Source organism: Rubrobacter taiwanensis (assembly GCF_004337705.1).
In the GTDB taxonomy this organism is placed as follows: Bacteria; Actinomycetota; Rubrobacteria; order Rubrobacterales; family Rubrobacteraceae; genus Rubrobacter_C; species Rubrobacter_C taiwanensis.
In genome coordinates this window covers 56,259-99,476 of record NZ_SKBU01000008.1, presented here as the reverse complement: position 1 = coordinate 99,476, position 43,218 = coordinate 56,259, and the positions used below count along the sequence as shown (strand labels likewise).

Genomic DNA, 43,218 nt, shown 5'->3' with positions numbered 1-43,218 from the left:
AGTGGGGAGGCGTTCATTTACGTGGCGATGAGCCGTTTGATGGTGAGGCGGTTGGCTCGCAAATGAGGCTTTTCGGACGGTTTCTTACATCCATCCTCAAATGCGAATACAACCTTCTCATCGGAATCACTCTGGGCACCGCCAAGCATGAAAAGTTTGCCGGCCTATTGGCGGAAGCTCTAATGCTGCTCAATTCCAGATTGCGGCTGGCTGCTCTTGCTCTTATTCCCGGAGCACTTTCAGCATCGGTGATAGATCATTGCCTAGAAGAGTCCATCCTCCGAAACGAGGGGATGACGATTAAACTGAGGATGATGGCTAGGTAGCCAACCGCGATAGCGACGAGTGTCAACCGCAAGCCTAGTATCTCAAGAAAGTATCCACTGAGCACCATTCCAAGCGGAACCATAGCGAGCGCAAGTGCGAAGAAGACGCCGAATACCCGTCCGCGCACTTCCGGGGGGGTATGCTCATGAACCACAGTATAAAGCAGCGCGTTGAGTGGGCCAGCAGCAAGCCCCATAACGAAGAGAATCACCATAACGATGCCGAAGGACGAGGTGTAGGCTAACACCCAGAAGGGGAGCCATGCTGCAACAAGAGCTACGACACAGGTTCTCCAGCGCGGCAACCGGTGTCCTATAAACCCATAGATGATGGAGCCTATCAGGGCTCCTCCTCCCAAACCTCCGACCATAAGTCCTAGACTGATAGCGCTACCGAAGACGGTGTCCGCATAGACTGGCAGAGCGATGGTCACGAACGGTGCGTCGAGAAATTCTGAGGTCGTGTAAAGTAGAAAGACCGAAAGAATCAATTTGTTATGGCGAATGAAAGCGAGACCAATCCAGAGTTGGTTGATGTAGCCCTCTCCCGATTCTTTCTCCTCTCTTGCTTCACGCCGAGCAGGGACAGCTATAGCTATGACTAGTGCAGACACTATGAAGGTTGCAGCGTTGAGCCACATCACATTGCTCGCTCCCAATATTGCAATAAGGACTCCTCCCAAGGGAGGCCCGATGAGTTGCGACAGACGCAGGATCGCTTGGTAAGCTGAGTTGAGTCTTTCGATAGGGGTCTGTGCGTCTCTTGCCAGCTCGGGCAGCATGCTCAGGCGCGCCGTTCTGCCCGGAGCATCCAGTAGTGCCCCGACAAAGACTAATATTAGCAGCAACCACAGAGGAAGGCCTATAGTGAGGTAGAGTAATGGTATCATCGCGACGGTTATCCCGCTAGAGATATCAGAGGCGATACTGGACCGCCTAAATCCCAAGCGATCCAGTAGTGGACCGCTGAAGATCCCGGCAATTACGAATGCGAGAATCATGGTAGCTCCCGTTATTCCCGTCTTCAACGGGCTCCCCGATGTCTGAAGCACAAACCATGGGATCGCGAGGCTAGCCAAAACATTGCCAAACTCCGAAAGCCCGGTTACCCCGAGCAAAGCAATAGTAGGAGTATGTTTCCTTCTAATCGAGAAAGAAACATCGGACGTAGCGGTGCCCATACGGCGGTATAGTCCCTTAAGAAGGAATATGCTCACAACACTCTAGTACTCATTGCACATTCGAGTGGGCCACTCTGCTTTGCTGATTTCGCTCCACTCCGAGTCAGATACCTCCCACAATCCTCTGTGAAAGTTGTAGAATTCGAGAGACTACTTCGACGCTTATAAACTTGTCCAGGGTCTAAAGCAGCTTCGGCTATACCCATGAGAAACGTCTATCGCTCCTGGAGAGGTCAACTCAATGGGCGCCAGAACTAATTCAGCGGTTCACCGAGGCCTGTTAGTGCTTCGTGCTGCCGCTCTCTGGCACTTCGGGCTAAGATACCGGCACCCGAAACGCCAAGGACAATCTCTTTGGTCCAGTCCAAGCCAAGGTTATTCTCAATAAGCTCATCCCTGAATGCAGCTGTAAAGAAGGCTCCGAGGCCCAGCCACGCCGCAACGAGGTAGAAAGTTTGGCTTAGGTGACCGAGGTCTATCATTAGTCCCCTGTAAGCCCTAGCAGTCTCGTACTTCCACACCTGGCGGTCGAGCACAGCAGCGTAGATAAAGACAATACCGGCTCTGCTCGTGTATTCCTGGCCCCCGCACATCTCTGGGAAACGATCCCGGTAGTCACCGGGCGAGATCAATTCCAATCCGTGATGCTTTACCGAGTAGTGGTATATACCAGGATCAATGCCTTCGACATGGAAAACGCACGGGTAAACCTCAATAGAGTGGCGTGCTCCTCCCGAAGGGCTAGTTTTCAGAAGCACTTCTCCGGTGCCTTTGGTCTGAACCACATGGGTCGCTCCACAGAAGTAGTACAAGAGAGCCGACAGCTGAGAAGCAGTAATGGGTCTGTCGGGAGCCAGCACGCGCGTCGTCCGGCGGCGCAAGAGAACGTTTATAAAACTGTCTTCATCTACGTTTCTCTCTTTCTCCGATGTAGGATAAGGTTTGTCAAGAGGTACCAGCTTGGCTCCAGAATATTCCTTATACACGGACGGTGGTGGAGATAGATTGGCCTTCTCTGACAAGCGGTCGGCATCGGTTGCACCGCTCAGAAATTTGGTGCTTGCAGATGTTCTACCAGAGAATCGAAAGTACTTTGCCCCCTGTCCCCATACGTCCCATATCTTGAGCTTATTCTCCAAACGGTGCGCCTCAGAATTCTGCTCTATAAGTATTCCAGCATCGAGCAGTTGCTGCGTCAAGGCGCGCAAATTTGAATTAGCCTCGTTATTGCGCTCTAGTTCGACTACCGTGTTGATGTCCTTCCAGTCCGAGAACCATCGCAGTAGCGGCTCTGCGATAGGAGAGAGAGCCCGTTGTTTGCATGCCAGAAAGTTGTCACAGATGAGCTGCCCATCACGCCAGAACAGCACCAGGTTTTGGGATGTTTTTACCATCATGATGATCTACCCTCCAACTGCTCGACTATAAACGACGCTACCTTATCTGTTATCTTGGTGGAGGTATCATTGCCCTGGGATTCGAAGTACACCCAGTCTCCGGTGGGATTAACTTCCAGGAATACATACTTGCCTTCGTCGTCTAGGAGAAGGTCAAAAGCACCGTACTCCAGGTCTGTAAGCCCCATGAAGTTTATCAGCTTCTCAAGAATTTCACTCGGTAAATCGTATTCTTGTACGAACACCTCTTTGGGACACTCCCAAAGACTCGCAGGTTCCGCCTTGGTTACCGCCACGGCAGCGACCTTTCGACCAGCTATAGTTACGCGCACTTCCTGCATATGGGGTATGTATTCTTGATAGATGCAGGGGACCAAGTTCGCGCCTGATAAGGACTCAAGGTTAGACTCGGTGATAATGCGAGGAAAAACTCCGTGGAGAACCCCCGGCTTTAATTCAAGAAAGTGGCTCCCCAGGACCTTAGCTACCAGTTTTCCGGAAGTTGACCTCAGAAAGGACCTTATGCTGTCTAAATCATTCGATACGAGGGTTTCTGGTGTAGGTAAACCGATAAGGCGCGCAAACTTTAGCTGAGAGATTCGATCCAATCGTCCGATCGCCTGGGGATGGTTTATCCACAAAGGAGAAGTTAGCAATGATGATAGGCTTTGCACCATAGACCCCCACTCTGCGCGGATGAAAGATTCAACAATCGCATCCTCGGCAGGTGATGTAATGGAGGTTGTATCAAAGTGCCGGAGCCAGATTACACTTAACTCGTCAAGATTCTGAGAACTTACCTTAAACGATGGAGTTTGGCACTCGGGGCTATCATGCAAAGTGAGCGTCATAGTATCGGACAAGCAGTCCGCATCTATCCTAATGTAGTGCACCCCATATTGCGCTAAGCGCAGGCCAACAGCGTCAGCCTCGCTATCTCCAGTCCTCGTTAACATAAGCACTCTGGGTTTATCTGGAGCTTCAAGGAGCTTGCTCCTAAAGATCCTGCACATCCGTGTCCGGAAGTCTCGCGATCGAGGAGGAAGCTCTACAGAATAGCTCTGGTTGCGAAGTAGAAGCGGCAATTCTTTCATTACATCTCCTATCTGATTGATTAACTCCTAAACCGGTGGCAGGCGAGCACACCACTGTGGCCGTCCACCCGCCACCGATTGCCTATCGAGCCCCTATTCTTTTAGTTGTCCTTCTTGAGGACGTAGTCGGCGCTCTCGTACTCGTCGATGTACTCCTCGAAGGCAGACACCTCCTCGGCAGACATCTGACCCTTCAGCGAGTCGCGAAGCCTCGTATCCTCGATGGCATTTGCCAGCGTCTCAAGCTGCATCTTTAGTTTCACCTCCTTTCCGTTTTTCGCTAGCAAATCGGCTAACAGGAGCGTCAACCGATGCATTTACCAATAAGACCCTTGATTGGTCAAAATAGTTTTAGTAATTTATCGATGTTCACTAAAAATTCATTGGGGAAGTGAAGTAAAGGAGGGTGCTGTGGCCACAACAGATATGCCCAATCGGGCTCAAAGCTGGGACTGGGACGCAGTTCGACACCGGTGTCTAAGGTTGGCGTTGAGCCTGCTGAGATCACAGGAGGACGCTGAGGAGGCTGTGCAGGAGGCGCTATTAAGGGGCTGGCAGCATGCGGAGACTTGCCGTAATCCAGAAGCTCCTATACCGTGGCTGCTGACCATAACCCGTCGCGAGTGCATGCGCTTGGCACAGCACCGCAACCGGGAAATGAAGAAGATAGAGAAGTGTGGCGAACGGTCTGGCAGCTATTATGATCTAGGGCACAATGTTGCTTTGTCGATCGACCTAGAGGCTGCGATAGCAAAGCTCTCGCAAGAAGATAGGGAACTTTTCCATCTCTGCTACGTGCAACAGCTACGACAAACGGAGATAGCAAAGACTGCTAGTTTACCTGAGGGTACGGTCAAGACGAAGTTACGTAGAATTCGAGCAAGAATAAGATCAAGTGTGGAGGTTAGGTAGGTGCAAGGCCTAGAATTTCTGACCGATCCCAAAATAGTTAAGATGCTGGCGCATCCGTTGCGCCTTCGGTTGCTGATGGCTCTACAAGGTCGTGAAGCAAGCCCCAGTCAGCTTGCGGATGAGCTAGGGGTTGCATTAGGGACGGTTAGCTACCACATGCGCATCCTTCACGAAAAAGGATTCATTAAGTTAGTGCGCGAGGAGCAGAAGCGCGGTGCGATGGAACATTATTACGCGCCCGTACAGTGGGTAATCTCAGAACAAGCCTGGAAAAACTTACCTGATTCACTCCAAGCAGGAATAATTGGTTCTGCACTTTCCCAGATTGGCGAAGATGTCTTCTCCGCGGCATCTGCTGGTGGATTTGATGCTCCGCACTCACACTTGACCCGGGATATTGTGTTTCTCGACGAAGAGGGAGCCAACCAGCTCTCTAAGGAGGTCGCCAACTTGATGGACCGTGCTTTGGCCATCGAGGCTGAATCCAAGGCGAGATCAAAGAACTCCAGGGAGAAAGCAACTCAAAGGTTCCATCTCGTGCTTATGTTTTTTAGTTCTCCCGAAGATGCAAACGTGCGGAATTTATCCAAGTAGCAGGCAGAACAACGAGCGAGAGGAGGCGAACGCTACCCCCTGCCTCCCGGCCGATATCAGCCCCACTAAGTGGGGTGCGATCAGGGCGGCCGGGGTCGGGCTCCCCCCTGCGCTGATGCCGAGGCGGCGCAGAAGCAGAGAAACCCGGGCGGCCAGAGGGCGGGTGGTTCGACACAGGCGGGACGTCATGAAAGAACCTGCGCCGGTTACGGTTGGTTTGGGCAAACCTCATCGTACCCGGTTGTGCCCCCTCGATCTTCGAGCCGATAAGTTATCCCGCCGCGTAAGCTCTGTTACGAAGCGACCTCCTGCAGCCGGCGCTCCAGGTCCTTGATCTCATCCCGCAGTTTGGCGGCGTACTCGAACTTCAGCTCCTCGGCGGCCTGAAGCATCTCGGCCTGCAGGTCGGCGATGAGCTTCTGGATCTCGGCCGGGTCTCCGGGCGCTTCGCGGGCGGCGGCCCGGCGGCTTGTGGACTTGTAGAGGCCCTTCGCCTCGGCGGCGATCAGGATGTCGGAGATGCCCTTCTTGATCGTCCGGGGCTCGATGCCGTGACGCTCGTTGTAGGCGGTCTGGATGGCGCGGCGGCGCTCGGTCTCCTCTATCGCCTTGCGCATCGCGTCGGTCTCCTTGTCCGCGTACATTATTACGCGGCCGCCCACGTTGCGCGCGGCCCGGCCGATGGTCTGGATCAGGGCCCGCTCGCCCCTGAGGAACCCCTCCTTGTCCGCATCCAGGATGGCGACCAGGGAGACCTCGGGGAGGTCCAGGCCCTCGCGCAGGAGGTTTATGCCTACCAGCACGTCGAACTCGCCGGCGCGCAGGCCCCGGATGATCTGGATGCGGTCCAGCGTCTCGATGTTGGCGTGCATGTAGCGCGCCCTTATGCCGCTCTCAAGCAGGTAGTCCGTCAGGTCTTCGGTCATCTTGATGGTGAGTGTGGTGATAAGGACCCGCTCGTTGCGCTCGATGCGCGCGTGCACCTCGTTCAGCAGATCGTCTATCTGGTTCTTGGTCGGGCGCACCTCCACCACCGGGTCCACCAGGCCGGTCGGGCGGATGATCTGCTCCACGACCTGCTCGCTGTTCTCCAGCTCGTACGGCCCGGGCGTGGCGGAGACGAAGACCATCTGGTTCGTCTTCAGCAGGAACTCGTCCCACTTCAGCGGCCGGTTGTCCAGGGCCGAGGGGAGCCGGAAGCCGTGCTCGACCAGTGTCGTCTTGCGCGAGCGGTCACCGTTGTACATGCCCCGGATCTGGGGCAGCGTGATGTGCGACTCGTCTATGAAGGTGACGTAGTCGTCGGGGAAGTAGTCGAGCAGGGTGTAGGGCGTGGAGCCCGGAGCCCGGCCGTCCAAATGCCGGGAGTAGTTTTCGATCCCGGAGCAGTAGCCCAGCTCGCGCAGCATCTCCAGGTCGTACTGTGTCCGCTGCCGGAGCCGGTACGCTTCGAGCACCTTCCCCTCCCGCTCCAGCTCGGCGTAGCGCTCCTCCAGCTCCGCCTCAATGTTCTGCAGCGCGCGCTGCAGCCGGTCCTCGGCGGTCACGAAGTGCGTCGCCGGGTAGATGGTCAGCAGCTCGGACGAGCGCAGGATCTCGCCCGTCACCGGGTCTACCTCATCTATCCCCTCCACTTCGTCCCCGAAGAACGAGACGCGGTAGAAGGTGTCCTGGTAGGCCGGGTGAACCTCCAGCACGTCGCCCCGCATCCGGAACGTGCCGCGTCCGAGCTGGTAGTCGTTGCGGGCGTACTGGATCCTGACCAGGTCCCTGAGCACGTCGTCCAGGTCGTAGAAGCCGCCGGCCTCCAGCAGCACCATCTTCGAGCGGTACTCCTCCGGGCTTCCCAGGCCGTAGATCGCCGAGACGCTGGCGACCACGATCACGTCCCGCCGCGTGAACAGCGCACTCGTCGCCGAGTGCCGGAGGCGGTCGATGTCCTCGTTTATCTGGGCATCCTTCTCGATGAACGTGTCGGTCTGCGGGACGTAGGCCTCCGGCTGGTAGTAGTCGTAGTAGCTGACGAAGTACTCCACGGCGTTGTTGGGGAAGAACTCGGAGAACTCGCTCGCCAGCTGCGCCGCCAGCGTCTTGTTGTGCGCGATCACCAGCGCCGGCCGCCCCACCCGCTCGATCACGCGCGCCATCGTGTGCGTCTTGCCGCTGCCCGTGACGCCGAGGAGCGTCTGGCAGCGCATCCCCTCCTCGATCCCGGCGGCCAGCCGCTCTATCGCCTGCGGCTGGTCGCCGGTGGGGAGGTACTCGCTGGTCACCGAAAAGCTGCTCACGTCCCCTATCTTATACCGCCGGCGGGGATTCTAAAGGGGACGATCCGCCCCGATGGCGAACGTCTTCTTGTACCCGCAGCCCGTGCAGCGCCCCTCCAGGAGCAGAACCCGCTCGCCCGTCTCCCGGTCCCGCAGCGGAATCTCGGAGGAGACCTCGTACCGGCCGCCGCACTCACCGCACCGCTCGCGCTCCACGAGCGCTATATGCGCTTGCTGTTCCTGCTTTCTGCGCCAGAAGAGCCCCATATCCCTTCCTAACGGAGCCGGTCGCCGTACAGCTCGGCGTACCGGTCCCGCGCCTCGGCCACGTCCTCCACGTAGTTACGGGTCTCGATGTAGGGGATGTCCCGCTCGATATCGAAGCCCTCGCGCCGGAGCCAGGCATCCACCCGGCCCTCGCCCGCGTTGTACGCGGCGAGCACCAGACGCTCGTCGCCCTGGTACTTCCGCTCCAGGTACGTGTAGTACCACGTGCCCATCCGGATGTTGACGTGCGGGTCCCGGAAGTCGCCCCCTATCCCAGAGCGCTCCGAGATGAAGACCGCCGTGTCCGGCATGATCTGCATCATCCCGTACGCCCCCCGCGGCGAGACGGCCTCCGGGTTGAACCGGCTCTCGACGTAGATGATCCCCGCGATCAGAGCCGGATCCACGCCATACAGCTCCCCCGCAGCCCGTATCGTCTCCTCGTACCGCAGGGGATAGACGGCCTCCTGCACCCGCCGCTCGGGCTCCAGCGAGGCCCACAGCCAGAGTACCAGCCCCGCAAGCACCACAACGGCTACGAGCCCGACCCACCGCCGCCGCCGGGCCCGCGCCCGCCCGTAGCGCCGCATCTTCGGCTTCGCTCTTGTCTTCGCCCTCGTGGCTATGCCCTCTTCTCCTTCAGCACCTCGTCCACCAGCTCGGCCGCCCGGACCCGCAGATCCTCCAGCGTCCCGTCGTTGTACACCACGAAGTCCGCCCGGCGCGCCTTCTCATCGGCGGCGAGCTGCCGGGTCTCTATCCCCCGCACCTGCTCCGGGCTCATCCCCCGTTCCCCGGCCCATCCCAGCCGCCGCTCCCCAGAAGATATCACGGCGGCGGTGAGATCGAACACCCTCTCCATCCCGGACTCAAAGAGCAGCGGGACCTCGGCCACGAACAACTCCGCTTCGGAGCGCCCGGCCCGCGCGAGCACCTCCCGCTCTACCCGCGGATGCAGGATGGCCTCCAGATCCCGGATGGCCTCGGGGGTCTTGAACGCTTCGGCGGCCAGCTTCCTCCGGTCTATCCCGGACTCCCCCCGCACGCCCGCACCGAAACGCTTGATTACCGCCGAGATCGTCTCCGGGTCCCGTGCCAGCAGCTCGTGCACGATCGCGTCCGTGGATACCGTCTCGGCCCCCAGCTCGGCCAGGAAGCCTACGAAGGTACTCTTGCCGGAAGCGAGAGAGCCGGTGACCCCCAGGGTCACCGGCTCTCTTCTCCTGTCGCTCCGGCCGGTTGCTATCGGTCTTCCAGGTCCAGGTCGCGCAGCGAGTCGAAGACGCCGCTCTGCAGCCCGTCGCCCACGCTGGAGCGCCGTTCATCGCGCCGCTCCCGGCGCGGCCGCTCCTCGCGCCGCTCCCGGCGTGGCCGCTCCTCGCGCTCCTCCCGGGGCTCCCGCAGCGAGAGCGAGAGGCGGCGGCGCTTGGCGTCCACGTCTATGATGCGCGCCTCCACCTCATCGCCGCTGCGAACGATCTCGTCCGGCGTCTCGACGTGATGGTCGGCCAGCTCGGAGATGTGGATCAGACCCTCCACCCCCTCGGCGACCTCCATGAACGCCCCGAAGGAGACCAGCTTGGTCACGCGGCCCCGGATCTTCTCGCCCACGTTCACACGCTCGACGACCTCCTGCCAGGGGTCCTTGCGGGTCTGCTTGAGCCCGAGCGAGATGCGCTCGCGCTCGCGGTCCACCTCCAGAACCTTGACGCTGACCTCCTCACCGACCTCAACGACCTCGCTCGGATGGTCTACGTGGTTCCAGGAGAGCTCGGAGATGTGGATCAGACCGTCTATGCCGTCCAGGTCCACGAACGCCCCGAAGTCCACCAGGTTCGAGACCTTCCCGGTCACGATCTGGCCCTCCTCCAGGGAGCTGAGGATGCGGTGCCGCTCCTCCTTGCGCTCCTCCTCCAGGACCGCCCGGCGCGAGAGCACCACGTTGTTGCGGCCCCGGTTGAGCTCGATGATCTTGCACTGCAGCTTCTGCCCCAGGAACGCCTCCAGATTCCGCACGCGCCGGATGTCCACCAGGCTCGCCGGCAAGAAGCCCCGGAGCCCGATGTCCAGGATGAGGCCGCCCTTGACGACCTCGATGACCGGGCCCTCGACCATCTCGCCGTTGGCGTAAGCCTCCTCGATCTTGTTCCACGCCCGCTCGAATGCGGCGCGCTTGGCGGAGAGGATCATGCGCCCGTCGGCATCCTCCTTCTGGAGGACGAGCGCCTCTATCCGCTGGCCGACCTCCACGATCTCCGCCGGGTCCGTGCCCTTGCGGATGGTCAGCTCGTTGGCCGGGATCACACCCTCGGACTTATACCCGATGTCAACGAGCACCTCGTCCTTGTCCACGCGGACGACCTCGCCCTCGACGATCTCGCCCTCCCTGAAATCCACGAGCACGCTCTCATCTTTGGGGACGAGCTCGCCGTCCTTCTCCTCGAAGAAGTCTCTCATGCTGACATTTTGGGATACTCTGGTCTCTGACATCTACTCGATTGCTTTCCTTCTACCTCGCTTGCAGCCGGTGATTATACAGAAAAACGGCGTACGCTTGACCGTCAATCCTGCTCTACCGCTCTTATTCTACCCTATTTCCGCAGGGCCATCGGACGCACCGAACCCCAGCGCTCCCCGACCTTGAGCTCGACCTCCAGCGGCGGGTCCAGATCGTAGGCCGAAACCATGCTCCCGACCGCCAGATCCGCCACCTCCTCCATCCGGCCTCGCTCCACGTCGAAGACGAGCTCGTCGTGCACCTGCATCAGGAGATCCGCACCCATCCCGGCCAGCCGCGGGTGCAGATCCACCATCGCCGCCTTGATGATGTCGGCCGCCGTCCCCTGCACCGGGGCGTTGACGGCTATCCGCTCGCCGAACTTGCGCTGGTTCCTGTCGGAGCTGCGCAGCTCCGGCACGTACCGCCGCCGCCCGAAGAGCGTGGTGACGTACCCGCGCTCCTCACCCTCCCGGAGCGTGCGCTGGATGAACTCGGTGACCTTCGGATAACGCTCCAAGTACCGCTTGATGTACCGCTCGGCCTCTTTGGGGTGCACGTTTCCGAGCCGCGTGGCGAGACCGTACCCGGAGATGCCGTAGATGATCCCGAAGTTCACCATCTTGGCCCGCCGCCGCAGCTCCGGCGTCACGCTCTCGGGCCGCACGTCGAAGACCTCGGCGGCGGTGCGGGTGTGCACGTCCTCACCGGTCCTGAACGCCCTCAGCAGCGCGGGCTCGCGGCTGAGGTGCGCCAGGATCCTGAGCTCTATCTGCGAGTAGTCCGCGACCAGCAGCAACCGGCCCGGCGAGGCGGTGAACGCGTCCCGGATCCTCATCCCCAGCTCCGTGCGCACCGGGATGTTCTGGAGGTTCGGGGAGTCGCTGGAGATGCGGCCGGTGGCCGTCGTGGTCTGGTTGAGGGTGGTGTGTATGCGCCCGTCCTCCCCGATGAGGGCGGAGAGCCCGTCTATGTAGGTGCCCTTGAGCTTGGCTAGCTCCCGGTAACGGATTACGTGGCCGGCTATGGTGTGGCCCTGCAGCGCGAGCTGCTGCAGCACCTTGGCGTCGGTGGAGTAGCCGGTCTTGGTCCTGCGCACCGGCTGGATGCTCATCTCCTCGAAGAGCACCTCCGAGAGCTGCTTGGTGGAGTTGATGTTGAACTCGCGCCCGGCCTCGGCGAAGATCTCCCGCTCCAGCTCCCGCATCCCGGCCTCGATCTCCTCCCCCACCTCCGAGAGGACCGCCCGGTCCACGGGCATCCCGGTCCGCTCCATCTCCGCCAGGATGTCGGCGAGCGGCAGCTCTATCTCGTACAGCAGCCGGCTCAGCCCCTGCTCCTCCAGCTCCTCGTCCAGCACGGGGGCGAGCGCGTAGACGAGCGCCGCCCGCCGCGCGGCGGCCTCCACCTCGAAGTCCTCGTGCTCCACCTCCACCTCGGCGAGCCCCCGCTCGGCGACGAGCGCCTCCGGCTCGTAAGCCCCCATGCCGGGCCGCAGCAGGTAAGCGGCCAGGTACGTGTCGAACTTAGCTCCCCGCACGCCCGTCCGTTTGGCGTCGTGCACGATGAGGGGGCGCTCCGGCAACCCGCTCAGCACCCGCACGGAGTCCTCGGCCACGGCGACACACCACCGGCCGCCGGCCTTCGCGACGGCGACCGGCTCGTCTCCCGGCTCCACCCCCTCCCCGGAGACGGCCACCTTCACCCGCTCGGGGAGCTCGAACTCGCCGCCCGCGGCCACGGGTAGTTCGGCTACCCGGCTCTCCAGCGTGCGGAACTCGTAACGCCGCAGCACCTCCCGAGCTTCGGGCGAAACACCCTCGAACTTCAGGGCTTCGGGCTCCAGGCGCACCGGAGCGTCGAAGCGCATCCTCGCCAGCTCCAGCGAGAGGAAGGCGCTCTCGCGCCCTTCCTCCAGCTTCCGGCGCATGCCTTTGGCGGAGATCTTCTCCAGGTTCGCGTAGAGGTTCTCCACCGATCCGAACTCCTGCAAGAGCTTGGCAGCGCTCTTGGGGCCGATGCCGCGCACGCCGGGGATGTTGTCCGAGGGGTCGCCGGTGAGTGCCTTGTAGTCCGGGATCTGCTCCGGAGCCACCCCGTAGTCCTCCACGACCTCCTCGCGGCCGTAGAGCCTGGTATCCGAGACGCCCCTGGTGGTGCGCAGCACCTTCACACCGCCGTCCACGAGCGCCATGGCGTCCTGATCTCCGGTGACGATGCGCAGCTCCACGCCGTCCGGCACCTGCCGGGAGAGGGTGGCGATCACATCATCGGCCTCGAACCCCTCGACCCGCAGCACGGGTATGTTCATGGCGGCGAGGATGCGGTCCAGGTGCTCTATCTGCCGCCGCAGCTCGTCCGGCATCGCGGAGCGCTGAGCCTTGTACTCGGGGTAGACCTCCACTCGGAACTCCGGGACACCGGCGTCCCAGACCACCGCGACGCCGATCTCGCCGTCCTCCTGAAGCAGCTTCAGCAGCATGCTGGTGAAGCCGTAGAGCGCGTTTGTGGGCAACCCGCCGCTGGTGGCGATGCTCTGCGGCAGCGCGTAGAAGGCCCGGTAGAGCAGCGAGTAGCCGTCTATGAGATATATCCGCATGCGGTGATTATACTTGGAGCAGACTGGAGTGCCCCCGGCGTTCCTACCAGCCCTCCCCCGAGTGCTGTCCCAGGGTGGGCGGAGGTAGCCGCACCGGCGGGCGCTCGCCGTCCACCAGCAGAGGAGAGGCCAGAAGCCGCAGCGTCCCGGCTGCCGGATGTGAAACTTCCCGCAGCATGCCCGATTGCAGCGTGTGCTCGCTCTCCAGCGCCTCCGGGATGGTGTTCACCGGACCGCAGGGGACCCCGGCGGCCCGGATCTTCTCCACCCAATCGTCCGCCGGACGCTCGGCGAAGGTCCGCCCCAGCTCCGCGACCAGCTCCTCCCGGTTCTCGACCCGCCGCGGGTTGGTAGCGTAGCGCGTATCCCCTGCCAGATCCTCCCGGCCGACCGCCCGGCAAAGGTTGCGAAACTGGGCGTCGTTCCCCACGGCGAGCGCGAAATACCGGTCGGAGGCCCGGAAGGTCTGGTACGGCACGATCGTGGGGTGGGCGTTGCCGAAGCGCCGCGGCTCCTCGCCGGAGACCAGGTACTCCTGCGCCCGGTTGGCGAGCCAGGCGAGCTGGGTCTCAAAGAGCGGCACCTCTATGCGCGCTCCCTCGCCCGTCACCTCCCGCCGGCGGAGGGCGGCCAGGATCGCCACGGCGGCGTAGAGCCCGCAGACGATGTCCGCGATGGCCACCCCGACCTTCATCGGCTCCCCGCTCTCCTCCCCCGTAACGGACATGATGCCGCCCATGGCCTGGATCAGGAAGTCGTAACCGGGCCTGTCCTGCTCCGGCCCCGGACCGAACCCGGTTATGGAGCAGTAGACGAGACCGGGGTTCTGCTCCCTTAGCTCCTCATAGCCCAGCCCCAGGCGGTCCAGCGTGCCGCGACGGAAGTTCTCTATCAGGACGTCGGCGCCGCGCGCGAGCTCCCGGACGCGCAGCAGATCCCCGCCATCCTTCAGGTCCGCGGTCATCGAGCGCTTGTTGCGGTTCACGGCCAGAAAGTAGGCCGACTCGCCGTCCGCGAACGGCGGCCCCCAGTGGCGGGTGTCGTCGCCCCGCTCCGGGTGCTCGACCTTCAGCACTTCCGCTCCCAGGTCCCCGAGCACCATCGTCGCGTACGGCCCGGCGAGGACCCGGGATAGGTCGAGAACCTTCAACCCTTCGAGCGGGAGCATCAGATCGCCCGCACCATCCCGCCGTCCACCAACAGCGCCTGGCCCGTGACGTAGGTGTTGGCTCCCGAGGCCAGGAAGGCCGCCACCCGGGCGAACTCCTCCGGCTCCCCGTAGCGCCCGAGCGGGATCTGGGACTCGGACCGCTCCCGCACCTGCTCGACCGGAATCCCAAGCCGCTCCGCCTGCCCCTCGTCTATGGAGAAGAGCCGCCCGGTGGCGATGCGCCCGGGACCTATGGTGTTGACGAGGATGCCGTCCGGGGCCAGCTCCCCCGCCAGCGTCTTGGCCAGCCCCAGCACCCCGGCCCGGAAGGTGTTGGAGAGGATGAGGTTGTCTATGGGTTGCTTGATGGACGAGGAGGTGAAGTTCACGATGCGCCCGTAGCCCCGCCCGCGCATGTGCGGCAGCGCGGCCCGGATGAGGCGCACCACGCTCAGGAGGTTCAGCTCGAAGGCCCGCTGCCAATCCCCGTCCCCGAAGCTGTCGAAGCTCCCGGGCGGGGGACCGCCCGCATTCGTGATAAGGACTTCCAGGCTGCCGAACCTCTCCACGGCCCGCTGTACGAGCTCCTCCACGTCCGCCGCCCGCGTCAGGTCGGCGATGACCGGCTCGGCCTCGGAGCCGGTCGCCCGCTCTATCTCCGCCGCCGTCTTACGCACCTCGGCCTCGTCACGGCCGGATACGACCACCCTGGCCCCCTCGGCCGCAAGCTGCATCGCCGTCGCCCGGCCGAGCCCCTTGCTGGAGGCCGCAACCACCGCCACATGACCGCCCAGACCCAGATCCACCTACAACACCTCCTGCCTTTCCACCGGATTTACCAGCGGCTCGAAACCGCTTATCTCGCAGCCGGCCACGTCTCCTTCCCGGATGACGGCCGCTCCCGGCGTCCCCGTGGAGATGATGTCGCCGGGCAGGAGCGTCATGCCGCGGGAGTGGAAGGAGATCAGGGCCCGCGGCGAGAAGGTCATGTTCGCTACCGCGTTCCTGCGGTGTACCCGCCCGTTGATAACCGTGGCCACCTCCAGATCCCCCAGGCTCTCCACCTCGTCCGGCGTCACCAGGTGCGGCCCGAAGCTGAAGAACGTGTCGAAGCTCTTGGAGCGGGTCAGGTACCGGGGGTTGCGCTGCAGGATGTCCTCGGCCGTCATGTCCAGCACGCAGGTGAAGCCCGCAACGTACTCCAGGGCCTCCTCTTCGGCGACGTTCCGGCACTCCCGCCCGATGACGACCCCGAGCTCGGCCTCCGCCGTCACCCGCTCCGACTGCTCCGGGAGCCGGATGGCCTCTCCCGGCCCGATGATCGTGGTGTACGGCTTCATGAAGCTGGCGGGCTCTTCCGCAGGGGCCCTCTCGCCCAGATCCCCGGCGTGCTCGACGTAGTTGAGGCCGATGCCCCAGATCTTGGGCGGCCGCCGGTAGAGCGGGGCGTACTCGACCCGCTCGAAGGGAACCGCAAGCTTCTGCCTGTCCTGTGGCGTCAGGCTCTCTAGAGCGGCGCGCAGCTCGCCGAGCAGCCCCTGCGCCAGCAGGGCGTCCAGGCTCTCCGGATACCGGCGCCCGGAGGCACGCCCCAGCTTTGGCACCGGGATCAGGCCCCCGGACACGACGACCGCAGCGCCCTCTCCACCCTCCCGGCGTATGCTCGCCAGCCTCAACTTCCGCCCTCCACGCAAGACATGCTAGCAGAGAGAGCCGGACTCCGGACCGCTACGGCGCGAGACGCTCCAGAATCCAGCGCCCGGCCGACCGGCGGTAGCGCAGCCGGTCGTGCATCCGGTTCTCCCGGCCGGCCCAGAACTCCATGATCTCCGGCACGACCCGGTAGCCGCCCCAGTACGGCGGGCGCGGTATCTCGCGCCCCCGGTACTCCTCCTCCAGCTCGCGCAGCTGCCTCTCCAGCTCCTCCCGGCTCGGGACGACCCGGCTCTGCCGGGAGACCAGCGCCGCCAGCTGGCTCCCAGGGGGGCGGCTGCGGAAGTACGCGTCGGACTCTGCGGCCGTCAGACGCTCGACCCGGCCCTCGATACGCACCTGCCGCTCCAGCTCGGGCCACCAGAAGACGAGCGCGGCGCGCGGATTCTCGTCCAGTTCCCGTCCCTTCCGGCTCTCGTAGCTGGTGTAGAAGACGAACCCGCGCTCGTCGAATCCCTTCAGGAGCACCATCCGGGCCGAGGGCCGGCCGCTCGCGCTCGCGGTCGCGAGCGTCATCGCTGTCGGCTCCGGAAGATCCGCGCTCAGCACGTCCTCGAACCAGCGGCGAAACTGCTCCACCGGGTCGGAGGCAACCTCCCGCTCGTCCAGACGCCCGGCAGCATACTCCCGGCGGATGCCCTCCGGGGACCTTGAGCTCCCGTGAGATAGTCCTTCACGCACCATCCGGGATGATAACACCGTCTACCTCACCGCCCCGAAGAGGGTGGCGTTGAGATGATGGCCGCCGTTATGGCCGCCGTCGTCGCCGACTGCAGCGCGGCCTGCGCGTCGGCGAACGCGCCGGATACCACGCCCCCGACGAACTCGCCGGAGGCGATGCGCTCCAGGCGCGGCCGCACCCGCCGGAGCTCCTCTTGGCTGAAGATCTCGCCGACAAGCCCGCAGGCCTCCACCAGACTCACGAGGGCCGCCAGATGCACCCCGGGATGTCTCTCCTCCAGTACGGCTCTCCGCACCCGGCGGCGGACCCTCTGCTCCGGGCCGGGATCCCGCTCGGGATACCGGCTGGAGGCGAAGACCCAGAGAACCCGCCCACTCTCCCTGCTCAAGACCCCCCGGTCCACCAGCCGGTCCACCACCAGTTCCCGCAATTCCGGAGTGGCTAGCCTGTCCACCCAGCCCCTCAGGTCCCGCAGTCTGCGCGTCTCCCTTACCCGGGCGAGGACATGATCCAGCACCGGCTCCCCGGTCCGGGAGGCGTCCGAGACCTCCAGCCGGCCGTCCCTCGCGGTCAGCCGGCCCTCGATCAGAAGCTCCATCAGCACGGCCCCGGCCAGCCCGTACTCCAGACGCCCGGCGGCAGCACCGACCACCTTGCCCGTCCGGGCATCGAACGCCAGAAGCGCCAGCTCCTCGGCCAGCGTTAACATGCCCTCACCTCCGGAATGGCGGACGAATCGTCCTGAATTCTAGCGCAGCAACCTCCCCGCTCGCCAGAAGAGCGCGCCCGGCAGGATTCGAACCTGCGGCCGGCGGATTAGAAGTTCGAAGAGACAGGTTCTAGCCCGTACTAATACGTCCGCAGATTCGGCTTATTTATGCGGTTTTGGCGGTTTGGCAGGTACCCTTCGTCCGTTCCGTACCGCTCCGCATCAGCTCGGTTGCGGTACGGTTGCGGTAAGTTTCGCCGGCCGAGTATGCGGCGAGGGGGATTAGGGGGCAGGGGCTGAAAGCCTCTGGAGGAGTTGGGCTGGAGTGACGACCTCGGCGCTGAAGGGTAGCTCGGCGTCGAGCAGGTGCCGATCCCAGGTGACGATGAAGTCTGCACCGGCGTCGTAGGCGAGGTCGGGTATCCACCGGTCTTCGGGATCGGGCACGCTGGGCCATTCCCAGCCTGGAGGCCGCCTGAGCTCGCCTTGCAGGCCCAGGTCCAGCGCCACCTCGAAGGCCCTGGCCGCGTTGAGGATCAAACCCTGCCGGTATCGGTTGCGGACGGTCCTCACCAACTCGACCAGGAAGGCGTCGGAGAGCGCCACCCTAATGTCCCCGGCGCCCACGGCGCGCAGGATCCGGTAGCTCGAAGCGCCCTCGTCGCCGATCAGGGCGGTTACGACCGCGTCCGTGTCGAGGACGACCAGCGGCCCGCTCAAAGGGGCTTATAGCCCTCGCGCCGGCGACGCTCTTCCCTGCGGTGCTCCCACTCCCGGATCTCCTCCGGGGTCGGCGCGGGCCTTCTCTCCTCTTTGAGGCCCAACCGCTCGCGCTCACGCCTGAGTTCTTCCCTCACCTCGTGCACGCCTTCCTGGGCGAGCCGCACTGCTTCGTCTTCAGGGAATTCGCCGGGGCGTTGGATCTCAGCCAGCCTCTCGACCGCGGTTCTAAGCTCCTTGACGGCCTCGGTGATCTCTTTGGCCGCGCGGGTCATCTCTTCGGTCTGTTTCTCTAACCGCTGTTCCATCTGAGGGCTCCTATCGTTCCGTCCAGATTGTCGCATGTTCTGCCCGATTACGTCGCCTTCCCCGAACTCGTCGCCCGCCTCCGCGCAAGCTCCCCCTCCGGGTCGTCAGTCTTACCCAGGTAGAGCTTCTTCTGCCTGCCGCCCTCGTGGTAGCGGAAGTACCAGTACGGTCCCTGTTCCTTGACCGTGCCGTCCTTGCACACGTACCGGCGGACCTCCGCCTGGAGCGTCCCGTCCGCATGCGGGCGGTACTCCAGCACCCCGGAGCCCGCCGGCTTGCCATCTTTCCCGGAGGCATCGTCTCCGAGCTCCCGCAGCCGCAGCTCGAGCTCCTCTCGCAAGCGGGCGAGCCCCTCCCGGTCGAGGTCCTTCAAGCCCGCGATCATCCGGTCCAGGTCCACGCGCCTCCTCTCGCATGTGCGCGCACAGATATAGTACCATTGTGCGCTCTCTTCGGGAGATGGTCAGGGGGCGCCGGCCGTGTGCGCCGGCGCCCCGGCGGGAAGAGGGCGTGCGTCAGGGAGCCCCGGCCACGAAGGCGCGCAGGGCCGCCTTGTGGCGAGCCCTCGCCGCCTCGACCAGTAGGCCGTCGCGCGGGTAGAGCCCGCACACCCGCAGGTACAGGTCGTAGCTCTGGCGGATCGCCGCCTCGGTGACCGGCTCAGCCAACGGCTCCGCGACCGCCTCCGCCAACTCCTCGGCGCGCCGGGCGCGAAGCTCCGCCATGAAGGAGACCGCCCGACCGTGGCGCGAGGCGGCGATCACCGCCGCGAAGACGTGCTTGCACGCCTTGCACCGGTTTTGGAAGTCCGCGCAGGTGCAGGACTCCTCTTCGAGATCCACCGCGTAGAAGCGCGGGCAGCTGCACGAAGGCACCCGCCAGCGCCTGTCCTGCATGGGCCGGATATCCACTCCCCGCTCCCGGAAGAGAACGAGACCGCGCAGCGCCCGAGACGTCTGCCGCTCGTGTACACTTTGCTCACTCAAGGACCAAACCTCCTTGGGTCGCGCCCGGGGCGGGACCAGCGCCGCCGGGCTTCTTTACACTCCGCACTGATTGTGCGCGTACAGTAATAGTACGGCAACATGGTGTTTTCCCAACATTAATTTTGTTTGATTTGCAGGAAAATCTTCCAAGCTAGAAGAGAGACGGCGCCGGAAGATAGACAAAGCCGGGCACACCCGCCAGGCGAAGCGAAGACCAGGAAACAGGCACGGAAGGCCGAGGCCCGGCACACCAAACCGGAAGGCCAGCGGACAGAGCGCACCGGATGGCGAGTGATGAGCCAGGGCCAAGGGAGCCGCCGGCGGGCGGGAAGACGCACAAGGCCGACGCACCGGCGACCACCGCACGGGTGCGAGCAGCCAGGCGGGCACGCGGCGGACCGGAAAACGACGAGGCGCGCACCACCACGGCCGAGATGCAGCACGAGCGGACGGCGGCATCAACGCCAGGGGCACAGCCGACGCGGACGGAGCCGCCGGCGGAAAGCACAGCCGCCACCACGGGAGAGACAGGAAAGGGCGAGCCATGACGGGAGCCGCAGAAAGCTACCACCCCACCGAGAGGGAGTGCAGAAGAAGAGCCAGATGTGTCGCTGCCAGAGATCATGTTTTGCCTGCCTGGAGGCGGGAGGGACCGGGAGGGCGGGGATGTCAAGGGGTAGGGCACGGCCGGTATGGAGGCCCCTTGACACCCCTTTAAGGGCGGCTTAGCCGTCCCCGCCCTCCCGGTGTAGCCTTCCCTGGCGTAGGCAAAACCCGGAACCCGGTCAGATCATGCGTGGATCCTTCGATGTCGGCGGAACTTTCACTCTGCGTCCTCAATGTGATTCGGGGCGGTGTGCCGACCTCCGGGAGGCTCTCCGCCTTTACGGCGTTGCGCTTCTCGCGATGTTCGATGAGGGCCGGGGTCGGCGTAGAGAAGCGGAGCCGACTGCGGACCGTACCGATGAGGATCGCCTTCCACAAGCGGCGAGCTTTAGCTGGCCGCCCTGTCGGGGCGCGTTACCGGAGAATGTCTGTAGAGGGCCGGGGGCCGACCATCCGGGGCGGCCTGCGGCCCGTACCTCCGAGCCTCGCCCTGCGCCGTTCCGCCGGGAGAGCACAGCCCGGTTCCTGCCAGGTTGCCGCAGGCAACCCCGAAGGGGCGGCATAAAGCCGCCTGGGAGGTAGGTGTGCGAGCCTTCCCGTAGGCGTGGCGATGTCGGGTAGCACCCCACGCAACCGTGGACGAAGGGTAAGTTGAACGAAAGGCGGGTTCCGCGGCATCCTTGTCGGTTGTGCAACGACCGGCAAAGAGAGAACCCGCATGAACCCGCAAGAGCAATTCTGCCACAACCGAACCTGCTGGGCCTACGGGCGCAAGGGAGAGGGGCATATCGTGATCCATAGCCAAAAAGAGCGGCGCTACCGCTGCAAAAGGTGCTCTGGCACCTTCACTCAGACGAAGGGCACCGCCTTCTATCGCCTCCACAAGCCCAACGAACTGCTCCTCTTGGTCCTTACTTTGCTGGCCCACGGATGCCCGATCCAAGCTGTCGTCGCCGCCTTTGGCATCGACGAGCGGACGGTAGCTCGCTGGCAGAAAGAGGCCGGCTTGCAGTGCCGGCGGGTGCACGAGCACCTGGTGCAAGCCGGAGGGGTCGAGCTTTCCCAGGTTCAGGCCGACGAGCTTAGGGTGCGAGCGGTCGGCGGGATCTTCTGGCTGGCTTCGGCTTTGGAGGTGAGGAGTCGGTTGTGGCTGGGCGGCGTCATAAGCGTGAGTAGGGATCGCGAGCTGATCCGCGCACTGCTCGGGAGGATAGCTGTTTGTGGGTCGGTGCGGACGATACTTTTGTGCACCGATGGGCTGGCTTGCTATGCCAAGCAAGCCTTGCGCCTCTTTAGGGAGCCCCTTCGCACCGGAAGAGTGGGCCGTCCCCGGCTCCTGTTGCCCGAGGGGGTGATGATCGCGCAGATTGTCAAGAGGTACAAACGTCGGCGGGTAATCGACGTGGTGCGGCGCGTGGTGGCGGGCGCCGAGACGACGGTACAACAGCGGCTGATGGAGACCCAGCGATCTTTGACGGCGCTGATCAACACCGCTTACGTAGAGCGATTGAATGCGACCTTTCGGGCGCGATTGGCGCCGCTGGCACGTCGCACCCGCGCCGGGGTGCATGAGCGAGCCACCCTCGAAGCCGGGATGTGGCTGGTGGGAAGTTGCTACAACTTCTTGTGGGCACATCTAAGCTTGCGCAAAGAGCGCGGCGAGGCACAGGATCCAGGAGGAGGCAAGTGGATCGAGCGAACACCTGCGCAGGCGGCGGGACTCACGGACCATTGCTGGACACTTGAGGAGCTTATGAGCTTCATGGTGCCGCCGGCCGACATACCCAAACGGCGTGGGAGGCGACCGAAGTGGCTGGTGGAGGCGGCGTGTGCAGCATGAGCACGGTTTACTGTGGTACTACCCGATGTCGCGATCCGGTCTCATAATCCCGCTTTGACGGCAGCGAAAGCCACTGCATCGATGCCGATCTGCGTGCTCTACAACTTTCTTGTTCGCCCGTCACGATCGTATGGTGCGAGACGGGCGAACAGCCTCAGAGCGAAGAGGAAGTCGACGGTTATTGCCACTTGGGGAGGTTGAAGGTGGGCCAGCACCAGGCTGTCGAGTAAATTGGCAAGGCTGCCGAGGACAAAGCCAAGTGCCGTTCCGCCGACTCCCACTCCGTCCCTCCGGGTCACGCCTTCGATGGTGATGCGAATAGGGCCGAACTCGCGCCAACGCTCGTCAGGCTCCGGGCGCTCTTCCGGCTCGTGCCTCCGCCCGGCACCGGTTAGCGGCCACGAGATTCATGCTCTCCTGCTCTGCGGAGCCGGGTGGTCGGGAAGCCGGATGACCATCAGGCGAGCGTGGCGGAGTCTTCAGGCCATGCTCGTGGAGGCCATCAGGGTCCCTGCCCGGCCCTCTACTCCACCTCCAGGTAGGTAGAGAGCAGCGCGAAGAGGGCGAAGCCGCCGATGAAGGCCAGGGACGAAAGCGGGGACTCGGGGACCTCCTCGACCGCCTCAGGCACCAGTTCCTCGACCACCAGCGTACTGAGAACCCCGGCGGTGAAGGTGAGCAAGAGGAGCTTGTTGAGCTCGGACGCGTCGCGCATCAGCCAGTAGCCGAGCGTGGCGCCCAGGAAGATGGGCGCCGCGAAGGCCGCCGAGAGGAGCAGGCGCCGGCTGCGCGGGACGCCCCTTCTCCTGAAGTTGGCGACGGTGGCGAAGCCTTCCGGGATGTCCGAGGGCACCTGTCCCAAAGCCAGGAGCAGGCCGAGGCCCACGGCCACCGTCGAGCCGGTGCCGACCATGATCCCGTCGGAGAAGAGGTCAACCGAGACGCCGAAGAAGATCACCCACGGCCCAGCTCCGCCCTCGCCGCCGTAGCGGTCGTTGAGGCGCTGTATGGCCCAGTCCACGGCCACGTAGAAGACGCCGCCCAGGACGAAGGCCAGAACGATGGCCCAGGCCGGGTCGGCCTCCAGCGCCCGGGGCATGAGCTCCACGGCCACCACGGCGACCACCACGCCGGCGGCCGAGTAGAGGGCGAGGTTGAGCATCAGGCGCGAGACGGGCACGAACTCGGCGAGCGCCCCGCCCGCGAAGTTGCCGAGTGCGGGCAACGCGGCGAACGCGAGTACGACCAGGTACTCGTTCAAGGGGCTGCTCCCTCGGGCGGCCGCGCTCCGAACGGGGCGCCAACGGCGTCAGGCACGCCCCTCCAACTCGCGCATGTACTGCACTTGGTTGCGTTGCGCGTAGCGGATCTGGTCGGCGAACAGGATCAGGCGGGGGTCCCTGGCCCGCCTTATCAGGTCGTCGGACATGGTTATCGCGCCTTCGTGGTGGGAGATCATGACGGGGTAGAAGCTCCGCTCGAAGGCGGCCCCGCTCATCGTCTCCAGCTCGTCCACCCGCCCGGTCGGCGGCATGCCGGGCATGCGCTCGTGCTCCTCTTCGGTCGGCTCGGGCATCTCGCCGCCGTACCAGTTGCGCCACCAGCGGCGCATCGCGTCGAGTTCCCCCACGTGCTCGGCGTACATCAGGGTCCCCAGCACCCGCGCCTCCTTTTGTGGGGCTTTGTCCCGCAGCAGGCGGGAGAGGCGGACCCCCAGCTCGTGGTGGGCCGTCATCTGCCGCAGGAAGCTCCTGCCGACCTCGATCTCCTGCTCCCGGTCGAAGGGCCAGCGGGGCTCATGCCCCTTGCGGGCGAGGACCTCGAGCAATGCGAGGGCCGCGATCGAGCCTCCCATCGCCAGGAGGGTCAGGCGCGCCAGCCGATCCTCGTCCGGGGTCGTCTCTTCCCCTGCGATGCGCCGCCGTATCCGCAGAAAGAGCGGGTAAGCGACGCTCGACGCCAGGTGAACGGTCAAGCCCGTCCAGTAGGGGACCTGCATTTTGAGCAGCCGCTGGAGGATCGGGATGGCGACGAAGAACTCGAACGCGGAGGACGCCACCGCCCACGGGATGGCCCCGGCGAGCAGGGCTTTCCTCTGCTTCTCCTGGCCGAGGTGCCCGATGCCGAGTCCGAAGTACGCCGCCGCCCACGCAAGGTCCACGCTCTGGTGGGTGAGGATGCCCGGGAGGACCTGGGGCCAGCCGGGCTCGGAGACGATCGCCCGGTCGCGCAGGTTGATGCTCGCTATCTCCATCCAGTCGAGCGGCACGTCGCGCCCGATCCTGGGTCCTCCCAGGGAGATAAGGACCGTCGAGAACGTGCCGCTGGCCAGTCCCGTAAGGGCGCCCGCGCGCCACCTGCCGTCCGGATCATGTTTATCGAAGAAGTCGCTCAAAGAGCCCACGCGAATTCTTCTCCTTTCCCGTCGTAGAGTGGGGCGCGTCACGCCAGAGCAGCCACACGACCAGGAAAACACCAACCGTTATCGCCGCGTCGGGCAGGTTGAAGGTAGGCCAGCGCCAGCTCCCCAGGCCGACGTCCAGGTAGTCGGTGACGCGCCCGTCGCCGAGGCGGTCGAGCAGGTTGGCGAGGCCGCCGCCGAGGATCAGGCCGAGCGAGACACCGCCCGCGCGGCTGTCCCGCAGGGATCGAGCCAGGTAAAGCGCGAAGACGACGAGCGCGAGCGCGGAGAGCCAGGGCACGAGCGGGGAGCCACCGAGCAGGCCGAAGGCCACGCCCGGGTTCTCGCCGAGGGTCAGGCGGAAGAGGTCGCCGGCCAGGGGGACCGTCTCGCCGTAGTCCAAGCCGCGTTCGGCCCACCGGCGCGCGAGGTACGCGCCGAGGACGGTCAGGGCGGCGGCTGTCGAGGTTACGCCAATCTTCCTGCCGAACCGTCGGGTCATGATCCCCCCGAGTTTAGCGGGATTATCGTACGGTACTTGCCACCCGCGGATTGCTCCGGCGGCTCCCCGGCGCGCTCGACCGTGACGTGGTCGAGCCCGTTTCCGGCGAGGAGGTGCGTGATCTCGTCGTGCACCATCCGCCACACGCGCTCCGGGTCGGCACCGGCCGCGGGATGCAGGCGCACGCGCAGGCTCGCCGGTGCGGTCTGCACGATCTGGAACAGCTCGACCCCCGGGGTGCGATCGACCAGCGAGCCGAACGCCAAAGGCGGAATGGTGACCCGCTCGCCGCCGATAGGAAAGGCGAGCACGTCGGCGGCGCGGCCCTGCACGCGGATGGCGGGCAGCGTGTTACCGCACGAGCAGGGGTCGGGCCGCTGCAAGATACTGTCGCCGAGGTCGTAGCGGATGATGGGCTGCACCCGGTTGGCGAGGTTCGTGAGCAGGACCGTGTGCGAGTGCTTGCCCGGCGCGACGGGGCGGTGGTCGGCGTCGACCGGCTCCAAGACGAGCCAGTCGCTATTGACGTGCAGCCAGCCGTGCTCGCAGCGGTAGCTGATGAAGGGGCACTCGGTGGCGGCGTAGCTGTCGCGGACCTTGGCGTCGAACGCCCCGGCGATCCGGTCGTACTCGCGTGCCGGGAGCCCCTCGGCCGAGAGCACCACCAGCACCGGGTCGATGCGCAGGCGGCCGGCCTCCCGCTCGCCGGCCAAGAGCGCGGCCATGCTCGCGTACGAGGCGACTATGACCGGCCGAAACCGGTTGAGTTGAGCCACCATCTCCGGTAGGGGCATATCCACCGGGAAGACCTGGACCCGTTTGCCACGTAGGCGGGTGGCGGCTACCGCGGAGGCGAAGTGGCCGCCCATGGCGTTCACCATGGCCATGCGCCCGCCGCCGGCGAGGATGCCGATGACGTCGCCGATCCCGAGCCAGGCGCTCAGCATGCGGAAGACGAGGGCGCTGGTCACGGCCATGCTCCGGTCGTCCAGCACGAAGATCCTGCGGTTCCCGGTGGTGCCCGAGGTGGTGAGCAACGTGTACCTGCCCAGGAACCGCTCCCCGATGAGGTCGGGGTTCTCAACGAACGCCCGCGCCTTCTCGATGGTCACCTCACGGTCGGTCGCCCAGTCGTCGAAGCGCGCCATCAGCGCCTTCTTTGAGGTAATCGGCAAGAGCGTGGGATCCTCGATCTTCTCCGGCAGGTCCCGGTAGAGCTTGCGGTAGTACGGCGAGTTGGCACGCGCGAAGGCCACCATCCCGGCAAGCCGGGCGCGCTGCCGCCGCTCGATCGCAGCCGGGCCTTGCTTTCTGGCCCTGCGCGCGTCGCGCAGCAGCCACAGCGGATGTTCGCGCGTCCTGCCGGGTGCGGTTGCCGCGCCGGTTGCTTTCGATGGTGCGCCGGACATGCCATCGACCTCCTTCAGCCGACCCTCCGGGCGACGCGCAGGCCGTTGGCGATGGCGAGAAGCTCCGATATCTCGTGGGCGAAGACGGCAGCGGCGATGCCGAGCAAGCCGAGTACCGCGCCGGGGATGAGGACGGCCAGAACCAGTATGGAGAAGACGATGTTCTGCAGGCTTATGCGCTGGCTGCGCCTGGCGAGCCTGAGAGCGTAGGCAACCTTGCGTGGGTCGTCGCCCATGAGCGCCACGTCCGCCGCCTCTATGGCCGCGTCGGTACCTGCGGTGCCCATCGCCATCCCGACGGTCGCCGTGGCAAGGGCCGGCGCGTCGTTAATGCCATCCCCGACCATCGCCACGGGGCCGTGCTCCCGCTCCAGCTCCTTTACGGCTTCCACCTTGTCCTCGGGCTTCAGGTCGGCGCGCACCTCGTCGATGCCCAGCTCCCGGGCGATGGCTCTGGCGGTGCGCAGGTTGTCCCCGGTGAGCATCGCTACCTTGTAGCCCATCTCGTGCAACTCTTCGATGGCGCGTTTCGCCTCCGGACGCGGCTCGTCACGGATGGCGAGGAGCCCCTCCACACGCTCTCCGGTCCCGACCAGGACCACCGTCTTGCCTTCCTCCTGAAGGTGCTCGATCTCTTCTAGCGTACCGTCGAGGGAAACCCCGAGATCGCGGAACAGGGCGGGGCTGCCCACGTAGACGGTCCGGCCGTCGACCTCGGCCCTGGCACCGGCACCGGTGAGGGACCGGAAATCCCTGACCTCCGCAGGATGTATGCCCTCCGAGCGGGCACGCTCGACGATCGCCCGGGCCAGCGGGTGCTCGCTCAGGTGCTCGACGCCGGCTGCGACTCTCAGCATGCCGTCGGCCGAACCGTTGCCCGCGACGACATCGGTCACCACGGGCTTGCCGCGGGTGAGGGTTCCGGTCTTGTCGAAGGTGACGACCCTGACCTTCGCCAGGTTCTCCAGGTGGATGCCGCCCTTTATGAGCACGCCCTCGCGCCCGGCGCGGCCTATCGCCGCGGCAACCGCCACGGGGGTGGACATGACCAGGGCGCACGGAGCGGCGGCGACGAGCAGCACCACCGCGCGGTAGGCCCAGGTGTCGAAGGGGCCGCCGAAGAGCGGCGGGACGACCAGGAGCAAGAGCGCTCCCAAAAGGACGGCGGGACTGTAGCGGCTACCGAAGCGGTCGATCCAGCGCTGCGCGCCGGACTTGACGCCCTGCGCCTCCTCGACCAGGTGGATGATCTTCTGCAACGAGTTCGACTCGAAGCTCGTGGTGGCGCGCACCTTCAGGGAGCCTGTGGCGTTTATGGTCCCGGCGAAGACCTTCTCCCCCTCGCCCTTCTCCACCGGCACCGACTCGCCCGTCACCGCCGACTCGTCCAGGCTGCTTGCGCCCTCCAGGATCTCACCGTCCGTTGGGATGCGCTCGCCGGGCCTGACCAGGAAGAGGTCGCCGACCGCAAGCTCCTCCGCCGGGACCGTCTCCTCGCGCCCATCCTTGAGGAGCGTCGCCGTCTCGGGGGCGAGGTCCAGGAGCGCCCGGATGGCGGTGCGGGTCCGGGCGTAGGTGTACTCTTCGGTCGCCTCGGCGCCGGCGTAGAGGAAGACCAGGAAGGCGGCCTCGAACCACTCGCCCAGGATCACCGCTCCCACGGTCGCGAACGCCATGAGGACCTCGATGCCGACCTCGCGCTCCTCTACGAGTTCCTCAAGACCCTCGCGCGCCCAGTAGTAAGCGCCGATCAGGATGACGAGGACGAAGACGGAGATCGGTACGTAGTCCGGAGAGCCCGTGAAGCGCTCGATCAGCCACCCGATCAGCAGCAGCGCGCCCGCGATGAGGGCGTTGCGCATCGGCGGGAAGAGATACCACGGCCCCTCAAAGCCCTCGACCTCTTCGTCCTCGTCTCTCTCTTCGGTCTCTACATCCTCGCGCTCGCGAAGTCGTTCTTTGGCCACGTTTTGCTCCTTTTAAGGTCTGCGTACGGTCAAAGCCCTAGGCGGAAGTCGCCCCTCGCTCTGCGAGGACGTGTCCCACGCAGTCCTCAAGGAGCCGGCGCAGATGCTCGTCTTCGAGGCGGTAGTAGGCCAACCGGCCCTCCTTACGGAAGCTCACCACCCCCCGATCCCTCAAGCGCTTGAGCTGGTGGCTCGCGGCGCTGATGGAGAGCCCCGCCACCGCGGCTACATCACAGACGCACAGCTCCTCCACCGAGAGGGCGTAGACGATGCGTGACCGCGTGGGGTCGGAGAGGAGCCCGAAGATCTCCGTCGCCCTCCGCGTGACCTCCTCCTCCGGCAAAGCCTCCCGAGCTCGCCGCACGGCCTCCGCGTGGATGACGTCCACCTCGCAGACGCCCTCGCTCGCGATCCGCTCCAGATCCTTCTCTTTGTCGTCGATCGCTCGCACGCAATACTCTCCTATAGTTGAACGACAATCGAAATAATGCTATACCGGCGCGTATGGAGCGTCAACTTGCCGGGGCGGCGCGATCCGCAGGAAGGCGGGCGGAGGCGGTCGGGTTCCGGTTCGGGGTTCCGGGCGGAGAAAGCCGACGAGCGACCAACGACGGCGAAGAGGGAGCCGTTCGGGAGAGGAGAAAGAGCGGTGAGGACTTACACGGTTGGGGACACTATCACACTGGAGCTGGACCTGAGGGACTCAAGCGGCGTCTCCCGGGTCGATGCCCTTTTCAGGGAAGACGCGAGCGGTCGCGTCATATCCATGCACGGTGACGGCGGCGGAGAGAAAGAGGTGACCGTGAGGCTCGAGGTGGAGCTTACCGACGAGACCTTCCCCGGCGAGTACCGGTGCCGGTTCGTCGACGCTTACAACACGCGGGGCGGCAAGGACACCCACCACCCGGATATACGCTTCAGGGTCCAGATGTTCCCCGCCGAAGGCGGCGGGCCGGAGCTGGTGGAATGGCGCCTGTCGTAGAGTCCGGCAAAGATCAAGTAAACGCCGGCATAGATACTGTTGGTTTATTCGCCGGAGAGCCACGATCAGCTCACCGGAGCCAGAGCCGCCAATCGGGAGCGCCGAGTTACGGCGGTAGGAACACCGTTGAGCCAGTTAGCGATCCGTCCCACGTTAACCGCCGTCGCAGTGGCCAGTTCTTGCAGGTGGGTCTTCTTCAAGCCCCGGTAGCGAGCTTGACGTAGAGAACGAAGGCCCTTACTCCTTGTGAGATCGTTCCTTCTATGCCCGCCCTCCGAGAGTAGAGGGCAGCAAAATCCTCTCTCTTCTGACGCTCTCTGGCAAACTGGATAGCCTCGTGCTCTTCTTTTGGCTGTAGAGTGAGGGTGCGGGGAAGGTTCTTGGCCCGGGTGCACGACGGGCGGCTCGGACACGCAGCGCAATCATTTGGGGAGAAGTCGATGTGGATCATACTTCGACCCCGAGCCGTCTTCGTTTCGGACCAGCGGATGCTCTTCCGCCCCTGTGGGCAGGTTACCGCCTTCTTTTCCCAGTCAATGCTGAAGTTTGCTACGTCGAAGCCTTCGCCTCTTTTTGCCTGCCACTGGCGATCTTCGTAGGTCGGTCCGATGAGATCGATCCGGCAGGCGTGGCTCGAAACCAGGTTGCTGCCACAGACGTAGGCGGCGTCCGCCAACTGCTCGGCGGGCAGAAGCCCGCTTTTTGCAAGCCCTTCCTGGATGGCACAAAGCTGTTTTACGTCGGTGGCGGTGGCCGCAGTGGTGTGGACGTTGGTGATCAGATGCGGCAGCCCTTCGTCGCAACTTTCCGTCAGATGCACTTTGTAGCCAATCCAACTCATCCCTCGCTTGGTAGCGTAGCGAACCTCCGTCTCGTAGGGAGATTCGATGCAGTAGGCGGCTTCAGGCCTCTCTTTTGGGTCGCGCGCCCGCAGCTCTCCTTCAGGACTCTGAACGTAGCGCTGTTCCCAGAGTTGGCGCAGGATCTCGACTTCACCGAGCGTCTTTAGAATTCGCGGTGTGTGAGGATCATCGAGCTGTGCAAGAAGCCGCGCCCCATCAGCGCCCACAGTTTGCAGGTACTCTTTCCTTGCTTCCTTACCTTTGGGCAACCGCTGATCCTCGATGCGCCTGGCGTAGCGCTCGAACCATTTCGGATCGGCGTGCTCTCTGAGCCAGTCCAGGTCTGCGGCTGCCAGAGCGTTGAGGGCGGCCCGCATCGTCTCCGCCGTCTGCTCCAGCTGACTCAAGACGCGCAAAGCACCAAGCACATGAGTCGAGTCGGTGCGCTGCCTGCCACGGACTTTGAGGTAGCCGCGCTCCTTGCACACCTCAAGGAGCTTCTCCAAAAGCAACTCTTCCTTACCGCCTTCAACCAGCCGCGAACGGAACTCCGAGAGCACCGAGAAGTCGAAGCCGGGATCGGTCAGTTGGAGGCCGAGTGCATACTTCCAATCTATACGGGCGCGTACAGCTTCCGCCGCCTGTCTATCTGAAAGCCCTTCAGAGAACTGCATCAACGTCACCAAAGCCAACCTCCACGGCGCGATGGCGGGACGTCCGCGCACCTCGAAGAGCTCTGAGAAGTCCTCATCCTCGTAGATGGCTCCGAGCGCATCGCGCATCTGTATGTAGGTTGTTCCTTTGGGAAAGGCAGCCCTGGCGACACGGGCGGTATCTTCTGGGACGGGACCGATCGGTTTGGGGTGCATAGACATAACTCTCTGCCCTCCAGGAAGGTGGCTCTCGGGGCTGCTTCCTGGAGTATGCAGCGTCGCTGATGAATAAACCAACAGTATCCGGCATATGGTCAACATTGACAAAAAATTGAGCCGATCTGATCAGGACAACACCGTCTCGCTCCGATACATTTGCGTCGCAAGTACGAAGAAGGAGGCTCTTCGATGAGTGATGGTACCAAGACCGTGCTCGGCGCCCTCGGCGGTTTCTTGTTGTTGCTCGTCCTGCTGGCGATCCTCGCCGGCAGCGGCTTGTTCGGTGGTGGTTCGATGATGGGTCCCGGAGGCATGATGGACGACTGGGGGTGGGGTCCGGGTGGCATGATGGACGGCGGCCGGGGTTTCTTCGGGATACTCTGGACGCTCGTCCCGCTCCTGTTCTGGGGCGGGCTGATCGCATTGATCGTCTGGGCCGTAGTGCGCATCACCTCGGGTCAGGGTAGCTCCGACGACCATCGGGCACGCGCCGGATCGGCGGAGGAGATCCTGCGGGAGCGCTTCGCGCGCGGCGAGATCGACGCCGAGGAGTACGAGAGATCGCTTGAGGTGCTGCGGGGCGAAGGGAGTGCTTGAAAAGGGGTTTCTTCCAAGGCTGCCCAGGATCTTACGGCTGCGCCGGTATCCTCGCGGTGGCGCGGGTCGCCCTCTCAGCCAACCCGCGCCTGCGTAAGCGAACTGCGACTCCAGGACCAAAATCACAAGTCTCGCACCAGAACGTGAGACGTACGTACTGCTGAGAACCGTCACCCCCGCAAGGTTTCAAGGACCTTCTCGCGGAGTCGGGGTTTCTGCGAGACCACTCTCCACGAAGCCGCGTCCCCTTCGCGAGAGACCGAAGTAAGGCATCCCCGCTATGGGACGTTCTTCCGTAAGACCCCGGGCGGCGAGAGCGCGCAGCACGTCCTCGATCTCCGGCTGCGGATATTCGAGCAACGTGGCTACGTCGCAGGCGCAGAGGGTCGCCTCCGCGAGGCTTGCCAGTGTCCTGGCCTCCGTCGGGTCGCGCAGAAGGCCAGGGGCCGCTCCAAGGATCCGTTCGGCCACCGCTTCGCCGATCAGGACCGCCGCGACGTACTCCCCGGAGACCTCGCAGGTGAACGGCACCCGCCGAACCTCCCCCTCGCCGAGGCGCTCGCGCGCGGCTTTGGCCGCTTCCGGCAGCAGGCAACGGGTCGCGCAACCTCCCGTGTCAAGTATTCGGAACTTGCCTCGTCTGTCCACGGTTACACCTCCAGCTTCTCGCCGAGCTTCTTCGGGTCGAACCCGATGATGACCTCTCCACGGATCACGGTGGTCGGGGTCGCTTGAGATCCGAGCCCGGTCAGCTCTCTGAGGGCCTGCTCGTCTTCCCGGATATCCTTCTCGATGAAAAGAACACACCTTTGTCCGAGAGCCACTTCTTCTCCCGCAAGCAGCCGGCGCAACCAGGCTGCGTGTAGATCACAACCTGTTTTTCGGCCATACTCTCTCCTTCGCTACCGGTCCTTTCGTACAAAGACCATCCCGTAGTGGTATGGGGGGAGTTCCATGACCCGCTCCAGCTCGAAACCGGCGGGCTCCACGACGGCCCCGGTCTTCTCGGGTGACATACGCATCTCCGTGGCGGGGCCGCGGGGTTCGCCCAGTACGGACGTTTCTTCTCTCGGTATGGGGTGCCAGTTGACGATGGCGAACCTTCCGCCGGGTTTGAGCACCTCGAAGAGCGCGCGGGCCAACCTCGTTTGCTCCGGCACTCCGTGGAAGGTATTCGCCAGCAGCACGAGATCGACCGGCGCGGGGACGTGCTTGGCGATATCGCGGGCGTCGGCCAGGGCGAACTCGCAGTTGTTCGCCCCGTGGCGGGCCACCTCTTCTTTGGCCCGCTCCAGCATCCCGGGGTCCAGATCCAGCGCGTAGACCCTGCCCGGAGCCACCAACCGCGACAGAGGAGCGGTGAAGTAGCCGTCGCCGCAACACAGGTCGACCACACTCATCCCCGAGGAGATGCCCAGCTTCTCCAACACGCCTTCCGGGTCGGGCCACAGGGCGCTCCACCAGTCCCTGTCCGGCATGCCGGTGGCCGGGAAGGGGGACATTCGGCTTTCTTCCCGGCCCGGTCCACGACCGGCTCCGCCGGCGGGAGACATTACTTCCCTCCCCTCTCCGGGTGGTCTCCCTGATTAGAGTTGGTGAGATACGGAGAATATGTCATCAACGAGAGCAGGGGAGGTCGAGTGGAGCGGATCAAGGAGCAGAGGTTGGCTTCGGCTGGCACTTTTTGCCCCAACGAGGAGTGCCAACTCCATGCCCAGGTGGATGAGGGCAACATCATCAAGTTCGGTAAGAGCAAGCAGGGCGTCCAGCGTTACCGATGCAAGTCCTGTGCAACCACCTTTAGCGCCACGCGCGGGACGCTCTTCTATCGCAAACACGCGGCTCTAAAGGACATCCTCGAAACTCTGGCGCTCTTGGCCGAGGGGGTCAGGATCAGTAGCCTCGCTCGCGCGAAGGGCTTTAAGGAGGACACGATCCTCAGGTGGCTGCGCGAGGCTGCCCGCCACGCGGACGCCGTCGAAGAGGCGTTGATGGGCGACTACGAGGTGAGCAAGGCTCAGGTGGATGGGTTGTGGGCCTACGTGGGGAACAAAGGCAAAAAGGGGGCCACGAGGAACGCCCGGATAGAGGAGAGTTCTGGCGCTTGACGCTGATCGAGAGCGACACACGACTGCGGGCGGCACGCGCGATAGCCAAGAGCGAGACACAGGCGGCTATCGAAGCGTTCGAGAGGCTAAAGAGTCGAGGGCATCCGCATTCTCCGCCGCCTTTGGTATCGGATGGGTGGGGTGGATACGACGAGGCGATGGTGGAGGTGTGGGGGAAGGTGCCCGAGTATGGAGGAAGAGGACGCCCTCCGACCAAGAAGCGACCCCAATCGGGCTGGCGGCATTTGCAAATGGTCAAGCGGCGAGAAAACGGGCGGGTGATGGGAGCGAAGGCGAAGACCATTTATGGGGACGAGCACGAAGTGATCGAGTTGTTGGGAACAAGCACCAGCTACGTCGAACGCACCAACCTCACCTCTCGGCACATGAACGGTAGGTTGGCGAGGAAGACTTTAGGCTACTCCAAAGAGCTCGAGATGCTCGTGGCATCCTCGATCTGGGAAGATGCGGTCTACAACCTGGGCCGGGCGCTAAAGACGTTGAGGATCAAGAGCCCGGAAGAAGCGGGGCGACGCTGGAGGAGGCGATCTCCAGCGATGGCGGCTGGATTGACGGATCATATCTGGGAGATCGAGGAGTTGCTCATCACGTTGCCACTTCCAATTACCAACACTTGATCGGGAGACTATCCCTCTCCGGCTTCGGGCGGAGCAACCTCAGGCCGTTGGCGATCACCACGAGGGCGCTCCCCTCGTTTATGGCGATGGCCGGCACCAGGCCCACCAGGCCGAGGAGCGCGGTGGGTACCAGCACCGCGACAAGGCTCACGGAGAAGAAGACGTTCTGGCGGATCGTTCGCGTCGCCCGGCGCCCCAAAGAGAGCGCCTCGGCCAGGCGCCTCAGGTCGTCGTCCATCAGCACGATGTCGCCTGTCTCGCGGGCCACGTCGGTGCCGCGGACTCCCATGGCGATCCCGAGGTCCGCCTGCGCAAGGGCCGGCCCGTCGTTGATGCCGTCGCCGACCATCGCGACCCGGTGGCCCCGCTCCTGCAGCTCCCGGACCACCCGGATCTTGTCGTCGGGCAAAAGCTCGGCGTGGACCTCGTCTATGCCCGCCTGCCGGGCGAGCGCCTCGGCGGTCCGGCGGTTGTCGCCGGTGAGCATGACGACGCGCTTTACGCCCCGCTTCTTGAGCAGCGAGACGGCCTCGGCGGCTTCCTCACGCAAGGGGTCCTGGATGCCCAAGACGCCGAGGATCTTCCTGCTCTTCCAGACAACGATCGCGGTTTTTCCTGCGGACTCGAGGTCCGCCACGGCCCCGAGCTCTCCTGTGGGGATGTCCTCCTCCGCAGCGAGGCGCGGGCTGCCGACGAAGATGCGCTCGCCCTCCACCTCGGCGACGGCCCCGCGTCCCGTAAGGGCCGAGAAGCGCTCGGAGGTCGGGACCGCGAGCCCTTCTTTTTGCGCCCGGCGCACGACGGCGGCGGCTATGGGGTGCTCGGAACCGGCCTCGACCGCCGCGGCGAGCCCGAGCAGTTCCTCGCGGGAGACGACACCCTCCGCCGGGACGACGTCGGTGAGCTCGGGTTGACCGGTGCTCAAGGTCCCAGTCTTGTCGAGGGCCACCGTATCCACGCGGGCGGCGGCCTCCAGGTATGCTCCTCCCTTGACGATCAGGCCGCGACGAGCCCCGTTGCTGATCGCGGCGAGCGCGGCCGTCGGCACCGAGAGCACGAGCCCGCAGGTGCAGGAGATCACCAGCACCACCAACGCCCGGTAGAACCAGGGCTCGAAAGGCTGGGCGAAGAGGAGCGGCGGTATGGCCGCCACGAGCGCGGCCAGGGCGAACATAGCGGGGGTGTAGACGGCCCCGAAGCGCTCTCCGAAGTTCTCGTAGCTCGACTTGTGGGCGCGAGCCTCCTCCACCGTGCGGATGATCTGGGCCAAAGTCGTCTCCGAGGAGGCGGCCGTGACCCTCACGGTGAGGACGCCATTCAGGTTCATCGTCCCGGCGAAGACCTCGTCGCCTCTCCCCTTGTCCGCCGGCATGGACTCGCCGGTGATGGGCGCCTCGTCCACCGCGGAGCCGCCCTCGACCACCTCGCCGTCCAGGGGGATCCTGGTCCCGGGCTTGATCCGGATCAGGTCTCCGGTACGCACCGCCTCCACGGGCACGGTCTCCTCCATTCCGCCCTGGCGCACCACGAGTGCCGAAGGCGGTGCCAGGTCCATGAGTGCCTTGAGGTTGCGCCGGGCGCGGTCGGTGGCGTAGACCTCCATCACCTCCCCGAGCGAGAAGATGACCACCAGGCTCGCCGCCTCTTCCCACAGCCCCAGCCACAGCGCCCCCGCGCTGCCCACGACCAGAAGCGTGTTGATCGTGATCCTCTTGCGCTTGAGGGAAGCGTAGGCGCTGCGCGCGGGCGCGTAGATACCGACGAGGATGGACGCGCCGAACAGAATTCGTGCCAGGAGCTCCCCACCTCCGAGCCTGTCGGCCAGGCCGGTCCACTCGAAGACGAGGCCCAACATGAGCAGCGACGCCGAGAGAGCCAGAAGCACCTGCCGGGTCTGCCTCCACCAGGGCCTGGGCTCCTCTCTTGCCGGCGTATCCCCGGCCGGTGGCGCCCCTGCGGCCGCAGCCACAGAACCGTTCGGGCTCCGGGAGCCCTGCGGCCTGACCGCCCACCCTTCGCTCTTCGTGATCCTCCGGATGGCCTCCGTGTCGGCCTCGCCGATCACCGTCAGCCTACCGGCCACCGGGTTGAAGTCGTCCTCCTCTACACCCGGAAGATCCGCTATGGCCTCCTCGACCTCCCCGGCGCAGTCCAGGCAACCAGCGCCCTCGACCTCGTAGACCGCCACCCGTCCGTCACCGCCGCCGTTTCCATCCTCCACGGGCGGCCCTACCTCCCGCTCTTCGAACCGCTCTTTCAAACCGTCTCCTTTATGATCAAGGAAATTTGATTAAATGAGTGTAAACGGACCGCCGAACGCGCGCCTTATGAACTTATGCGGTCAACGCCTCGTTACGTTCGTGCGTCGCCGAGAAGAGCAACCCGAGCCGCTCCAGGAGCCTCGGGTCGCGCAGGCTGTAGTGGCTCCAGGTGCCGTGCAACTCGCGCTCCACGACCCCCGCTTTGAGCAGGACCTTCAGGTGGTAGGAGACCTTCGATTGGCCGAGACCCAGGAGCTCCTCGAACTCGCAGGTGCAGAGGTCCTCTCGCTGCTCCAGAAGGCGGACCATCTGCAGCCGGATCGGGTCTCCGAGAGCCTTCCCGTAGGCCGCCAGGGCCGACGCCTCCCCCTCGGGGAGCAGTTGCAGGTCCCCCCGCCGCACCCTGGGTATCTCGCTGTAGCACTCGTCCAAGCCGAACCACCTTTTTATCAAATTTACTTGATTAATAACGACCAGTGTAGCTCTCCTCAGGGGAAAGTCAAGGATCGCCCTCGTCGTCAGCGAGGAGCCGGGACCGAGCGCGCCGCCGGCGGGTGGAAAGACGCACAGAGCCGAGGCACCGGCAACGACCACCCGGGTACGGGCAGCGAGCCGGGCACGCGGCGGGCCGGGAAACGACGAGGCGCGCACCACCACGGCCAAGAGGCAACAGGAGCGGACGACAGCGTCAACGCCGGGGGCGCAGCCCACGCGCACCGATCCACCTGCGGCAAGGACGGCAGAGACAAGCGGCGCCACCGGGAACGGGGAGCCGTGCCGGGAGCCCGCGAAGGCCACGACGCCGGATAGGGGGAACGGGTGTGCGGTGGAGGAAATCATGTGTTGCCTGCCTGGGGGCGTAAGGGGCCGGGGGACGGGGATGTCAAGGCCAGGGCACGGCCGGTATGGAGAGCCTCGACACCCTGAAAGGGCGGCGAAGCCGTCCCCGCCCTGCCGGTGTAGCCTTCTGGGGCGCTGGCAACACATCGTCTCCATCAGGCTCCAGACGCTGGTCTCGAAGTTGGTGGGAACCCTCGCTCTGCATCCTCAAGGTGGTCTGGGGCGGGGTGCCGGCCGTCAGGACGGCTCTCCGCCTTGCCGCGTTCCGCTATAGCTGATCATTGGTGGAGGGCCGGGGTCGGCTTTAGCCGACGGCGGACCGTGCCGGCGAGGATGATCCTGCGTAGCGGCGAGCGCAAGCTGGCCGCCATACCGAGTCTCGCCCGCTACGGACGAGAGGCGCAGGGCCGGGGGCCGACCCTCGGGGGCGGCCTGCGGACCGTCACGCGGAGTTGCGCCTTCCACCCTTCCGCGGCCGGGAGAGCGCAGCCCGGGGTGGGTGCGCAGACCCGCCACGGGAGTCTGGTGTCGCCTAATGGCTCCCGCCTGTGAAGCCTCCTCGCAACGGCGTTAGCCCGTCAGGGAGTGTCCACTTCGGGACAGGCGCTCCACAATCCCGCGCCCCTCTCCTCGGCCTCTTCCCTTGCTCGCTCGAACTCGCGGCGGTAGGTGTGGGCGAAAGTCGTGGTGCGGGCGAGCCCGAGTTCGATAAGGTCTTCGTTGAAGAGGCGCTCGTAGGAGCCGTCATCGTTCGCATCGATGTAGACGTAGGCAAGAGTACGGCCGTAGGCGTCCTCGGAATCTCCTATGCGCGGGATCTCCAGCCTCACGAGACGGCCTTCGCGCACGACCTCACCTTCTTCGTTGATCTGGCGCTCGTAGAGGACCTGCTTCGTGTAGTCAGATGCCTGCGGTCCAAAGCAACCTATAGGCTGGTCAGGCGCCACGGTCTCCGGGGTGTCCACGCCTATGAGACGCACGGGAGTAGTGCGGCCCTGGGTCTCTACCTCTATGGTGTCGCCGTCGGTCACTCTGGTCACCTCGCCGTAGAGCTGGTCGGAGCCACCCATGCGGTAGATCAGGCCGTCGAAGCCTACTCGCGAGACAGGGTAGAAGAGCAGCGCAAAGATGAGAGCAACGGCGACAAACACGCGCTCGGAGTTACCGCCGCTGACGACGCGGTACTCGTCGCGACCAGGGAAGACGGCGATCAGACGAGAGGGCCAGAAGAGCTGCACTCCTCCTAAAGTCATCATGTCGGCGAAGAGGTGAGAGCCATAGCCCACCCCCACGGCGATCATCGTGGCAGGCTGGCCGGTGATCCACCACAAAAGCGAGCCGAGAGCAGCCGTGACGAGCACGAGAGCCAGTAAGCTGTGTAGGAAGGAGCGGTGCCCGAAGGCGCCATACAGATCCTCTGAGACGCTGCCGAGCTGGTGGCCGAGCCAGCTCTTGGGGTAGTCGGCGTCGGGCAGGACGGAGCAGACGGCAGCCGCCAAGACCGAGGGTATCTCGTAGTGGAAGTCGAAGACGGCGGAGGCGGCGAACAGGCAGCACTCGCCGAAGACTATGTGGGTAGCGACCTTCACGGCATGCTCCTATTCGTCCCTGGGCCTCTGCATCTTGAAGAAGAAAGGCCTGAGGCCGTACATGAGGGCGAAGGCTATGCCGGCGAGGATGTAGAGGCTCTGGTCGTCCAGGCCCAAAGAGACGTAGCGGACGGCCATAGCGACCGCTGCAACAACGAAGATGACGGGAGTCATGTCTATGTAGCGCCTCTCGTCTTCGAGCCTTAGCTCCTCCACCTCGGCGCCGAGCCTCTCTATGGCGGTACGTCCCGTGCCGGCGAGATGGCCTTCCACGACGATGCGCTTACCCCTCACTATCGGGCCGAGGACGTGCTCGATCTCGCCCATGGAGGAGCGGTAGAGGGCGCGTTGCAATCCTGCCTCGTCCACGTCGCGGCCCCTCACCTCACCGAGTTCCTTCGGGTCGAGCAGGCCAGCGCGCCACGCTTCGAGCGCCAGGTGGACCAGCGCGGCCTTCCTCGCGCCCGCCGGTATACGGAAGTCCTCGCCGACACCCCCGTCGATCCCGCTCTGGTGACGGTAACGGCGGGAGGTGTCGAAACCTCGACCCGGGCGGCCGGCTCTACCCGTCGAGAAGTCAGGGAAGCTGTTACCGCCGGACGGCCGTCGGCGGTCCCTGCCGTTGCTCTTTGAGGTGTCGAAGTCCAAGCGCCTCGCCTTCTCCCGCCCGTGCGTGTGATCTTCTCTCTTATATAGGGGTTTCTCACACACGGATACGCCCTCTTCCGGCACGGACGGCTACGTCTCCATCGTGTCGGTGCGGACGCGCCTTACGGCGTCCTCGCTGAAGCCCGCGTCCATGGGCTTACCTTTTTCCAGGCGGCCGAGGGCCTCGGCCAGCAGGGCCTTCACCATCCCGGCGCGCTGCCTCAAGGACGGAGGTCTGCCCTCGTAAGCGTACCGCAGGGTTATCTTCAGACCGCCCTCCCGGGCGCGGGACACGCAGACGGATAGGAGACGTGCTCTCAAGGGACCGGTCCGTTGCCGCGGACGAGCCGAAGACGGGGACATCTCTTCGGCAGTACCTCTGCCAGCGCGGCCTCGTTGTCCCGCACCAGCCGCATCAGGCGGTCGGCGTGGTCGGGGTTCAAGGACTTCAGGCCCTCGACCACTACCCTGTAGCCTGCCGGCCGCTCCGCGTCAGGTTCGGCATAGGCTTCGAGGCCCAGGAAGCAGAGCTTGCGGTAGAGGGTATTGACCTCCCTGCGGCGGACCACCTCGTCGTAGCTGCTCATGCTTCGCTCCTTTCCCGGCGGCGGTACGCCTTCGCATCCTCCAGCACCCAGGGCGGGCACCCGGACACCGCGACCTCGTGCCACTCGCCGGTGGTAGGGTCGTGCAGGGCGACGTAGCCGGGCTCTCTGGCCCACCGGATCACGAGCCCCCGGCGGTCCGCCTCCTCCAGCCTGCGGCGCTCGCGTTCGAGGTGCCGGATCAGGGCTCGCTTGTGCTCGCGGAGGACGGCGCGCAGCTCGTCGGTTGCGGCGCCGGCGGGAGCGTCTACGCGCAGCGTGAGGCCGCTGGCTTCCAGACGCACGTCGCGCGTACGCAGCTCCTCAAGCAGTGCGCGAGCACTCATAATGTGAACCTCACGCGCCCGTCTTCGTCCGGGGCGTGCAGGCGTGCACCGTTTTCGGAGGGGTATGCACCCCCTCCCCCGCCTTCCTCATCGCCGTTCGACGGGGGGAGGGGGGTGTCTATCCCCCCGTTTTCGCCTGCACGCTTGCACGCTTTCAATGCATCCGGAGGCGGCAGTATCTCCAGGTCCTCGGGCAAGGGATCTCCGGGCACCAAGCGGGAAGGCTTGCGGGGGTTATCTTCGAGATCTCTGAGATAGCCCTGTTCTCTGGCTGTCTTGATCCTGCGGGAGGCGGCGGAGCGGTCGAGCTCCAGCTCCCGGGCGACCTCTGCCACGGTCACCGGCTCGGAGTTCCCGGCGTGCAGGCGTGCAACGGCGTGCACGGCCTCGCGCACGCCTTTGGGCACGGTTGCTTCGATGCCTTCGCTCACCAGGTCGGCCACCAGTTCCCTGACGGCGACGTAGTCGTCGAGGGTGGCGACGATGCGGCCGTCGGCATCCTTCTCGCGAGTGGCCTGGTGCAGGACGGCATGGGCACGGATCAGATTCAGGACCGCACCGAAGTCCCGGCGCAGCCTGACGGCCACGGGCGGGACCAGCTCGGCGAGATCCCCGGCGTAGGGGATGACGACCTGGCGTTCGGCCGTCACCAGCCACTCCTGGAGGGCGAGCCAGGGTTTGAGGTCTGGCTCGCCGATCCTACCCCTGGCCAAAGCCCGCAGCACGTTCCTGGTCTGCTCCTGGGTGTCGGCGACGGTCAAAGAGAGCAGGCGGGTCTCGTTCTCGGGGTGGAGCTTGACGGCGGTGGTGGTGACGATCAGGCCCGTGGGGCCTTCCCGCTCTATGAGGCGGGGCCTTATGCCGTCTTTGGTGCTCTCGACCGTCTCGTAGCGGACGCGCCCCTCAGAGAGCAGAGAGCGCATCAGGTAGGTGGCGAAGTCGCCGCTCATGCCCTCGGCCTCGTAGATCACCAGGAAGCGGTGCTTTATGGGCTCTTCGGAGTAGGCGAGCGTCCGCTCGCTCATCGCGGTTAAAGCGTAGTAGGCGTCCTCCGGGAAGAAGGAGAGGACACGCTCCACAAGGTAGGTCTTGCCGCCGGAGGACGGCCCCTTGACCGCGACACTCACGATTCTCTCCAGGAGACGGCTCGTGAGGGCCAGGTAGAGGAGCTTCGCCGCCCGGCTCTCGCCGGCGACACCGGAGCGCCCGAGCTCGGCGGCGAACCGGTCGAGTATGCGTCCCTCGCGGGCCAGGCCCTCGCAGGCTTCCCGGACTTCACGGGCACGAGCCTCAGCCCGCTCCTTCTCCTGGTCGATTAGAGGCGCCGCGCGCCCGAAGGCGGAGCGTAGGTTCTCCAGGAAGCGGGTGGGTTCGGACAGGTGAAGCTCGCTGACGTCCTTCGCTCCGTCGAGCTCCACGAAGCGTAGCAGGTCCCGGATGCCCGAGGCGGCGAGCCTCTCCTTCAACATCTCGCCTCCCTCGTCCGGCTCGATCACGGCGTAGACCTTCCCGATCCCTTCGAGGTGCGCCGCCCACTCCTCCTTCCAGTTGGAAGCGCCGGGGACGCCCAGCGCCTCGATGCCATGGTGCCAGAGAGTGTGGCAGTCGCTCTCGCCCTCGACCAGCACGACGTAGCCGGCCTCCCGGACGCGCTCCATGCGCCACAGGCCGTAGAGGGTAGGCTTCGAGCCCTTGCGCCACCGGAAGCGGTTGTCGCCCTGCGGAGACTTCTCCAGGGCCAGCCGCAGGCGCACGGCTCCCTCCCGGCCGTCCTCCGTGAGGTACGGCATCCGCACAGCCTTCGTGCCCATGTAGCTGACGGTCGAGAGGCCGAGCTCCCGGAGAAACTCCACGGGCAGTTCCTTGGCCCCGGCATAGGCTTCGAGGGTGCAGGGAGGTTGCACCGTCGCACCCGGTTGCGCGGGGTCGCGCAACCCCTTCTCCCGCTTATCTTCGCCCTTTACAGAGCGGGGTTGCAGCGTTGCAGTCCTATACGGGGGGAGGTTACTCCCCTCCTCCACTCCGCGGCCGTTCCGGGAGAACAGGTCGCGCCTGCGAATTCCCCGCTCTTCCAGGGCCGACAGCACTTCGTCCTGCGAGCAGCCGGCAAAGCAGTGGAGCAGGACGCGGCCGTCCTCTGCCTCCTCGACGCGCAGGTTGGGGGTGTTCCTGTCGTCGTGGGCCGGGCAGAAGGCCAGGTACTCGCCTCGATGGTCGGGACCCCTGTCTACCTCCAGGACCTCCAGCACGCGCTCCAGCGGCCTCACGACGCCCTCCTAATGGCGTCTCCTGGGCGGGTGTATCACGTAGACGACCCGTCCCTGGATGATCGTCTCCTCATCGGGCACGACGATGTCCTCGTGCTCGCCGTTCTCGGGCTTTAGCCGCAGGTACTTACCCTCCCGGTAGAGCCTCTTGACGGTGACCTCCTCGCCTCCCCGAAGCAGCGCCACCACTACCGCCCCGTCGGGCGGGTCCTCGTCCTCCTCGACGACCAGAAGGTCTCCGTCCTCGATGCCGGCTCCGGTCATGCTCTGCCCGACCACCCGCAGCGAGTAGCGTTCCCTGCCTGAGGGGGAGTAGAGGAGTTCTGCGGGCAGAGAGAAGGTTGTGCTCTCGTCCACGATGGCCTCGAACCCGCGCCCGGCGGCGATCCGGCCCAATAGAGGCGTCCTCCCCGCCACCTCCCAGCCTGTAGGGGTGAGCCTCAGGCCCCGGGCCTTCCCGACCTCCCGCTCGACGTAACCGGCCTCTTCGAGCTTCTTGAGATGCTTGTGGGCGG

The 43,218-nt window shown here is 64.7% G+C and carries 46 protein-coding genes and 1 pseudogene (1 of these 47 cut by a window edge); 9 read left to right on the top strand and 38 right to left on the bottom strand.

The annotated features are described in order from the left end of the window. Positions 1-326: hypothetical protein (locus tag E0L93_RS16035; protein ID WP_207890327.1), on the top strand; the 326-nt coding region annotated here is incomplete at its 5' end. Here E0L93_RS16035 and E0L93_RS04925 read toward each other — a convergent pair. From E0L93_RS04925 to E0L93_RS15725, 4 genes are all read right to left on the bottom strand, one after another. Beyond that, complete coding sequence (locus E0L93_RS04925; RefSeq protein ID WP_243638114.1) at positions 257-1,507, bottom strand: MFS transporter; 1,251 nt, start codon at positions 1,505-1,507, stop codon at positions 257-259. The two genes, E0L93_RS16035 and E0L93_RS04925, sit on opposite strands and share 70 nt — an antisense overlap. A gap of 254 nt (positions 1,508-1,761) precedes the next feature. Next, positions 1,762-2,904 carry a SagB family peptide dehydrogenase gene (locus E0L93_RS04920; protein ID WP_132689286.1) on the bottom strand — a complete coding sequence of 381 codons (1,143 nt, stop codon included), beginning with the start codon at positions 2,902-2,904 and terminating at the stop codon, positions 1,762-1,764. Beyond that, on the bottom strand, positions 2,901-3,245 hold the full coding sequence (locus tag E0L93_RS04915) for an MvdC/MvdD family ATP grasp protein (protein WP_132689283.1): 345 nt from the start codon (positions 3,243-3,245) through the stop codon (positions 2,901-2,903). Before E0L93_RS04915 ends, E0L93_RS04920 begins: the two co-directional genes overlap by 4 nt. Before the next feature lie 854 nt (positions 3,246-4,099). After that, positions 4,100-4,249: a hypothetical protein gene (locus E0L93_RS15725; protein ID WP_165874166.1), complete on the bottom strand. Its 150-nt coding sequence runs from the start codon at positions 4,247-4,249 to the stop codon at positions 4,100-4,102. Positions 4,250-4,424: 175 nt separating this feature from the next. Between E0L93_RS15725 and E0L93_RS04910 the strand changes: the two genes are divergently transcribed. Together E0L93_RS04910 and E0L93_RS04905 are read left to right on the top strand one after the other, a co-directional pair. After that, positions 4,425-4,910, top strand: coding sequence for an RNA polymerase sigma factor (locus tag E0L93_RS04910; protein WP_279387446.1), 486 nt, complete (start codon positions 4,425-4,427; stop codon positions 4,908-4,910). Further along, the gene (locus E0L93_RS04905; RefSeq protein ID WP_132689277.1) at positions 4,911-5,504 is read left to right on the top strand and encodes an ArsR/SmtB family transcription factor; all 594 of its coding nucleotides are present in this window, start codon (positions 4,911-4,913) and stop codon (positions 5,502-5,504) included. A gap of 293 nt (positions 5,505-5,797) precedes the next feature. On the opposite strand, the gene uvrB is transcribed toward E0L93_RS04905, so the two are convergent. The 15 genes from uvrB to E0L93_RS04830 form a co-directional block, all read right to left on the bottom strand. Then, positions 5,798-7,792, bottom strand: coding sequence for an excinuclease ABC subunit UvrB (uvrB, locus tag E0L93_RS04900; RefSeq protein WP_132689274.1), 1,995 nt, complete (start codon positions 7,790-7,792; stop codon positions 5,798-5,800). A 30-nt stretch (positions 7,793-7,822) separates the two neighbouring features. Continuing rightward, entirely contained in the window at positions 7,823-8,038 is a 216-nt protein-coding gene (locus tag E0L93_RS04895) for a hypothetical protein (RefSeq protein ID WP_132689272.1), read from the bottom strand. Positions 8,039-8,046: 8 nt separating this feature from the next. Further along, positions 8,047-8,628: a lytic transglycosylase domain-containing protein gene (locus E0L93_RS04890; protein ID WP_132689269.1), complete on the bottom strand. Its 582-nt coding sequence runs from the start codon at positions 8,626-8,628 to the stop codon at positions 8,047-8,049. 32 nt (positions 8,629-8,660) lie between these two features. After that, positions 8,661-9,248, bottom strand: a complete 588-nt coding sequence (gene coaE / locus E0L93_RS04885; RefSeq protein ID WP_165874164.1) for a dephospho-CoA kinase — start codon at positions 9,246-9,248, stop codon at positions 8,661-8,663. A gap of 32 nt (positions 9,249-9,280) precedes the next feature. Next, positions 9,281-10,528: a 30S ribosomal protein S1 gene (rpsA, locus tag E0L93_RS04880; RefSeq protein WP_132689264.1), complete on the bottom strand. Its 1,248-nt coding sequence runs from the start codon at positions 10,526-10,528 to the stop codon at positions 9,281-9,283. A 101-nt stretch (positions 10,529-10,629) separates the two neighbouring features. Continuing rightward, the gene (locus E0L93_RS04875; protein ID WP_132689261.1) at positions 10,630-13,134 is read right to left on the bottom strand and encodes a DNA polymerase I; all 2,505 of its coding nucleotides are present in this window, start codon (positions 13,132-13,134) and stop codon (positions 10,630-10,632) included. 43 nt (positions 13,135-13,177) lie between these two features. Continuing rightward, entirely contained in the window at positions 13,178-14,302 is a 1,125-nt protein-coding gene (locus E0L93_RS04870) for a CaiB/BaiF CoA transferase family protein (protein WP_132689258.1), read from the bottom strand. Further along, positions 14,302-15,090: an SDR family oxidoreductase gene (locus E0L93_RS04865; RefSeq protein WP_132689255.1), complete on the bottom strand. Its 789-nt coding sequence runs from the start codon at positions 15,088-15,090 to the stop codon at positions 14,302-14,304. The genes E0L93_RS04870 and E0L93_RS04865 overlap by 1 nt, the downstream gene beginning before the upstream one ends. Next, positions 15,091-15,960 carry a fumarylacetoacetate hydrolase family protein gene (locus E0L93_RS04860; protein WP_132689252.1) on the bottom strand — a complete coding sequence of 290 codons (870 nt, stop codon included), beginning with the start codon at positions 15,958-15,960 and terminating at the stop codon, positions 15,091-15,093. Between the two features lie 52 nt (positions 15,961-16,012). Then, positions 16,013-16,681 carry a pyridoxamine 5'-phosphate oxidase gene (gene pdxH, locus E0L93_RS04855; protein ID WP_132689314.1) on the bottom strand — a complete coding sequence of 223 codons (669 nt, stop codon included), beginning with the start codon at positions 16,679-16,681 and terminating at the stop codon, positions 16,013-16,015. A gap of 23 nt (positions 16,682-16,704) precedes the next feature. Then, the gene (locus E0L93_RS04850; RefSeq protein ID WP_132689251.1) at positions 16,705-17,388 is read right to left on the bottom strand and encodes a GOLPH3/VPS74 family protein; all 684 of its coding nucleotides are present in this window, start codon (positions 17,386-17,388) and stop codon (positions 16,705-16,707) included. 282 nt (positions 17,389-17,670) lie between these two features. Then, positions 17,671-18,108, bottom strand: coding sequence for a putative toxin-antitoxin system toxin component, PIN family (locus E0L93_RS04845; protein ID WP_132689249.1), 438 nt, complete (start codon positions 18,106-18,108; stop codon positions 17,671-17,673). Next, positions 18,105-18,416 carry a hypothetical protein gene (locus E0L93_RS04840; RefSeq protein WP_132689247.1) on the bottom strand — a complete coding sequence of 104 codons (312 nt, stop codon included), beginning with the start codon at positions 18,414-18,416 and terminating at the stop codon, positions 18,105-18,107. Before E0L93_RS04840 ends, E0L93_RS04845 begins: the two co-directional genes overlap by 4 nt. 47 nt (positions 18,417-18,463) lie before the next feature. Next, positions 18,464-18,817 (bottom strand): DUF6788 family protein, encoded by a 354-nt coding sequence (locus E0L93_RS04835; protein ID WP_132689244.1) that lies wholly within the window; start codon positions 18,815-18,817, stop codon positions 18,464-18,466. Between the two features lie 115 nt (positions 18,818-18,932). After that, positions 18,933-19,403 carry a hypothetical protein gene (locus tag E0L93_RS04830; RefSeq protein WP_132689242.1) on the bottom strand — a complete coding sequence of 157 codons (471 nt, stop codon included), beginning with the start codon at positions 19,401-19,403 and terminating at the stop codon, positions 18,933-18,935. Between the two features lie 1,324 nt (positions 19,404-20,727). Between E0L93_RS04830 and E0L93_RS04820 the strand changes: the two genes are divergently transcribed. Further along, positions 20,728-21,849, top strand: a complete 1,122-nt coding sequence (locus E0L93_RS04820; protein ID WP_132689236.1) for a hypothetical protein — start codon at positions 20,728-20,730, stop codon at positions 21,847-21,849. Between the two features lie 523 nt (positions 21,850-22,372). Here E0L93_RS04820 and E0L93_RS04815 read toward each other — a convergent pair. Genes E0L93_RS04815 through E0L93_RS04790 form a run of 6 tightly spaced genes read right to left on the bottom strand, consistent with a single transcriptional unit; the run spans position 22,373 to position 28,579 of the window. Then, on the bottom strand, positions 22,373-23,110 hold the full coding sequence (locus tag E0L93_RS04815) for a ZIP family metal transporter (RefSeq protein ID WP_132689233.1): 738 nt from the start codon (positions 23,108-23,110) through the stop codon (positions 22,373-22,375). 48 nt (positions 23,111-23,158) lie between these two features. Continuing rightward, positions 23,159-24,253 (bottom strand): DUF305 domain-containing protein, encoded by a 1,095-nt coding sequence (locus E0L93_RS04810; protein ID WP_132689231.1) that lies wholly within the window; start codon positions 24,251-24,253, stop codon positions 23,159-23,161. Next, positions 24,225-24,752, bottom strand: a complete 528-nt coding sequence (lspA, locus tag E0L93_RS04805) for a signal peptidase II (RefSeq protein WP_132689228.1) — start codon at positions 24,750-24,752, stop codon at positions 24,225-24,227. The genes E0L93_RS04810 and lspA overlap by 29 nt, the downstream gene beginning before the upstream one ends. Further along, positions 24,749-26,161: a phenylacetate--CoA ligase family protein gene (locus tag E0L93_RS04800; protein WP_207890326.1), complete on the bottom strand. Its 1,413-nt coding sequence runs from the start codon at positions 26,159-26,161 to the stop codon at positions 24,749-24,751. The genes lspA and E0L93_RS04800 overlap by 4 nt, the downstream gene beginning before the upstream one ends. 14 nt (positions 26,162-26,175) lie before the next feature. Then, on the bottom strand, positions 26,176-28,128 hold the full coding sequence (locus E0L93_RS04795; RefSeq protein ID WP_132689225.1) for a heavy metal translocating P-type ATPase: 1,953 nt from the start codon (positions 28,126-28,128) through the stop codon (positions 26,176-26,178). Positions 28,129-28,165: 37 nt separating this feature from the next. Then, entirely contained in the window at positions 28,166-28,579 is a 414-nt protein-coding gene (locus tag E0L93_RS04790) for an ArsR/SmtB family transcription factor (protein ID WP_207890325.1), read from the bottom strand. A gap of 198 nt (positions 28,580-28,777) precedes the next feature. On the opposite strand from E0L93_RS04790, the gene E0L93_RS04785 reads away from it, so the two are divergent. Then, a complete protein-coding gene (locus E0L93_RS04785) occupies positions 28,778-29,110 on the top strand; it encodes a hypothetical protein (protein WP_132689222.1) in 333 nt (110 codons plus the stop codon). Positions 29,111-29,175: 65 nt separating this feature from the next. Here E0L93_RS04785 and E0L93_RS04780 read toward each other — a convergent pair. Beyond that, a pseudogene (locus E0L93_RS04780) lies at positions 29,176-30,827 on the bottom strand (IS1182 family transposase). Positions 30,828-31,013: 186 nt separating this feature from the next. Between E0L93_RS04780 and E0L93_RS04775 the strand changes: the two are divergent. Continuing rightward, positions 31,014-31,421 carry an SHOCT domain-containing protein gene (locus tag E0L93_RS04775; RefSeq protein WP_132689219.1) on the top strand — a complete coding sequence of 136 codons (408 nt, stop codon included), beginning with the start codon at positions 31,014-31,016 and terminating at the stop codon, positions 31,419-31,421. Positions 31,422-31,607: 186 nt separating this feature from the next. Here E0L93_RS04775 and E0L93_RS04770 read toward each other — a convergent pair whose 3' ends face one another. The 3 genes from E0L93_RS04770 to E0L93_RS04760 all read right to left on the bottom strand — a co-directional run bounded on the left by E0L93_RS04770 (position 31,608) and on the right by E0L93_RS04760 (position 32,923). After that, positions 31,608-32,069: a helix-turn-helix domain-containing protein gene (locus E0L93_RS04770; protein ID WP_132689216.1), complete on the bottom strand. Its 462-nt coding sequence runs from the start codon at positions 32,067-32,069 to the stop codon at positions 31,608-31,610. A gap of 2 nt (positions 32,070-32,071) precedes the next feature. Further along, the gene (locus E0L93_RS04765; protein WP_132689213.1) at positions 32,072-32,245 is read right to left on the bottom strand and encodes a thioredoxin domain-containing protein; all 174 of its coding nucleotides are present in this window, start codon (positions 32,243-32,245) and stop codon (positions 32,072-32,074) included. A 78-nt stretch (positions 32,246-32,323) separates the two neighbouring features. Then, positions 32,324-32,923, bottom strand: coding sequence for a class I SAM-dependent methyltransferase (locus E0L93_RS04760; protein ID WP_197735547.1), 600 nt, complete (start codon positions 32,921-32,923; stop codon positions 32,324-32,326). Positions 32,924-33,061: 138 nt separating this feature from the next. Here E0L93_RS04760 and E0L93_RS04755 point away from each other — a divergent pair, with 138 nt between their 5' ends. Continuing rightward, positions 33,062-33,529 carry an IS1 family transposase gene (locus E0L93_RS04755; protein WP_132689211.1) on the top strand — a complete coding sequence of 156 codons (468 nt, stop codon included), beginning with the start codon at positions 33,062-33,064 and terminating at the stop codon, positions 33,527-33,529. Next, positions 33,526-34,167: an IS1 family transposase gene (locus tag E0L93_RS04750; RefSeq protein WP_197735548.1), complete on the top strand. Its 642-nt coding sequence runs from the start codon at positions 33,526-33,528 to the stop codon at positions 34,165-34,167. Before E0L93_RS04755 ends, E0L93_RS04750 begins: the two co-directional genes overlap by 4 nt. Here the strand turns inward: E0L93_RS04750 and E0L93_RS04745 are convergent. Next, entirely contained in the window at positions 34,154-36,427 is a 2,274-nt protein-coding gene (locus E0L93_RS04745) for a heavy metal translocating P-type ATPase (protein ID WP_132689208.1), read from the bottom strand. The two genes, E0L93_RS04750 and E0L93_RS04745, sit on opposite strands and share 14 nt — an antisense overlap. A gap of 73 nt (positions 36,428-36,500) precedes the next feature. Beyond that, a complete protein-coding gene (locus tag E0L93_RS15720; protein ID WP_165874163.1) occupies positions 36,501-36,860 on the bottom strand; it encodes an ArsR/SmtB family transcription factor in 360 nt (119 codons plus the stop codon). A gap of 741 nt (positions 36,861-37,601) precedes the next feature. Here E0L93_RS15720 and E0L93_RS04735 point away from each other — a divergent pair. After that, positions 37,602-37,820, top strand: coding sequence for a hypothetical protein (locus E0L93_RS04735; RefSeq protein ID WP_165874162.1), 219 nt, complete (start codon positions 37,602-37,604; stop codon positions 37,818-37,820). A 26-nt stretch (positions 37,821-37,846) separates the two neighbouring features. On the opposite strand, the gene E0L93_RS04730 is transcribed toward E0L93_RS04735, so the two are convergent. The 7 genes from E0L93_RS04730 to lexA all read right to left on the bottom strand — a co-directional run. Next, entirely contained in the window at positions 37,847-38,857 is a 1,011-nt protein-coding gene (locus E0L93_RS04730; protein ID WP_132689201.1) for a metal-dependent hydrolase, read from the bottom strand. 9 nt (positions 38,858-38,866) lie between these two features. Further along, positions 38,867-39,505: a hypothetical protein gene (locus tag E0L93_RS04725; RefSeq protein ID WP_132689198.1), complete on the bottom strand. Its 639-nt coding sequence runs from the start codon at positions 39,503-39,505 to the stop codon at positions 38,867-38,869. Positions 39,506-39,595: 90 nt separating this feature from the next. Further along, positions 39,596-39,826, bottom strand: a complete 231-nt coding sequence (locus E0L93_RS04720) for a hypothetical protein (RefSeq protein ID WP_228033595.1) — start codon at positions 39,824-39,826, stop codon at positions 39,596-39,598. Beyond that, the gene (locus E0L93_RS04715; protein ID WP_132689193.1) at positions 39,823-40,092 is read right to left on the bottom strand and encodes a hypothetical protein; all 270 of its coding nucleotides are present in this window, start codon (positions 40,090-40,092) and stop codon (positions 39,823-39,825) included. The genes E0L93_RS04720 and E0L93_RS04715 overlap by 4 nt, the downstream gene beginning before the upstream one ends. Beyond that, positions 40,089-40,436, bottom strand: a complete 348-nt coding sequence (locus E0L93_RS04710; protein ID WP_132689191.1) for a TubC N-terminal docking domain-related protein — start codon at positions 40,434-40,436, stop codon at positions 40,089-40,091. Before E0L93_RS04710 ends, E0L93_RS04715 begins: the two co-directional genes overlap by 4 nt. Further along, positions 40,433-42,703, bottom strand: coding sequence for a MarR family transcriptional regulator (locus tag E0L93_RS04705; RefSeq protein WP_132689188.1), 2,271 nt, complete (start codon positions 42,701-42,703; stop codon positions 40,433-40,435). The genes E0L93_RS04710 and E0L93_RS04705 overlap by 4 nt, the downstream gene beginning before the upstream one ends. Positions 42,704-42,712: 9 nt before the next feature. Continuing rightward, a protein-coding gene (lexA, locus tag E0L93_RS04700; protein ID WP_132689185.1) for a transcriptional repressor LexA crosses the window boundary here: on the bottom strand, positions 42,713-43,218 show its 3' portion. 124 nt of this gene lie beyond the right edge of the window; 506 of the gene's 630 nt are visible here — the last part of the coding sequence; its start codon lies off the right edge, out of view; the stop codon is at positions 42,713-42,715.

Coding starts and splice junctions, on each gene's coding strand:
- E0L93_RS04840 (WP_132689247.1), bottom strand. CDS start 18,416: ATGGAACAGCGGTTAGAGAAACAGACCGAAGAGATGACCCGCGCGGCC.
- E0L93_RS04850 (WP_132689251.1), bottom strand. CDS start 17,388: ATGTTAACGCTGGCCGAGGAGCTGGCGCTTCTGGCGTTCGATGCCCGG.
- E0L93_RS04760 (WP_197735547.1), bottom strand. CDS start 32,923: ATGTCCCCCTTCCCGGCCACCGGCATGCCGGACAGGGACTGGTGGAGC.
- E0L93_RS04820 (WP_132689236.1), top strand. CDS start 20,728: ATGAACCCGCAAGAGCAATTCTGCCACAACCGAACCTGCTGGGCCTAC.
- E0L93_RS04875 (WP_132689261.1), bottom strand. CDS start 13,134: ATGCGGATATATCTCATAGACGGCTACTCGCTGCTCTACCGGGCCTTC.
- pdxH (WP_132689314.1), bottom strand. CDS start 16,681: ATGGTGCGTGAAGGACTATCTCACGGGAGCTCAAGGTCCCCGGAGGGC.
- E0L93_RS04925 (WP_243638114.1), bottom strand. CDS start 1,507: ATGGGCACCGCTACGTCCGATGTTTCTTTCTCGATTAGAAGGAAACAT.
- E0L93_RS04710 (WP_132689191.1), bottom strand. CDS start 40,436: ATGAGTGCTCGCGCACTGCTTGAGGAGCTGCGTACGCGCGACGTGCGT.
- lspA (WP_132689228.1), bottom strand. CDS start 24,752: ATGACCCGACGGTTCGGCAGGAAGATTGGCGTAACCTCGACAGCCGCC.
- E0L93_RS04800 (WP_207890326.1), bottom strand. CDS start 26,161: ATGTCCGGCGCACCATCGAAAGCAACCGGCGCGGCAACCGCACCCGGC.
- E0L93_RS04915 (WP_132689283.1), bottom strand. CDS start 3,245: ATGCAGGAAGTGCGCGTAACTATAGCTGGTCGAAAGGTCGCTGCCGTG.
- rpsA (WP_132689264.1), bottom strand. CDS start 10,528: ATGTCAGAGACCAGAGTATCCCAAAATGTCAGCATGAGAGACTTCTTC.
- E0L93_RS04870 (WP_132689258.1), bottom strand. CDS start 14,302: ATGCTCCCGCTCGAAGGGTTGAAGGTTCTCGACCTATCCCGGGTCCTC.
- E0L93_RS04735 (WP_165874162.1), top strand. CDS start 37,602: ATGATCCTGCGTAGCGGCGAGCGCAAGCTGGCCGCCATACCGAGTCTC.
- E0L93_RS15725 (WP_165874166.1), bottom strand. CDS start 4,249: ATGCAGCTTGAGACGCTGGCAAATGCCATCGAGGATACGAGGCTTCGC.
- E0L93_RS04910 (WP_279387446.1), top strand. CDS start 4,425: ATGCCCAATCGGGCTCAAAGCTGGGACTGGGACGCAGTTCGACACCGG.
- E0L93_RS04890 (WP_132689269.1), bottom strand. CDS start 8,628: ATGCGGCGCTACGGGCGGGCGCGGGCCCGGCGGCGGCGGTGGGTCGGG.
- E0L93_RS04895 (WP_132689272.1), bottom strand. CDS start 8,038: ATGGGGCTCTTCTGGCGCAGAAAGCAGGAACAGCAAGCGCATATAGCG.
- E0L93_RS04775 (WP_132689219.1), top strand. CDS start 31,014: ATGAGTGATGGTACCAAGACCGTGCTCGGCGCCCTCGGCGGTTTCTTG.
- E0L93_RS04715 (WP_132689193.1), bottom strand. CDS start 40,092: ATGAGCAGCTACGACGAGGTGGTCCGCCGCAGGGAGGTCAATACCCTC.
- E0L93_RS04920 (WP_132689286.1), bottom strand. CDS start 2,904: ATGATGGTAAAAACATCCCAAAACCTGGTGCTGTTCTGGCGTGATGGG.